Below are 55656 nucleotides of genomic sequence, written 5' to 3'. Positions count from 1 at the left end.
ATGATCCGCGCCTTACCCGCGGGGCGAGCGGACGGCAAGATCGGGTCCGGCTGCATGTCGTCTTTCGCCCATCCGGGGCGCAAACGCACCGCCGGGCAATGCGCCTTGCCACTACGCAGAGCCTTGAAGATGCAAACGGGAGGGGACCGCCATGGCGGATGACGAGCGCAGGCAGGGGCGGCGGAGCGGCGGCGGCGCCGCGAAGCGCGCGGAACGCATGTCGGGCCGCGTCGAACAGGCCCGCTACATCACCCGCAACATTCCGGACTTCGACATCCTGAACGAGGAGGCCATGTCGGTCATCGAGGATCAGGCCGAAACCGTTCTCCAGGAGATCGGGGTTTCGTTCCCGGAAAATCCCGCCGCGCTGGATCGTTGGCGCGAGGCGGGGGCGGATATCCGGGGCGATCGGGTCCGCATCCCGCGCGGCCTGGCCCGGACGCTGTGCGCGACGGCGCCGTCGAGCTTCACGCAGATCGCCCGCAATCCTGACCGAAGCGTCGAGATCGGGGGGCGTAACCTCGTTCTTGCGCCGGTCTATGGCCCGCCCTTCGTGCGCGACGGCGGCGGCCGACGCTATGCGACGATGGCGGATTTCGAGAAGTTCGTCCGGCTCGGGCACATGTCGCGATGGCTGCACCATTCCGGCGGCACGGTCTGCGAACCGACCGACCTTCCGGCCAACAAGCGCCATTACGACATGCTCATGGCGCACATGACGCTGACCGACAAACCGTTCATGGGTTCGGTTACGGAACCTAGCCGGGCGCGCGACTCCGTGGAGATGGCGGATATCCTCTTCGGCGGCCTCGCGGACCGGACGGCGCTTGTCTCGCTCATCAACATCAATTCGCCCCTGACCTTTGACTCGGTGATGATGGGCGCGCTCGAGGAATATGCAGCGGCCAATCAGGCGACGATCATCTCGCCCTTCATCGTCGGCGGCGCGATGGCGCCGGTCTCCGTCGCGGGGACGCTGGTGCAGGTATTGGCGGAGGTCATGACGGGCGTGGCCTACAGCCAGCTCGTGCGGCCCGGCGCGCCGGCGATTTTCGGGGCTTTCGTGACCTCGATCGACATGAATTCCGGCGCACCGACATTCGGAACGCCCGAGGCGTCGCAGATCACGTATGCCGCAGGGCAGCTTGCCCGGCGGCTGAACCTGCCCTATCGCAGCGCAGGCTCGTTCAACGGGTCGAAGCTGCCGGATGCGCAGGCGGCCTACGAATCTGCGAACTCGCTCAATGCCGGTCTGCTGTCGGGGGTCAATTTCATGCTGCATTCCTGCGGCTGGCTCGAGGGTGGGCTGGTCGCGGATTTCGAGAAGTTCGTAATGGATGCCGATCAGCTGGGCGTGCTGCACAAGCTGGCGCAGGGTGTGCATCTCGACGAGGATTCGCTCGCGCTCGACGCGATCCGGGAGGTCGGTCCGGGCGGGCATTATCTCGGCTGTGCGCACACGCAGGCGAACTTCAAATCGGCGTTCTGGAAATCCGACCTGCTCGACTACAAGCCGTTCGAGACTTGGGTCGACGAGGGAGCGCGGGACACGCGGGCCCTGGCGACCGCGCGTGTCGAGAAGCTTCTGGGCGCCTACGAACAGCCACCGATCGATCCGGCGGTCCGGGAGGCTCTGCAGGAGTACGTGGAACGGAAAAAGGCGTCGATGACCGACGCCTTCTCCTGAAGCTCTAATGTCGCGGCGCCGTCAGGCGGTGCCGCGCCGGAACGCCTGAGCCTCGGCAAGGAGCGCCACGAGAATATCGACGTGGCGCGCAAGACTGTAGTTCTTGTCCGACGTCTTGCGCCGGTTCTCCAGGGCTGCCTCGATCGGAAGAAGTTTCTCCAGAGCGGCCTTCGGCGAGGCAGGGATCGCTATGCGCAGCATGCGGCGAAGGTCTCGACGGCGTTCGTAGCGGACGGTCCCGTGCGCGGCTGCCTCCACGAGGAGCCCGGGGCGACGAAGAGCGGCAAGTTCACTGGCGATATCGCACATGGTCGGTGTCCAAGTTGGGGTCGGTATGCGCCACAATCTGGCCCGATTGTCGCCACTGTTGCGCCAAAACCGGGTGGACCGTTCGCCCTATTCTTATCGTTTACATTTTGGAAACAATTGGCGCTGCATTGGCAACAATTAACGGTCTGGTAACCAATCGGGGCGACTCCTGACTCCGTTTTCCATAGGATTCCCTTGGAGTTGTTCGATGTCGTCGTCACCCGCATCTGTCGCCGCCGCGACGCTTCCCGAATGGGTCCCGGAAGCCGCGCGGGCCTACCTCGCCCATGCCCATTCCGGTCGCCCGCTCCGGGACGTTGCCGCGGAGATCGGCTGCGCCGCCTCGACGATCCTCCGGCAGGTGCGCCGGATCGAGCAGCGCCGGGACGATCCCCTCGTGGACGATATCATGGAGCGGCTCGCAGAAGCGGCCGGCGACCCAGCGGTTTACACGAACCAGAAAGAGACCCACCCGATGTCAGCACTCCCCCCACGCGCGGCCCTCATCGACGACGAGACCCTCAATCGCGAAGCGAAGCGTGTGCTGCGCCGTCTGTGCGAGGCGGATGCGTTTCTCGCTGTGGGACAGGGCATGCCGCAGGCGGCTGTCCTGCGCGAGACGGGGGGGACGCCGACGCGGACGGCCACCGTGCCCAAACTCGTGGCACAAGCCTTCGTGTTGAAGGACTGGGTGGCGTGCTACAAGGCGGGGCGGATCACGCGGTATCGCATCACCGAAGCCGGGCGGGCTGCGCTGAAACGTCTGCTGAGCGACACGCTGAACGCCCGGGTCGAGGCTCGTGGCATGGCGGAATCGCCGAGCCCTTTCCTGACGCAGCATATGGATGTCGGCCAGAGGGTCGTGTCCAGCCCACGGGGCGACGAGACGCTGCGGGTGAACCTCAGTGAATCGCCCTTGGGTGGTCTGGCCCGCAAGAAGGACCGGGACGGAAAGCCGTTCCTGTCGATGGACCTCGTCGTCGCCGGCGAACGGCTGCGCGAGGACTTCGAACGCGCGCAGATGGGCCCCCGGATCGGCCAGAACTGGGAACGGTTCCTTACCGCCGGCAATCGCGGCGACGTGGCCCCGGGAAACAATTGCAGCGGACCCGAGGATGCGCGGCAACGCGTATCGGACGCGCTCCGCGCGCTCGGGCCTGGCCTGGCCGACGTCGTTCTGCGCGTTTGCTGCTTCCTCGAGGGGCTAGAAACAGCGGAGAAACGGATGGGTTGGGCGGCGCGATCGGGCAAGATCGTGCTCCGCATCGCGTTGCAGCGGCTCGCCGCGCATTACGATGACCTTCACCAGTAAACGTCTTTCGGCATATGCAAAAGCAAGACGCCGCCGCTTTACCGGCGGCGTCTTTCGGTTCCAGGTGAACCCTAGCGGTTCTCGACGTCGACGTAGTCGCGCTGCGCCGCGCCGGTATAAAGTTGCCGCGGCCGGCCGATCTTGAGGGCCGGATCCGAAAGCTGCTCCTTCCATTGCGAGATCCATCCGACGGTCCGGGACAGCGCGAAGATCGGCGTAAACATCGATGTCGGGAAACCCATCGCCTCGAGAATGATCCCCGAATAGAAATCCACGTTGGGGAACAGCTTCTTTTCGGCGAAATACGGATCGGCGAGGGCCTGCTTCTCCAGTTCCTTGGCGACCTGAAGCGTCGGATTGTCCTCTATGCCAAGTAGTTCCAGCACTTCGTCGGCCGATTGCTTCATCACCGTCGCGCGGGGGTCGAAGTTCTTGTAGACGCGGTGGCCGAAGCCCATCAGGCGGAACGGGTCGTCCTTGTCCTTCGCCCGGGCGATGAACTCGGGGATCCGGTCCACAGTCCCGATCTGACGAAGCATCTCCAGGCAAGCCTGGTTCGCACCGCCATGCGCCGGACCCCAGAGGCAAGCGATCCCCGCCGCGATGCAGGCGAACGGATTCGCGCCGGACGAGGAGGCAAGCCGGACGGTCGAGGTAGAGGCGTTCTGCTCGTGATCGGCGTGCAGCGTGAAAATACGGTCCATCGCCCGGGCGAGGATCGGGTCTACGTCGTACCGTTCGGACGGGACCGAGAAGCACATATTGAGGAAGTTCGCCGCGTAATCGAGGTCGTTGCGCGGATAGATGAAGGGTTGCCCGATGGAATACTTGTAGGCCATCGCCGCGATGGTCGGCATCTTGGCAATCAGCCGGAAGGACGCGACCTCGCGTTGCCAGGAATCGTTGATGTCGGTGCTGTCGTGATAAAAGGCCGACATCGCGCCGACCACGCCCACCATCGTCGCCATCGGATGCGCGTCCCGCCGGAAGCCCCGGAAGAAGTTGTGCATCTGCTCGTGGATCATCGTGTGACGCGTCACCGTCGTCTCGAAGGTTTCGAGCTTATCGGCCGAAGGAAGCTCCCCGTAGAGGAGCAGATAGCAGACCTCGAGATAGTGCGATTTCTCGGCGAGCTGTCCGATCGGATAGCCGCGATGCAGCAAAACCCCCTCGTCGCCGTCGATGAATGTGATCGCGCTCTCGCAGGCGGCGGTCGAGGTGAAGCCCGGATCGTAGGTGAAGACGTCCGCGTTGCTGTAAAGCTTGCGGATGTCGACGACGTCGGGGCCCTCGGTCGGGGAAAGAACGGGCAGTTCGTGGCTTTTGCCGTCGAGGGTGAAACTGGCCGTCCTGTTGCTCTCTGCCATATACGTCCTTTCGCTTGGGCCGGGCATAAGTCACCCGGTAACCGGTTGTATGATCGCATCATGCTGTCATTCGTCGAACGCGAATCCCGTAAGGGAAGGGTCAGCCAACGGACAGGGATTCCGCAGCATCGGCAATCCGGGCGAGCGTTTCGTCCCGTCCGAGAACAGCCATCATATCGAAGACGCTCGGCGTTGCCGTCCGGCCTGCGAGCGCCGCGCGCAGCGGTCCCGCGATCCGGCCGAGACCCAAGCCTCTCGACTGCGCAAACTCCTTCGCGATTTGCTCCAACCTGTCGCGCTCCCAAGTAGCGCTTTGCAGCTGCGGCGTCAAATCGCCGAGCAGGGCGCGCGACTCCGCATCGAGCGCCTGCGCCGCCTTGTCGTCGGTCGTCACCGGTCGCGAAACGAGGGCGAACCGGGCGCGTTCGATCACTTGGGGCAGGGTGCGGCTCGCCGTCTTCACGAGGGGCACGGCACGGGCGAGCGCCGGAGCCTCTATCGGCGCGTTCCCCGCACGCGCGTTCCAGTCGAGCGCTGCGGAAACGACCGCGTCGTCGTCCATCGCGCTCAGGTGCTGGCCCGACAGGTTCTCGAGTTTCTTGAGGTCCAGACGCGCGGGTGCCCGGCCGATCCCGTCGAGATCGAACCAAGCCCGCGCCTGCGCATCGTCGAAGAACTCGTCGTCGCCGTGGCTCCAGCCGAGCCGCGCGAGGTAGTTGCGCATCGCCGCCGCAGGGAAGCCCATTTCGGCATATTCCTCGACGCCGAGGGCACCGTGCCGCTTCGACAGCTTCTTGCCGTCCGCGCCGTGGATCAGCGGGATATGCGCCCAGACCGGCTCGGACCAATCCATCGCCGCGTAGATCTGCGCCTGCCGGGCGGCGTTGTTGAGGTGGTCGTCGCCGCGGATCACGTGGGTGACGCCCATGTCGCGGTCGTCGACCACGACGGCGAGCATGTAGGTCGGCGTGCCGTCCGATCGTAGCAGCACCATGTCGTCGAGTTGGTCGTTCTGCACCACCACCTCGCCCTGGACGATGTCGCGGACGGTCGTCGCGCCCTCGCGCGGGGCGCGAAGCCGGATGACGTGCGGTCGATCCGGGCGGTCCCCGGGACCCGCATCGCGCCAGGGACTGCGGTAAAGGGTCGAACGCCCTTCGGCCCGCGCGGTCTCGCGGAACGCCTCGATCTCCGTCTGCGTGGCGAAGCACTTGTAGGCATGGCCTCGCGACAGCATCTCCCGCGCCACTTCGGCATGGCGCGGGGCATTCGCCGCCTGGCTCACGGGCTCGCCGTCCCAATCGAGACCGAGCCAGGTCAGCCCATCGAAGATCGCCTGGGTCGCGGCCTCGGTCGAACGGGCGCGGTCGGTATCCTCGATCCGCAGAAGGAACCGCCCCCCGTGTCGACGCGCGAACAGCCAGTTGAAGAGTGCCGTGCGTGCCCCGCCGATATGGAGATATCCGGTCGGCGAGGGGGCGAAACGTGTGACGATCGGGGCGGTTGGCATGGCGTGTCCTCGTCGATGGGCCGGGGGCGCGTGATGGTTAACGCTTTGTATACCCCGCGAGGCCTAGTGTCGCGCGGTTGATAGGCAGCCCGAACAGGGAGGGCAAGGATGCACCCCGTCGACGCTGCGACCCTTCCCTACAGTCTCTGGCAACGCATTTGCGCGTCGATCCAGAACCTCCGCGGCCGTCGTCTGCCATGGCTCGCGCTGGCCTTCGGCACAGGAGTCGGCCTTTACTTTGGCCTGCCCGTGGAGCCGGATCGCGCGGCAGCCTCGGCGATGGGGGTGGCCGCTCTGGCCTGCCTCGCTCTCGCGTGGCTTGGTCGGGCCGGTGCCGGGTTCCTCGCGCTGATCGCCGCGACCTTGGTCGCCGGCGTTCTCGCCGCGCAAATGCGCACGAACCTTGTCGCCGGCCCCGTGCTCAGCTGGCGCTACTACGGCGCGGTCGAGGGCCGGATCGTCGAGATCGACCGGTCCGCTTCGGGCGCGATGCGGCTCACGCTCGACCGCGTGCGCCTCGACCGGATGGGGCCGGCGGAGACGCCGCGCCGTGTTCGCATCTCGCTACAGGACGAGACCGGCATGACGCCGAGGCCGGGCCTCCGCGTGATGACCACCGCGCATCTGTCGCCCCCCGCCGGTCCGACGGAGCCGGGCGGGTTCGACTTCCAGCGCCACGCCTGGTTCCTGAAGCTCGGCGCGATCGGCTACGGGCGCGTGCCCCTGCTGCTCGCAGAGGCCCCGCGGGGCGGAACGGCCCTCTGGATCGCACGGATGCGGGCCTTCGTGGGCGAAAGCCTCCGCGAACGTCTGCCGGGGCAGACAGGACAGGTGGCCGCGGCGATTACCACGGGCGACCGCTCGGGCCTTTCCACAGAGGTGACGGAGGCGCTGCGGGCGTCCAACCTCGCACATCTTCTGGCGATCTCCGGCCTGCATATGGGGCTTCTCGTCGGTTTCGTCTTCTGGGCCGTCCGCGGGGGCCTGGCACTCGTGCCGCCGTTGGCACTGAACTATCCAACGCGCGAATGGGCCGCCGCCGTCGCCTTGCCCTTCGCGCTCTTCTACCTGTTCCTGTCCGGGGGCACGGTCGCCACGCAGCGGGCCTTCGTCATGGCGGCGGTCATGCTCGGAGCGGTTCTGCTCGGCGCCCGCGCCCTGTCGATCCGTAGCGTGGCCATCGCGGCGATTGCCGTCTTGCTCTGGCAGCCCGAAAGCCTCACGGGGCCCGGATTTCAGATGTCCTTCGCTGCCACCGGAGCGCTTGTCATCGTCTTCAACGCGGTTTCGCGGCGCGGATCGGGGCCGTGGTTGCGCGGCTGGAAGGGGGCGGTCCTGTCGTTGCTGCTGTCCTCGATCGTCGCGGGCGCCGCGACGGGGCCGTTCGCGGCGCTGCACTTCAACCGGGTCGGGCAGTTCGGCGTCCTCGCCAACATGCTGGCCGTGCCGATGATGGGGACAGCGGTGATGCCGCTCCTTCTTATCGGACTGATCCTCATGCCGCTCGGTCTGGAAGCCCTCCCGTTGACGATCGCGGGTTGGGGGATCGAGTGGATCCTCGGGGTCGCGCGCCAGGTGGCCGATCTTCCCGGATCGGTTCGCCCGATACCGGCCCCTGACTGGCGGGTTCTGCCAGTCATGGGCCTGGGAATGGCGGTGCTCGGCGCAGCACGCGGGTGGGGAACACGCGGCGTCGCGGTCGCGCTCGTCGCGATCTCGCTGGGACTCTGGGTCCGTTCGCCGCGACCGGCGATCCTAATCTCCGACGATGCGCGGTTGCTGGGCGTCACGACGCAAGCGGGTCGGTGGTTGAGCCGCGATACAGGGGTCGGCTTCGTCGCCGAGGCTTGGCTGGAAAATGACGGCGATCCGGCATCGCAGGCCGAGGCCGCCGCGCGACCGGCGCCCTCCGATCCGGCGTTGCCGCGGTTTCACGTCGCCCGCGGCAAGCGCGATCTGCCTGCGGCGGTCGCGGCCTGCGGGCCGGGCGACTGGCTCATCTCGGCAAACCCGGCGGTTGGGGCGCGGAAGGGGTGCACCGTCTTCGATCCGGAAACGATGAAGGCCCTCGGCGCCGTCGCCGCCTCGCCGAACGCCGTCGGGTCCCTGAAGATCACGACGGCGAAAGAGATTCAGGGCGCGCGACCATGGGTTCCGCGCGCGCCCAACTGACAGGATCCATACCCGAACGCTTGTCGCGATCCGCCCGGCCCGCAGCGAAGCAGTCACGGCCGGGACCTGCGTCTGGACGATCGGCTTCAGTAGGTCCGGATCAGTCCGACCAGCCGGCCCTGCACGCGGACTTGATCCTCCCGCAGAAGGCGCGTCTCGTAGGCGGGATTCGCCGCTTCCAGCGCGATCATGCCGTTCGAGCGACGATAGCGCTTCAGGGTCGCCTCCTGTCCCTCCACCAAGGCGACCACGACCATGCCGTCATCGGCCGTCCGCTGTTCGCGGATCACGACGATGTCGCCGTCGTTGATGCCGGCGTCGATCATCGAGTCGCCGCGAACCTCCAGTGCGTAATGCGTTCCCCCGTGGCCCAGCATCTGGCTCGGCACCGCCACCTGGCTCGAAACCTCGCTGATCGCCTCGATCGGCACACCGGCGGCGATGCGTCCCATCACGGGAAGTTCCATCGCGTCGACGGCGACCGGCCTGGCCCGGGTCGGCGTCGCGTCCGGCCGATCTCCCTCGATCACTTCCGGCACGAACCCCGTGCCCCCCATGTCTTCGGGCAGGCGCGTGATCTCGATCGCCCGCGCCCGATGCGCGAGCCTGCGGATGAAGCCCCGCTCCTCAAGCGCGGTAATCAGGCGGTGAATGCCCGATTTCGACCGCAGGTCGAGCGCATCCTTCATCTCGTCGAAGGACGGCGGCACGCCGTCGCGCTGCACGCGCTTGTGGATGAAGGCTAGAAGATCGCGTTGCTTGCGGGTCAGCATCGGTCCCGTTTTCCTCGATAAGCTCGCGCAGTGAGTAGCGCCGTCACGCAATGTTCTATTAAGGTTCCCGTTTTGTGTCAACACGACCCATCAAAGCGGCAAATCGACGACATCGACGATGTCGCCCGTCTCGCGTGCGGGATCGTTCGGCGGGCGCAGGATGAGGAGATCGGCGCGGGCCAGCACGGAAAGGAGGCTGCTGTCCTGCCTTGCCTCCGCAACGCAGCCCCCCTCTACGCGGCGGCCACGCATATAGTGCTGCCGCCCGCCATTCGCCGGAAGCGGCGCGGACAGCGGGCATCGCACGGTCGCGACCTCCGGCGGGAGCCCCAGCATCCTGCGGAGCATGGGCAGAAGGAAGACCACGCCGCAGACCATGGCCGAAACCGGGTTTCCCGGAAGGCCGACCATGACAGCGCCCTGCAGGCGTCCCGCAAGCAACGGCTTGCCCGGGCGCATCGCGACCTTATGGAAGGCAAGGTCGAGCCCGGCCGCACCGGCTGCGCCTGCGACCAGGTCGTGATCGCCGACGGAGGCCCCGCCGACCGTCACGACGAGGTCGGCGCCCCGGGCCAGATCGAGCACCGTCCGCAGGCTTCCGGTGCGGTCGCGGGCGATGGGCAGGATCCGGACTTCCGCCCCGGCGGCTTCCAGCATCGCGGCGAGGCCGTAGCCGTTCGAGGCGGTGATCTGGCCCGGGGCCAACGGCTCCCCGGGCGCGCGAAGCTCGTCGCCCGTCATCACGATCGCCACGCTCGGGCACCGGACCACCGGGACGTCGCCGTGACCCATCGCAGCGAGCAGGGCGATGTCCCGACTGCCGAGACGTCGTGGCGCGGCCAGCTTCATGCCTTGCTCGAAATCGCCACCGGCCGGGCGGATGTAGTCGGACAGGTCGAGGTCGTCGCCGAGGCGGATCGTGTCGCCGTCCCGCGTGACATCCTCCTGGATGACGACGCGACGGCTACCGGGCGGAAGCGGGGCGCCCGTGAAGATGCGAACGGCGTCCCGCCCCTTCAGGGCACCGCCGTAGGGATGGCCGGCCGCGGCCTCGCCCACGACCCGGAACGTGTCGCCGGGGGCGGGGTTCGCGACGGCGACGGCGTAGCCGTCCATCGCGGAAGCGGGGAAGGGCGGCTGGCTCTGCCGCGCGGTGACGGGCGCCGCCAGCACCCGCCCCGCGGCCGCTCGGAGCGGAACGGTCTCCGGTGCGAGCGGCACGACGAGTTCGAGTAGTCGGGCGGTCGCCGTCTCGACCGAGATCACGGCGCGGACCAGTCGCCCGATTTTCCGCCGGACTTCGAGAGCAGACGCAGGCCGCCGATCTCCATGTCCTTCTGCACCGCCTTCGCCATGTCGTAGACCGTCAGACAGGCGACCGACACGGCCGTCAGCGCTTCCATCTCCACTCCGGTGCGGCCGGCGGTCGCCACGGTGGCGGTGATGCGCAGCCCGGGCAGCGTGTCGTCCGGGACGAGGTCGAGCGCGACCTTCGAGAGCGGCAACGGGTGACAGAGCGGAACAAGGTCGGCCGTGCGCTTCGCCCCCATGATCCCGGCCAGCCGCGCCACACCGATGACGTCGCCCTTCTTCGCGCTGCCCGACCGGACGATGTCGAGGGTTTTGGCGGACATCCTCACCCAGCCCTCGGCCACGGCGACGCGGTCGGTCGTGGCCTTGCCGGAGACGTCGACCATATGCGCGGCGCCGGCCTCGTCGAAATGCGTGAGCCTGCTCATCGATTGGCCGCGAGAGGCGCGGAGAGCAGGTCGCGGGTCGCCTGCGCGACGTCGTCCTTCCGCATCAGGCTTTCGCCGACGAGGAAGCACCGCGCGCCGTGCCGGGCCAGATCCTCGAGATCGGCGGGGGTGGAAAGACCGGATTCGGCGACGAGCACACGATCCTCCGGGGCATGCCGCGCGAGGTCGCGCGTCACCTGGAGATCGGTGACGAAGGTATTGAGATCGCGATTGTTGATCCCCAGCAGTCGCGACCCGAGCCGCCCCGCACGGTCTAGCTCCGCGCGGTTGTGGACCTCGACCAGCGTATCCATTCCCCATTCCCCTGCCGCCGCCTCGAGCTCGGCGGCCTGCGCGTCGGACACGCCGGCCATGATGATCAGGATGCAATCGGCGCCGAGCGCCCGGCTCTCGGCCACCTGCCAGGGATCGTAGAGGAAGTCCTTGCGAAGCACCGGCAGCTCGACCGCCGCGCGCGCGTCGGTGAGATACGCATCGTCGCCCTGAAAGGACGGCGCGTCGGTGAGGATCGACAGACAGGTCGCGCCCCCGCTCCCGTAGGCCCGCGCGAGGGCGGGCGGGTCGAAATCGGGGCGGATCAGGCCCTTCGACGGGCTGGCCTTCTTGATTTCCGCAACGAGGCCGTAGCCGGAGATCGCGGCCCGCTGAAGGGCGTCCGCGAAGGGCCGCACGGGCGGCGCGGCGGAGGCGGCAGCCTCGATGGCGGACTGGCCGCGGGCGGCCTTCCGTTGGGCTATTTCCTCGAGCTTGTAGTCCCGGATACGGTCGAGGATCGTGGGGGTGCTCATGCGGCCTCCGAGGTGATGCGGGCGAGCCCGTCGACTTTGGCGCGCGCGGCGCCGCTGTCGATCGCCTCGGCCGCCATCTCCGCACCGCTTCGCAGATCCGACACGCGGTCGGCGATGAGCAGGGCGGCGGCGGCGTTCAGAAGCACGGCGTCGCGGTAGGCGCCGGGCTCGCCGGCGAGCAGCGCCGCGAAGGCGCGTCCGTTCTCCTCCGGAGTGCCACCGAGGATGTCGCGGAACGGATGAACAGGCAGACCCGCGTCCTCCGGATGGACCTCGCGGCCGGTGATGCGCCCGTCCGCGAGCACGGCCACCTGCGACACGTCGGAGATCGACAGCTCATCGGTCCCGTCGCCGCCATGGACGAGCCAGGCCCGTTCGGAGCCCAGCTGCTGCAGCGTCTCGGCCATCGGAAAGATCAGGTCGGGCGCGAAGGCCCCGGTGAGCTGCCGCTTCACGCCGGCCGGGTTCGTCAGCGGACCGAGGATGTTGAAGATGGTCTTGCAGCCGAGCTCCTGCCGCACGGGCATGACGGCGGCCACGGCGGGGTGGTGGACGGGCGCCATCATGAAGGCGATCCCGACCTCCACCAGCGCGCGCTCCACCAGGGCCACATCGACCATCACGTCGATGCCCATCTGCATCAGCGCGTCGGCGGAGCCGGACTTGGAGCTGAGGTTGCGGTTGCCGTGCTTGGCGACGGGCACGCCCGCTCCGGCCACCACGAAGGCGGCGGCGGTCGAGATGTTGAGCGTGCCTTTGCCGTCGCCGCCGGTGCCGACGATGTCGATGGCGTCCTCGGGGGCGCGGACCGCCCTGCAGCGCGCGCGCATCGCAGCGGCCGCGGCGGCGTATTCGGATACGGACTCGCCCCGTGCGCGCAACGCCATCAGCAGCCCGCCCATCTGCGCGGGCGTGGCGGTTCCCTCGAAAAGCTCCTCGAAGGCGGCCTCGGCCTGACTGCGGGACAGGGGACCCTCGGACGCGGCGAAAATGAGGGGCTTCATCGTGTCGCTCACGGGTCAGGCCGCTTCTGTCTGGGGCATCAGATCGAGGAAGTTACGCAAAAGCGCGTGGCCGTGTTCGGATGCGATGCTCTCGGGATGGAACTGCACGCCGTGGATCGGCAGGTCGCGGTGGCGCAGACCCATGATCGTGCCGTCCTCGAGTTCGGCGTTGACCACGAGCGTCTCGGGCAGGGAAGCCCGCTCGACGATCAGCGAATGGTAGCGGGTCGCGTCGAAGGCGCCCGGCAGGCCGGCGAAGACGCCGGTGCCGTCGTTCCCCATCCGGCCGAGCTTGCCATGCACGATCTCGTTCGCGCGGACGACGCGGCCCCCGAAGGCCTGCCCGATCGCCTGATGCCCGAGGCAGACGCCGAACAGCGGTGTGCGCGTCTCGGCGCAGGCCTCGACCATGGCGAGGCAGATGCCCGCCTGATCGGGATCGCAGGGTCCGGGGGACAGAAGCACGCCGGCGGGGTTCATCGCCATCGCCGCCTGCACGTCGATCGCGTCGTTGCGCACGACCTTCACCTCGGCGCCCTGCTCGGCCACGTAATGGACGAGGTTCCAGGTGAAGCTGTCGTAATTGTCAATCAGCAGAAGCAAGCCAGTCCCTCCGATCGCGTGGGCCGCAAGGGGTGCGCCCCCCACTCACGCGGGTTATAGGGAGCGCAAAGGCCCGGGGAAAGGGCCGGTCTCGGATCGAGCGGGGGTGAGGGCATGCGGAACGGCACGGTGCTGGGCGTGATCTGCGGATTACTGGCGTCAGGTATCCTGATCGGCAGCGTATCCCTGATGGAGCCGCGTTCCGAGCCGTCGATCCCCGCCGCGTCCGATGCCGCGCCTTTGGAGCAGCCTGAGCAGGGCGAAACGCGGAATCCGCAGGCATTGGACAGGGCGGACCGGCGCCTGTCGGTGCCCGAGGAACCGGATGTCGGCGCGTCGTTCGGCGCTGCCCCGGTGGGCCGGGTCGAGGATCGGGACCAAGGGGACGGATCCGCGGGGCCGTTGGCGGCAAACGGACCCGCCGCGGCGGACCTGAAAGAAGCTCCAACGGATGCGCGGGACGCCGTCGCCTTGCCTGGCGCAAGCGAGTTCAACCGACCGCCGGAGGACCGGGCGGTCGCTCCGCCCACCGCCGCGTCCGCACCGAACGCGACCCCCGCCGCGCAGGCCCCTGCCGTTCCCGGCGCGTCGCCGGAGGCACCGCGCGCGCAGACGCGCAGCGGCGCCGCGCCCCGGGCCGGCGAAGTGACCGGCTTCGCGGGCGATCCGGCCTTGGAACCGGCGCCGACCGTACCCACAGACGCGACGGAGACCGCGCCGCGCCCCATGGCGGAGGCGCGCGTATCGGTGCCCGAAGCGGAGCCCGCCGCTTCCATGGACAAGCGGCCGCCGGCGCGGGACAACGGGGCACCCGTCACGCTCGTCCCGCGCGAGTAGGCCGCCCCCGCGTCGCGTCCGGTGGATGTCGTGCCCGTCGGGCAGTTCGACGCGGCGAAGGTTCCGCGACCCGTCATGCCTGACCGCGAGTGCGAGGCAGCGGCCGGCTCCTGCGTGACCGCCCGCGCTGCTTTCGGGGCGCGGCGGTCCGGGGCGGCCGTGGTGGCGGGCTGGTCTCCCCGCGAATGGACCGGGCGCTGCGAAGGCGGCGCGCGCGGAACGGTTCGACGCAATCGCGCGGGCACCGCCTTCCGCGGTGCTCACGATGCAATAGCGCGGCCGATCGGCGCGCCTTAGCCGATCTCGTCCGGCAACTCGATCCGCGCGACCTGTTCGGAGATCGGCTCGACGGAGAGCGGATGCGTCTCCTGCACATGGGCCTGCGGATCGTCCACCCGCTGCCAGACGTTGGTCTTGAAAACCTCCAGCGCGGAGAACTGCGCCTTGTAGCCCATCTTGGGGGAGCCGGGCACCCAGTAGCCCAGATAGACGAAGGGCAGGCCAGCCTCGCGCGCGATCTCCACATGGTCGAGGATGATCTGGGTGCCGAGGCTCTGCTGCGGCAGGTCGGGGTCGTAGAAGGAGTAGACGAGCGACAGCCCGTCGTCGAGTACGTCGGTCAGACAGACGGCCCGCAGGACCGGCGCGTCCCCGTCGGTCTTCGGGCGGTCGTCCCAGTACTCGATCACGCGCGTGCGGATTGGCGTCTCCTCGATCATCGCGGCGAACTCGAAGATGTCCATGTCGGCCATGCCGCCATTGGCATGACGCGTGGCGAGATACCGGCGGAACAGCCCGTACTGCGCTTCCGTGGCCCATGGCGACGTCACCTCGCGGCGCAGATGCGCGTTGCGGTTCAGCGTCTTGCGTTGGGATCGCGACGGGACGAAATCCGTGCAGCGGATGCGGGCGGACAGGCAGGCCGTGCAATCGGCGCAGCTCGGCCGGTAGAGAACGTTCTGGCTGCGACGGAACCCCTGTTTGGAGAGCTTGTCGTTGAGCGCCGTCGCGCCCGAGCCTTGCAAGGCCGTGAACAGCTTTCGTTCACGGTGTCCGTCGATATAGGGACAGGCTTGTGGCGCAGTCACGTAGAACTGCGGCGTCAGCGGCAGGCTGTGGCGCATGGAAGACATTTCACCCGTGTCTGTTTGGCCGGACCCTATCCCACCCGGACCGGCCGTCAACGAAAAATGGCCGGTCCGGCAAACCGCAAGCCTCAGCCGGGGCGATTGATCGCGGCCGATCCGAGCACGAAATCCGTCAGGCTCTGCCGGCGGGGGGTCGCCGCAATGGTTGCGATGGAGAGGAACCAGGGCACCACCGTCACGACCGAGGCATAATAGCCGCCGACATGGGCGATGCTTTGTGCGAGGTCGAACCGTTCGCCGTCATGGCCACGCAACTCGACCCCCATCAGACGCATCCCCCAGGTGGCGGACCCCCCGGCGATCGTCGCGATGCGGTAGAGAAACCCGATTCCGAGAAAGAAGAGCGGCCAGAGAAAGAACCCGATCGTGAGGGTGAGCACGCCCGCGAGGATCGTGAGAAGCGTGATGACGATTGTGTCCACGATCCACGCCACGCCGCGCTTCACCGCGACGCCGTCGTAGAATTCAGGCGCGGCAACCGGATTGGGAAGGCGGCTCGTCGCGCGGGTCGAAACGTCGCTCCATTGGGTCATCTGCGTCTCCTTGCGGCTCGATTGCAAAGGTGGGCCCCGCTCCGCGACGGATCAAGTCGCGGGGCGGGAGGCGGGAGGCGGGAGGCGGGATCAGGCGTCCGAGGGCCGGGCCGCGTCGCCGGATGCGGCGCGCTTCTCGCGGTCTTGCATGAACTGGTCGAACTCGGCCTTGTCCTTGGCTTCGCGCAGCCGCTCGAGGAAGCTTTCGAAGGCCTCCTGCTCGTCCTCCAGGCGCCGCAGCATGTCCGCCTTGTAGGCGTCGAACGCGGTGTTGCCCGAGCTGCGGAAGCGCGTCGGCGTCATCCGCCGCGCCTGTTTGCCGCGGAAGGAGCCGACGATACGGCGGGACCAGAGGGCGTAGGCGAGGATCGCGAGGCCGACCGGCCAGGCGACGACGAGGGCGACGATCGTGAGCGCGATCCACGCCCCCTTGCCGCGGGCGTCGAGCCAGGCTTCGGCCTTGGCGAGCCAGTTTCCGGAAATACGACCGACATTGGCGGTGGCTGGGGTCATCTGCGTCTCTCCTGTCGCTATGTGAATTGCTTTCACATTATCGATGTGGTCGCGGCCGTTCGCCTTCGCAAGGTGGCCGCGCGAGAAAAGTTAAGACCGTATACATGTACTCCCGGCAGGTGACTTCCTTCCTCGAAGTGTCATATTCGGGATCATGGCTGATATCCGATCCTCCGACCGAATGCTGGACCTGTCCGATGCGCATCGACTGGCGCGTGGAAAGGTCCGGGACGTCTTTGCGCGGCCCGGGCGGCCCGATCAGCTGCTGAAGACCCTTCGCGGCACGAAACGGATTGCCTATGCCCGCCGGCGGGGCGTGCGGGCCTGGATCAAGCGCCGGGCGGGGCTTGGTCCCTACAGGTATCTCCTGAAGGAATACCGCTGCTACCTGCGCGTCGCGCATCGGGCGGAGCGCCTCGACCGTCCCATTCCGATCGCCGAGTTCGGCTCCGTCGTGCGGACGGATCGTGGTCTGGCGCAGGTGGCCGTGCGCGTCCCTGACGCGCAGGGCGCGCTGGCGCCGACGCTCCGCGACCTGATGCGGGCTGGCCGGGACGACGCCGTGCCGCTCGGCCCGCTGAACGCGTTCGTGCGTGATCTGTACGACCTGAACGTCGTTGTGCCGGATCTCACGGCGGGGAACGTCGTCCTCGACGCCTCCGTTTCAGGCGGCCGGTTCCTGCTGGTCGACGGCTACGGCGAAAAGGCGTTCGTTCCGCTTCGCACCTGGTTTCCCGCGATCAACGCGCGCGCGCTCGGCCGCGGGTTCGCACGGATCGCCGCGGGGTCGCCGCTGCGGTGGAACGGAACTGCGCGGCGCTTCGAGGCTCAGTAGCCGCGCCAGATCCAGCCGCCGCCGAAGATGCGCGTCGAGTCCAGGTCGTAGAACACGCAGGCCTGTCCCGGGCTCACGCCTTCCTCCGGCGTTAACAGCTCGACCTCGGCCCCTCCGTCGGACAGGGGGCGCAGGATGGCCTCGCGGGGCGGACGTGTCGAGCGGACCTTGACGCCGACATGCCATTCCGGCCGCGAATGGAGAGGCGCGTTGCCCAGCCAGTTGATCTCGCGCAGGGGAACCAGCCGCGTCGACAGCGCCGATTTCGGGCCGACCACGACCCGCCGGGTCTCCGTGTCGAGCTTCACGACGTAGAGCGGCTCCGCCAGCCCGCCAATGCCGAGCCCGCGCCGCTGCCCGACCGTGTAGTGGATCACCCCCTCGTGTCGTCCGAGTTCGCGCCCTTCCATGTCGACGATCGTGCCCGGCTCGCCCGCGCCGGGGCGCAGCTTCTCGATCACGGCGGCGTAGTTCCCGTTCGGCACGAAGCAGATGTCCTGGCTGTCGGGCTTGTCGGCCACGGGCAGGCCGTAGCGGGCGGCAAGGGCGCGGGTCGCGGCCTTGTCGGGCAGGTGGCCCAGCGGGAATCGCAGGTAGGACAGCTGCTCGCCGGTCGTGGAGAACAGGAAGTAGGACTGGTCCCGCACCGGATCGGCCGCGCGGTGCAGCTCCGGACCGTGGGGGCCGTCCGCACGCTGAATGTAGTGACCGGTCGCCATGCAGTCCGCATCGAGATCCTTTGCCGTCTCCAGCAGGTCGCGGAACTTCACGCGCTCGTTGCAGCGGATGCAGGGCACCGGCGTCGCGCCGCCGAGATAGGCGTCGGCGAACTCGTCGATCACCGCCTCGCGGAACGTGTTCTCGTAGTCGAGCACGTAATGGGGGAAACCCATAGCCTCGGCCACGCGGCGGGCGTCGTGGATGTCGCGTCCCGCGCAGCAAGCGCCCTTCTTCGCGAGTGCCGCGCCGTGATCGTAGAGCTGCAGCGTAACACCCACCACGTCGTAGCCCTCTTCGGCCAGCATCGCGGCGACGACCGAGGAATCGACGCCGCCCGACATGGCGACGACCACCCGGGTCTCGGCGGGCGGCTTGGCGAAGCCGAGGCTGTTGACGTCGGAACCTTGGACAAGGTCGCGGGGCATGGGGGACTCTCCGTGGCCGGCTAGAGCCGCGAGATATAGGAAAATCCGAGATATTCGCAAGGCTTGGCTTCACCCGCGCTTAACGACGCCCCGCGCAAGAACGCCTCCAGACGGCCAAGGAGGACGAAATGTACATTAGAAAGGGACCGGGGCCGCGCATCGTCACGCTGCCCGACGGCACCCAGATGACACGGGCGGATCTGCCGCCGGTGGGGACCACCCGCTGGGTCGCGCGTCGCAAGGAGGCCGTGGTCCGCGGCGTGCAGTCCGGGCTGATCCCGCGCGAGGAGGCGCTCGCGCGCTACGAGCTGACGGACGAGGAGTTCGACGGCTGGGAACGCGCCATGACCTCCTACGGAACGGACGGGTTGAAGACCACGCTTCTTCAGCAATATCGCTGATCGGGGGGATCGGGCACGACGCTTGTTCCGGGTTAAGGGGACGCTACGTTAACGCTAGTAACGTTAAGTTAACCATTTCCGTTAATGTTGGCGTCAGACCCCGGTGAACCCTCGGAGAAAGACATGCGTATCCTGCTCGTCGAAGACGACCCGACCACCTCGAAGAGTATCGAGATGATGCTGGCCAGCGCCAACCTCAATGTCTACGCCACGGATATGGGCGAGGAGGGGATCGATCTCGCGCGGCTTTACGATTACGATCTTATCCTTCTCGACCTGAACCTGCCGGACATTCACGGTCACGACGTCCTCAAGCAGCTGCGCATGAGCCGGATCGAGACGCCGATCCTGATCCTGTCGGGCGACGACGGCACCGAGAACAAGATCCGGGGCTTCGGCTTCGGCGCCGACGACTACATGACCAAGCCGTTCCACCGCGACGAGCTGATCGCCCGCATCCATGCGATCGTGCGCCGCTCCAAGGGTCATTCGCAGTCGATCATCCGGACGGGATCGGTCGCCGTGAACCTCGACGCCAAGTCCGTGGAGGTCGACGGCAAGCCGGTGCATCTGACCGGCAAGGAATACCAGATGCTGGAGCTGCTTTCGCTCCGCAAGGGCACGACGCTGACCAAGGAGATGTTCCTCAACCATCTCTACGGTGGCATGGACGAGCCCGAACTCAAGATCATCGACGTCTTCATCTGCAAGTTGCGCAAGAAGCTTTCCATCGCGACGGGCGGCGAGACGCATATCGAAACCGTTTGGGGCCGCGGCTACGTGCTGCGCGATCCCGAAGAGGCCGGCGGCAAGAAGAAGCTGGCCCACGCCTGACCCCTCCGGGCGAGCGGACCGGGAAGCCGTCCTTCGGGGCGGCTTCTTTCTTGTCCGGAACCCGCTGCCGAATCTGTTGTCATCCGGGAACCCCGCGCAATATCACCGCTCACAGGTCGCGCGCGGGGGTCGAGGTTTGCCGGATACGTCAGGGATCGAGGTCGAGGCGCTCGACGCGGGCGCCGCCGCACAGGAGCTGGCTCGTCTCGCGGAACTGCTCGCGCGTGCCGACGCCGCCTACCACCGCGACGACGACCCGGTAATGAGCGACGCCGAATACGACGCCGCGAAGCGTCGGAACGCGGCGATCGAGGATCGCTTCCCGAGGCGCAAGCGCGCCGACAGCCCGACCGAGCGGGTCGGGGCCGCGCCGTCGGAAACCTTCGGCAAGGTCCGCCACAAGGTGCGGATGCTTTCGCTGGGCAACGCCTTCGAACGCGACGACGTGACCGAGTTCGACGCCCGCATCCGCCGCTTCCTCGACCTCGCGCCGGACGCGCCGCTGGCCTACACCGCCGAGCCCAAGATCGACGGGTTGAGCCTGTCGCTGCGCTACGAGGGGGGGCGTCTCGTCCGGGCGGCGACGCGGGGCGACGGGCAGACCGGCGAGGACGTGACGGCGAACGCGCGCACGATCCACGACATCCCCGAGACGCTCGACGATGCGCCGGACGTGCTGGAGGTGCGCGGCGAGGTTTACATGAGCCACGCCGACTTCGCCGCGCTCAACGAACGGCAGGCGGAGGCGGGCGCCAAGACCTTCGCCAATCCGCGCAACGCCGCCGCGGGCAGCTTGCGCCAGCTCGACGCGCAAGTGACCGCGGCCCGGCCGCTCAAGTTCTTCGCCTATGCCTGGGGCGAGCTGTCCGCGCCGCTGGCGGAGACGCAGACCGGCGCGCTCGAACGGCTGAGTGTGCTCGGCTTCCGGACCAATCCCGAAACGCGGCGCTGCGACGGGGTGGACGGGCTTCTGGATCGCTACGCCGGCATCGAGGCCGCGCGGGCCGATCTGGGCTACGACATCGACGGCGTCGTCTACAAGGTCGACGATCTCGCCCTGCAGGGGCGGCTCGGCTTTCGCTCCACCACCCCCCGTTGGGCCATCGCCCACAAGTTCGCGGCCGAGACCGCCTGGACCCGGCTCGAAGCGATCGACATCAACGTGGGCCGCACCGGGTCGCTCTCGCCCATCGCGCGGCTGCGGCCGGTGACCGTGGGCGGCGTCGTCGTCTCCAACGCGACGCTCCACAACGAGGATTACATCGCGGGTGTGGACAATGCCGGCAATTCGATCCGCACGGGCGACCTGCGTGTGGGCGACCGGGTGGAGATCTACCGCGCGGGGGACGTGATCCCGAAGGTCCGCGACGTCGACCTTTCCGCCCGCCTGCCCGGGGCCGAACCCTACGCCTTTCCCGACGTTTGCCCCGATTGCGGAAGCCCCGCCCGGCGCGAGCCGGGGGAATCGGTGCGCCGCTGCACCGGCGGGCTCATCTGTCCGGCGCAGCGGGTGGCGCGGCTCAAGCATCTCGTCTCGCGCGGGGCGATGGACATCGAAGGACTCGGCGACAAGGAGATCGAGCGCTTCCACGAGCTGGGCTGGGTTCGCGCGCCGGCCGACATCTACCGGCTCCGGGCGCGGCACGGGGCGGGGAAGGAAGCGGTCGCGGCGCTGGAGGGCTGGGGCGAGACCTCCGCCGGTAATCTTTTCGCGGCCATCGAGGCGTCGCGGCGGCAGGAGCTCGCGCGCGTGCTCTTCGGTCTTGGCATCCGCCATCTGGGCGAGGTGGCGGGCCGCGATCTGGCGCGGCACTTCCAGACCTGGACGGCGTTCCTGCACGAAGTCGACGCGGCAATGCCGGCCGCCGAGGCGCACCGGCGCGCGGAGGAGGCCATCCTCGCCGAACGCGCGGCCGCGGAAGTCGAGGGCCGCCGCGCGCGGATCGCCGAGACCCGCACCCGCGAATGGACGGACGTGGCGCCCGAGGCCCGCGCGGCCTGGGACGACCTGATCGGCATCGACGGGATCGGCGCGACGTTGGCGCTCGCCATTTGCGACGCGCTCACCCCCGGCCTCGAACGGGAGGCCATCCTCGAGTTTCTGACCGAGCTCGACCCCGAGGCACCGGAGGCCGTCGCGGCGGCGAGCCCGGTCGCCGGAAAGACCGTCGTCTTCACCGGCTCGCTCGAAAAGATGACGCGGGCCGAGGCGAAGCATCAGGCGGAAGCGCTCGGCGCCAAGGTCTCGGGCTCGGTGTCCGCGAAGACGGACCTCGTCGTCGCGGGCCCGGGCGCCGGTTCGAAGGCGGCCAAGGCCGCGGAGCTCGGCGTGGAGACGATCGACGAGGATGGCTGGCTCGCGCTGATCGGGAGCGCATGAGCGGCCGCCCCGAGCGCCTGTTCCCGCTCTTCGCCGCGCTCGAAACGCTGCCGGGGATCGGGCCGAAGACGGCGAAACTGATGGCGAACCTGCGAGTCGCCGTGCCGAAGGATCTGCTCTTCACGCTGCCGACCGGCGGGATCGACCGCAGCCCCGTCGCCTCGATCCGCGACGCGACGCTGCCGGGCGTCGCGACCGTTCCGGTGACGGTCGGTCGGCACATGCCGCCCGCGACCAAGGGACGCCCCTACCGGATCGAAGTGGATGACGCGCGCACGACGTTCCAGGTCGTCTTCTTTCGCGGTTCGGCCGACATGCACATGCGGACGCTGCCGCCCGGCGCCCGGCGCATCCTGTCGGGCAAGGCCGAGCTCTACGACGGCGTGGCGCAGATGCCGCATCCCGACCACGTCCTGAGCGAGGGCGAGACCCTGCCCGCCTACGAGCCGGTCTATCCCCTGACTGCGGGGCTCAGCGCGAAGGTCGTGACGAAGGCGGTGGAGGGGGCGCTGAAGCGCGTGCCGGACCTGCCGGAATGGATCGACCCGGCATTGATGGCGGAACGCGGCTGGCCCGCCTTCGCCGACGCGCTGCGCGCGGCGCACCACCCGGATGGCGCGGCCGGCCTCGCCCCCGAATTCCCCGCGCGGCAGCGGCTCGCCTACGACGAACTCCTCGCCCATCAGCTCACCCTCGCGCTCGCCCGGGCGTCCGACCGACGACGGAAGGGCATCGTGACCGAAGGGAATGGCCGGCTGCGTCGCAAGGTGCTCGCCGCGCTGCCCTACGTGCCGACCGCGGCGCAGCAGCGCGCGGTCGAGGAGATCGCCGCCGACATGGCCGAGCCGCGCCGCATGAACCGCCTGTTGCAGGGCGATGTCGGGTCCGGCAAGACGCTGGTGGCGCTGATGGCGCTCCTGACCGCGGCGGAAGCGGGGGGGCAGGCGGTGATGATGGCGCCGACCGAGATCCTCGCCCGTCAGCACGCCGAGAGCCTGCGTCCCCTGGCCGATGCGGCCGGCGTCGTGCTCGAGCTACTGACGGGCCGCGACAAGGGCCGCGAGCGGCAGGCCAAGCTCGACGCGCTGGCCGCGGGCGACATCGCGATCCTCGTGGGCACCCATGCCGTGTTCCAGCGCGACGTGGCCTTCGCCGACCTTCGCCTCGCCGTGATCGACGAGCAGCATCGCTTCGGCGTGCGCCAGCGCCTGCTGCTGGGGGAGAAGAACGCGGCGACCGACGTGCTGGTGATGACCGCGACGCCGATCCCGCGCAGCCTCGCGCTCACGCAATACGGCGACATGGATCTGAGCGTGCTGGACGAGAAACCGCCCGGCCGCACACCCGTCGTCACCGCCACCGTTCCCGTCGCGCGGATGGACGACGTCGTGGCCAAGCTCAGGGCCGCCATCTCCGAAGGCCGTCAGGCCTACTGGGTCTGCCCCCTCGTCGAGGAGTCGGAAGCCGCCGACCTCGCCTCGGCGGAGGAGCGGTTCCGCGCGCTGCGGAGCGCGCTCGGGGAAGCGATTGTCGGCCTCGTCCATGGTCAGATGCCGCCCGCCGAGAAGGATGCGGCGATGGCGCGGTTCGTGGCAGGGAAGACCTCCGTTCTCGTCGCCACGACCGTGATCGAGGTCGGGGTGAACGTGCCCAATGCCTCCATCATGGTGATCGAGCGGGCGGAGACGTTCGGGCTCGCGCAGCTTCACCAATTGCGCGGCCGGGTCGGGCGCGGCAGGGCGGCCTCGACCTGCCTCCTGATGTATCGTGCCCCGCTCGGCGAGACGGCGGAGGCGCGGCTTCGCATCCTGCGCGAGACGGAGGACGGGTTCCGCATCTCCGAGGAGGATCTACAGCTTCGCGGCGCGGGCGACGTGATCGGGACCGCGCAATCAGGCCTGCCGCGCTTTCGCGTCGCCGATCTCGAACGTCAAGCCGGGCTGATGGCGCTGGCGAGCCGCGACGCGCGCGCGCTTCTCGCCGCCGATCCGAAACTCGAGAACCCGCGCGGACAGGCCGCGCGCCTGCTGCTCTGGCTGACCGAGCAGGATCGCGCTCTCCGCCTCCTGTCAGTCGGTTAGGCTGCACGTTCCGTTCTGTTCGCGGATGTTCCTAAAAAGTTCTTTACACGAGGCCGGGAAAATGAGAACAAAGTAGCAACTCTTAGCAACAGGTGCCGCCATGATACACAAGGTCAAGATCGCCCTTGCCCGGATCGACCGGGAACCCCTGACGGATATCCTTGGCGGCGTGTGGCTCGTGACGTTGATGCTGAGCTTTCTGCATCTGCCGGCCCTGATCGCCTGACGACCTGATCTGCCCGCATCCCGCGCCGAACGCTTTCCGGTCGTCCCGACGCCGGTAAGTTGCCGCCGCCTCCGTCCCCGAGGCATCGCGGTCGGCTCCGCCTCATCCGAGCCAGCTCACTGCCCGTGCGTCGGGATGCAACCTGACCGCCGCCTCCTTCGGAGCGCGGCGGTTTTTTCGAGGGGCTTATCGAAGGCCGAGACGTGGCTCGTCACGTGATCGCGCCGAAGCCTGACCGAATCCCGCTGTTCCGCCCGGGCCAAAGCAGGGCCGTCTCCGATCCCGGGCGGTCGTGTATCGCAATCAAACCGTCCTTCACACCTGGTCCCCACGGAGCGCCCTTGGAGCGTGACGTTGCCCGTTCGCGGCGGCGCAGGTCGGGTCGGCTCCTCCGGTTGCCGTCCGTATCGCACGCGGCGCGATCCTCGACGTCTGCCCCGACCGAGCGGATCGGAACGCGGTCGGCTCGCGGAGATCCGCGCGTGTCCCACGAGGCGGCAGCTTTGAACGCAAAGCGCGAACGGCTCTTCGAGGACGGTTCGGGTTCCCGGAACGCAAGGTCGCCGAGGGCCGGCGATTGGTAACGCTACGAGCGACCGGATCCGACCGCCTTTCGCAAGCGTATCGGCAGCAAGCGGAGGCGTCCAAAATTCGGAGGCGATCGCGATCCCGAACTGTTTTCCCGGTAATGGGAGCCGACCGGAAAAATCCCTGGGCATTGCGGTTCAGGGCGATCCGTCACTCCCCGATAGGAGGGAAACGCCTCGTCACGAAACGGAGAGCCGTGCCCGTTCGGTCTCCTCCAGCGCGGCCACGGTCGCGTCGAGGGCCAACAGGATCGACGCGTGGCGGTTCTTGAAGTCGCGCGCGGGGGTCAGCACTTCGTAACCGTCCCAGGGGGTGTCCGGCACCGGCCCGCCGTCCTTCAGCATGGCGCGCAGTGCGTCGCGCGCCGCCGCCACTTCGCCGAGGTCGCGTCCGATCATCTGCCGACCCGAGATCGAGGCCGAGGCCTGGCCGAGCGCGCAGGCCTTCACGTCCTGCGCGTAGCGCACGATCCGTCCATCCTCGGTGTCGAGCGCGACCGTCACCGTCGAGCCGCAAAGCGGCGAGCGCTTCTTGGCGACCGCCTGCGGAGCGTCGAGCCCCGCCGTCATCGGCATGTCCGCGGCAAGTTCCAGAATCCGGCCGGAATAGAGCTTGACGAGGTCGGCGTCGGACATGGCGGGTTCCTTCCGGGAGGTTCGCACCCTAGGTAGCGGTCCCGACCGGAGTTTCAAAGGTGCGCGATGGCCACGACATTCGATCCCTCGACGCTGCGTTACGATGCACGCGGACTCATCCCCGCCGTCGCGCAGGACGCACGGACGGGTGAGGTGCTGATGATGGCCTGGATGAACGTCGAGGCCGTGGCCCGGACGCTCGAGAGCGGTCGCGTCACCTATTGGTCGCGATCCCGTGCGGCCTTCTGGGTGAAGGGCGAGACGTCCGGCCATACGCAGAAGCTCGTGGAGATGCGCGTCGATTGCGACCGCGATAGCCTGCTCCTGCGGATCGACCAGACCGGACCGGCCTGTCATACGAACCGGCGCAGCTGCTTCTATACGAGCGTGCAGGACGGACATGAAATCGTCGCTATGACGCCGGAATTCTAGAGCCGCTTCCCGGCACGGCGCCGATGGTGCGGCTGCGATTCCAGCCTTCCGCCTCTCCTTTTACCCGCGTTAGGTCGTCGAGCGATGCCCCGCCGGCCCAAGCGAGGGACACACCGGCGGAAGCGGGACGGGGCGGAAAATGGTCACCCCGAGCCAGCGATCCCCCGACTTGAACTGTTATCGCTAACGTTGCATTTGGTGCGTGACAGCAGGGGGAATGGACCATGCCGCTCGACACCCGCATCGAAGAGATCACCGACCGTATCCGCGAACGCTCGCGCCCGACCCGCGAGGCGTATCTCGCGCGGATGCGGGATCAGGCGCAGCAGGGGCCGCGCCGCGCGCACCTCGATTGCGGCAACCAGGCCCATGCCTATGCCGCGATGGGCGAGCAGAAAGACGACCTCGCAGAGGAGCGCGGCCCCAATATCGGGATCGTGACCGCCTACAACGACATGCTGAGCGCGCATCAGCCGTTCAAGGATTATCCCGACCGTATCAAGGCCGCCGCGCGTGCGGCCGGCGCGACGGCGCAGGTCGCGGGTGGGGTGCCCGCCATGTGCGACGGGGTCACGCAAGGCCAGCAGGGGATGGAGCTGTCGCTTTTCTCCCGCGACGTGATCGCGCTGGCCACCGGGGTCGCGCTCAGCCACAACACCTTCGATTCCGCGCTCTATCTCGGCATCTGCGACAAGATCGTGCCGGGCCTCGTCATCGCCGCCGCGACCTTCGGCTACCTTCCGGGCATCTTCGTTCCCGCCGGCCCGATGACCACCGGGATCGGCAACGAGGAGAAGGCCCGCGTGCGCCGCGAGTTCGCGGAGGGCAAGATCGACCGGAAGGCGCTGATGCGCTCCGAGATGGCCTCCTATCACGGGCCGGGCACCTGCACCTTTTACGGCACGGCGAACTCGAACCAGATGCTGATGGAATTCATGGGCCTGCACCTGCCGGGCGCGTCCTTCGTCAATCCGGGCACGCCCTTGCGCGACGCGCTGACCGACGCCGCGGCCCTCCGCGCGACGGAGATCACCGGGCTCGGCAACGAGTTCACGCCGGTCTGCGACGTGCTCGACGAGCGGGCCTACGTGAACGGGCTGGTAGGATTGATGGCGACGGGCGGGTCGACGAACCTCGTCCTTCACCTGATCGCCATGGCACGCGCCTCGGGCGTGCAGTTGACCTGCGGGGATTTCGACGCGGTGTCGGACATCACCCCGCTGATGGCACGGGTCTATCCGAACGGTCTTGCCGACGTGAACCATTTCCACGCGGCGGGCGGGTTGCCCTACATGATCGGGCGCCTGCTCGAGGCGGGGATGCTGCACGAGGACGTGCGGACCGTCGCGGGGCAGGGACTCGCCATTTATGCCAACGAGCCGAAGCTCGACGGCGACGCGATCCGCTGGGAGGCCGGCCCGGCCGAAAGCCAGAACCACAAGATCCTGCGCCCGCCGCACGACGCCTTCGACCATCACGGCGGGCTGAAGCAGGTGCGCGGCAATCTCGGCCTCGGCGTGATGAAGATCAGTGCCGTGAAGGAGGAGTACCACACGATCGAGGCGCCGGCCCGCGTGTTCCGGGATCAGGGCGCGGTGAAGGCGGCCTTCCAGGCGGGCGAGCTCGATCGCGATTGCGTGGTCGTCGTTCGCTACCAGGGCCCCCGCGCGAACGGCATGCCGGAGTTGCACGGTCTGACCCCCGTCCTGTCGGTCCTGCAGGGGCGCGGCCACAAGGTCGCCCTCGTCACCGACGGGCGCATGTCGGGGGCGTCGGGCAAGGTGCCCGCGGCGATCCACGTCGCGCCCGAGGCACTCGACGGCGGTCTGATCGCCAAAATCGAGGACGGCGACATCATCCGGGTCGATGCGGCGGGCGGCCGGCTCGAGGTTCTGACCGAAGGTGTGGAGGCGCGCGAACTCGTCCATCCCGACCTCGCCGCGAACGAGCACGGTCTCGGCCGCGAGCTCTTCTCGATCTTCCGGCAGAGCGCCGGGCGCGCGGATGCCGGGGCGGGGGTGGTCATCTGACCGCCCGTCCCGCCAGAACCGCATCGAACACTAGCCGGAGGCGCCAGCCATGACCCCGCAAGACCAATCCAGGGCCGCCCGCGACATCGCCGCCCGTGCGCCCGTCATTCCCGTCCTCGTCCTCGACGACGAGGCCCATGCCCGGCCGCTTGCGGAGGCGCTGGTCGCCGGCGGCCTGCCGGCGCTGGAGGTGACGCTGCGCACGCCTGCCGCGCTCGACTGCATCCGCGCGATGGCCGAGGTCGAGGGCGGGATCGTCGGCGCCGGCACGCTCCTGACCCCTGCCGACGTGCGCACGGCGAAGGCCGCGGGCGCGCGGTTCGGCGTCTCGCCCGGCGCAACGGAGACGCTGGTGCGGGCCTGCATCGACGAGGATCTGCCGCTCCTGCCCGGGGCGGCGACCGCGACCGAGGCGATGGCGCTGCTCGAGATGGGCTATGACATGATGAAGTTCTTCCCCGCCGAAGCCGCCGGGGGCGCCCCTGCACTGAAAGCCATCGGCGCGCCGATCCCTCAGATCTCCTTCTGCCCGACCGGCGGTGTGAGCCTCGCCAACAAGGCCGATTACCTGAGCCTGCCCAACGTCTCCGTTGTAGGCGGCAGCTGGGTCGCGCCGAAGGACAAGATGGCGGCAGGCGACTGGGCCGGGATCGAGACCCTCGCCCGCGAGGCGCGCGGCTAGGGACGGAGCCTCCGGCGGGGATATTCGGGAAGCGAAGACAGGAGCCGTGTCATCCGGCGCCCTTCGCCAGCAGGGCGTCGACCTCCTCCGAAGGGATCCCGCCGAGGCCGGTAAAGTCGCCCCTGTCGAAAACCGGGGCGGCGGCGTCGCGGATGGCGCGGTGGGCGGCCCGCGCCAGCAACGCGCCGAGCGAGATACGTGCGACCCCGGCATGGGCGAAGGCGTCGCGCGTGGTGCGCGTCCAGGGCCCGGCGACGAGCGCGTTTACCGGAGCGGAGACAGCAGCGACGATGCGCTCGAGATCGGCCATGCCGCCGGGCATCGGGCAATAAAGCACGTCCGCCCCCGCCTCCTCGAAGGCACGCAGGCGGCGGATCGCCTCGTCCATGTCGTAGGCGCCGTGCATCACCCCGTCGGCCCGGGCGCAGAAGACGAAGTCGTGCGGAGCCCGGCGCGCGGCGGCGGCGGCGGCCTCGACCCGGGCGATCGCGGCGGCGAAGTCGTAGGCCCGTCCCTCGGGAGAAACGTCCTCGATGCAGCACCCGGCGAGCCCGGCCAGCGCGGCCTCGTTCACACTGTCCCCGCAATCGCCCGGCTCCGGCCCATAGCCGTCCTCGAGATCGGCGGAAACGGGGACGCCCACGTGGCTGGCGATGTCCTTGGCATGGGCGATGGCCTCGGCCCGGCCCACCCTGCCGCCGTCCGGCAGGCCGCGGGTAAAGGCATAGCCGGCGGAGGTCGTGCCGATCGCCCGGGCGCCGAGCGCGACGAGCATCCGGGCCGATCCCGCGTCCCACGCATTCGCGAGGATCAGCGGGTCTCCCGGAACGTGGAGGTCGCGGAAACCGGTCATTCGGTCATCTCCCTGAGGAAGCGTCGAAGCGTGTCGCGTCCGGCGAAGAGGCGCATCGTCGGCCTGCGCGAAAGCGGGGCGGAGATGCCTGCCCCCTTCGTCGCCTGCACGCGGGAACAATGGCCGCTGCCGTCATTTTCGTCCACGGTCACGCCGCCCGGTTCGTTGAACGCCTCTGCCATCGCGCATACCGGACACCGGGGGCGGGGCGCTGTCAAACGCTTGGCAGCGGACCGTGCCCATGCTAGGCCGCCGCCATGGGCACGGCGACCTGCATCATCTGCATTCCGACCGCCCGCTGAGGTTTCGGCGGGCCAAGGGTGCCCGCGTCCCGATCCCGGCCCCTCCGTCCCGCGCCACGAGTGAAGGAGAGGCCCCGATGGACCGGCCCGTGATCCGCCTGCGCAACACCGCGACCCGCCGCGTCGAGCCGTTCGCGCCGATCGACCCCGCGAACGTGCGCCTCTATCTCTGCGGCCCCACGGTCTACGACCGGGCGCATCTCGGCAACGCGCGCAACGTCATCGTCTTCGACGTGCTGACCCGGCTCCTGCGGCACGATCACGGCGCGGAGCACGTGACATACGTGCGCAATTTCACCGACGTGGACGACAAGATCAACGCGCGGGCCGCCGAGACGGGGCGGCCCATCGCGGACATCACGGAGGAGACGGCGCGCTGGTATCTGGAGGACATGGCGGCGCTCGGCAACGCGGAGCCCGACCATATGCCGCGTGCGACCGGATACATCCCCCAGATGGTCGCGATGATCGAGGATCTGATCGCGCGGGGGCACGCCTACGCCGCCGGGGGGCATGTCCTTTTCGCCGTCGGTACCTTCCCGGGCTACGGCCGCCTTTCGGGGCGGGCCGTGGACGACATGATCGCCGGCGCGCGGGTGGAGGTGGCGCCCTACAAGCGCGATCCGATGGATTTCGTGCTGTGGAAGCCGTCGGGCGAGGGCGAGCCGGGCTGGGACTCCCCCTGGGGCCGGGGGCGGCCGGGCTGGCACATCGAATGCTCGGCCATGGCGAAGGACTTGCTGGGGCCGAGCTTCGACATCCACGGCGGCGGCAACGACCTGCTGTTCCCGCACCACGAGAACGAGCGGGCGCAGAGCTGCTGCGTCGATCCGGAGGCGGAGTTCGCGCGGGTCTGGCTGCACAACGAGATGCTTCTCGTCGAGGGGCGGAAGATGTCGAAGTCGCTCGGCAACTTCTTCACCGTCCGCGACCTGCTCGATCGCGGCGTGCCGGGCGAGGTCGTCCGCCTCGTCTTCCTGTCGACGCATTATACCAAACCGATGGACTGGACCGAGGCGAAGGCGCGGGAGGCGGAGGGCACGTTGCGCCGCTGGCGCGCGATGGCGGCGCCGGGCGGAACCGTCGATGCGGGGGTGCTGGACGCGCTGCGCGACGACCTGAACACGCCCGGGGCCATCGCGGAGCTGCACCGCATCGCCAAGGCCGGCGACGGCGCCACGCTCGCGGCGTCGGCGGCGCTTCTCGGCCTGCTGACGCCGGAGCTGGGTGATTGGATCGGCGCGGGCGACGACGATCTGGTCGAGGCGGTGCTTGCGGCCCGCGTCACAGCCCGTGCGGAACAGGATTGGGCCCGTGCCGACGCCCTGCGCGACGCGCTCCTTGCCGCGGGCGTCGTCGTGACCGACGGCAAGGGCCGGGGCTGGGAGGCCGGACCGGGCTACGACCCTTCCAAGCTGGAGGGCGTCGCATGACCGCGCCGCGGCGTTTTCCTGGCTCGAATGCGTCCGCCGGAGGCGCGGCATGACCGAACGCCTCTACCTCTACGACACCACCCTCCGCGACGGGCAGCAGACGCAGGGAGTTTCCTTCTCCGCGGGCGAGAAGCGCGAGATCGCGGCGATGCTCGACATGCTCGGCGTCGATCACGTCGAGGGCGGCTGGCCCGGCGCGAACCCGACCGACAGCGAGTTCTTCGAGGCGCCGCCGAAGCTCTCGGCCACGCTGACGGCCTTCGGCATGACCAAGCGGGCGGGGCGGTCGGCGGCCAATGACGACGTGCTGGCCGCCGTGCTGAACGTGGGGACGCCTTCGGTCTGCCTTGTCGGCAAGACCGACATCTTCCACGTGGAAACCGCGCTCGGCATCGCGCCGGAGGAGAATCTCGCCAACATCCGCGACTCGATCGCCCATCTCGTGGCCGAGGGGCGCGAAGCGATCTTCGACGCGGAGCATTTCTTCGACGGCTACGAGGTGGATGCGCCCTATGCCGTCGCGTGCCTCGACGCCGCCTTCGACGCCGGCGCGCGCTGGCTGGTGCTTTGCGACACCAATGGCGGCACGATGCCGGCGCGGATCGCGGAGGTCGTGGGCGCGGTCATCGCGCACGGCATTCCCGGCGACCGGCTCGGTATCCATACCCACAACGACACCGAGCAGGCGGTGGCCGGCAGCCTCGCCGCGGTGGAGGCCGGCGTGCGGCAGGTGCAGGGGACGTTGAACGGGCTTGGCGAACGCTGTGGCAACGCGAATCTGACGACGCTGATCCCGACGCTCCTGCTGAAGGAACCCTATGCGAGCCGCTTCGCCACCAACGTGTCACCCGACGTTCTGCCGAAACTCGTGACCGTCTCTCGCCGGCTCGACGACATCCTGAACCGCGTGCCCCGGCGCGATGCGGCCTATGTCGGCGCGTCGGCCTTCGCGCACAAGGCGGGGCTCCATGCGAGCGCGATCCTGAAGGATCCGACGACCTACGAGCACATCCCGCCGGAAAGCGTCGGCAACACCCGGATCGTGCCGATGTCGAACCAGGCGGGGCTGTCGAACCTGCGCAAACGGCTGGCCGATCTGGGCCTCGAATGCGACGAGGGGGCGCTGCGCCGCATCCTCGGGCGGGTGAAGGAGCGCGAGGATCGGGGTTATGCCTACGACGTCGCGCCGGCGAGCTTCGAACTGATCGCGCGGGAAGAGCTCGGACTGATGCCCGACCTCTTCGCCGTCGAGCGCTACCGCGTCACGGTCGAGCGGCGCCGCGACCCGCGCGGAGCGCCGATGCGTTTGTCGGAGGCCGTGGTCGTCGTGCAGGTGGACGGGGAGAAGCTTCTGTCGGTGTCCGAAAGCCTCGACCCGGAGGGTACGGATCGCGGGCCGGTCAACGCACTGCACCGTGCGCTGGCCAAGGATTTGGGTCGCTGGCAGGAGCAGGTCGACGACATCCGTCTGAAGGATTTCCGCGTCCGCATCATGCAGGGCGGGGTCGAGGCTGTGACGCGCGTCATCATCGACCACGAGGACGGGCAGGGCCGGCACTGGTCCACGGTCGGCGTCTCGCCTAACATCGTGGATGCGAGTTTCGAGGCGTTGCTCGACGCGGTCCGCTGGAAGCTCGTCCAGTGACGCCGGAGGAGGGGATCGCGGCCTGTGCCGGGCTCGTGCAACGTGGCGATCCCCCGCGCTTCCGTGCCGCGATGGCCGCGCCCGTCCCGCTCCGGCGGATGCTGTTCCCGCTCTACGCCTTCAACCTCGAGGTCGCGCGCGCGCCGCTGGTGACGAAGGAGCCGATGATCGCGGAGATGCGCCTGCAATGGTGGCGCGACGCGTTGGGCGAGATCGCCGCGGGCGGGCAGGTGCGCCGTCACGAGGTCGTCACGCCGCTGGCCCTCGCGCTCGACGCGGAAGGCGCCCGTGATCTCGACGACCTGATCGAGGCGCGGCGCGCGGATATCGAGGGGCTGCGCCCCGCGGAGCCGGACGACGTGACGCGCTATCTCGACCGCACCGCCGGGACGCTGCTCTGGACCGCGGCGCGGCTGGCGGGCGCGACGGACGAGGACATGGCGCGCGACGGCGGCCTGGCGCAGGGTCTGGCGAACTGGCTCCTCGCGGTGCCCGATCTCGTCGCACGGAACCGCGAACCCCTGCCACCGGGCGACCCCGATGCCCGGATGCGGGAGCTTGCGCAGACGGGTCTCGACGCCCTCGCGCGCGCCCGTTCGGCGCGGGTGGCGACGCCCGCGCGGCCCGTTTTCCTCGTCCTTGCCGATACGGGTGCGCGGCTGCGCGCGATCCGGCGCGATCCCGCCAACCCGCCGCGGGAAACGCCGCTGCGCGATCGCCTGCGTCTCGGCCTGCGCAGCCTGCGGGGGTGGTAAGGCTCAGACCTCGGAGGTCTTCAGGTAGGAGCGCATTCCGTAGATCAGCGGCGAACCCTCCTCGGCCACGCGGACCGCGCGCACCGCGCCTATGATGACGTGATGCGTGCCGACAAGGTCGGCGCTCTGCAGGTCGCAATCAAAGCCGGCCAGACCGTTCAGAACCGGCGCGCCCGTCCGCGCCACGGCCCAGTCGACGCAGGCGAACCTGTCCCCGCCGGGCGCCTCGCTGCGTCCGGCAAATATGTCGGCCACCCGTTGCTGCCCGGCCTCGAGCACGTTCACCGCGAAGCAGCCGTTCCGCAGGATCGGTGCGGCCGCGGAGGCACCCTTGTTGATGCAGACCAGCATGGTCGGCGCGTCGCCGCCGGCCGAGACACTCGTCATCGCCGAGACCGTGACGCCCGCGCGCCCACCCGGCCCGTCGGTCGTGACCACGCTGACGGTCGCCGCGGCGCGGGACATGGCATGGATGAAATCGGCGCGGAGGCGTTCGTCTGACATGCCTGTCACCTAACGCATGGGCGGATCGTGTCGAGTGGCTTTCCCTCCCCCGCGCCGCGTGATCTGTTCGCGGCCGGACCACAGGAGACGGACATGGCATTGCAGGACGCGCGCGGTCAGGTGGACCGCGCCTTCACGGGCGGGCCCGCGAAAGGGCTCGACTTCGAGAACGCCTTCGGCGGCGCGACCTCGATCTTCCGGCGGCGCTACACCAAGGACCTCGCGGGCTTCGACGTGGCGATCACCGGCATCCCCTTCGATCAGGCGGTGACGCACCGGCCCGGCGCGCGGTTCGGGCCGCGCGCGATCCGCGAGGCGAGCGCGCTGCAGCCCTTCGATCCGCCTTACGGGTGGGACTATTCCCCGCTCGAGGCGCTCGCCATCGCCGATTACGGCGATCTCGGCTTCGACTACGCGCAGGTCGCGGCCTTTCCGGACGCGCTCAGGGCGCATGTCGCGGGTATCCTCGATCAGGGCGCGGCCTGCATCGCGATGGGCGGCGACCACTACGTGAGCTTCCCGATCTTGCAGGCCCATGCTGCGAAGCACGGCCCCCTCTCGCTCATCCAGTTCGACGCCCATTCCGACACCTGGGCTGACGATGACATGAGCCGGATCGATCACGGCACGATGTTCTACAAGGCGGTGAAGACCGGGGTGGTCGATCCGGCGACGAGCGTTCAGGTCGGCATCCGCACGGTCAATCCCGACACGTTGGGCGTCACCACGATCGACGCGCGCAGCGTGCACGAGGCCGCGCCGGGCGAGGTCGCGCGCCGCGTCCGAGGGATCGTGGGCGACCGACCGGCCTACCTCACCTTCGACATCGACGCGCTCGACCCGGCGTTCGCCCCCGGCACCGGAACGCCGGTCTGGGGCGGGCTTTCGAGCGGGCAGGCGGCGGCGATCCTGCGCGACCTCGCGGGCATCAACCTCGTGGGCGGCGACGTGGTCGAGGTCTCGCCGCCCTACGACACGACGGGCGCGACGGCCATCGCCGGGGCGCATGTCGTGATGGAACTTCTTTGCCTGTGGGGATGGACGCGCCGGGGCTAGCCGTTCGCCAGCCGCGCCTCGTCCGCCTTCTTCAGGGCGGCGCGCAGAGCCGGGGGCAGGAGCGGTTTGCCGACAAAGGCGATCGGGTCGAGCGGCGCCAGCAACTCGCGGGTCGCCTCATCGAGATTGCCGCTGAGGAAGATGCAGGGCACGCCGAGCGTCTCGCGCAACCAGGTCGCGGCGTCGCGCCCGTTATCGCCGTTCTTCAGGCGGTAATCCATCAGCGCCACGTCGGGCCGGACATGCCGGGCGGCCGCCTGGCAGGTCTGAACGCTGTGTGCAATGTCGGTGACCTCGTAGCCGCATTCCTCGATCTGCGCTTCGAGATCGAACGCGATCAGGGCCTCGTCCTCGACGATAAGAACGCGGAGCGGTCGCTGCGGGTCGCCTCCGGTCATCGGTCGATCGGCACCGAAAGGTGGACCACATGTCCGCCTTGTGTCCCTCTGAATTGCCGAAGTTCGGCCTCCAGCTGCGAAACCATCGCCGCGATGATGCGCGTGCCGAGGCCGCGATGGCCCGGTGCCTCCGGCCGGCCGTCGCCGTTGTCGCTGACGCTGAGCTCCAGCCGCGTCTCGTTGACGGCGGCCCGGACCGCGATCGTGCCGTCCTTCCGGTCCCGGAAGGCGTGGGTCGCCGAGTTGGCGACCAGTTCGTTGACCAGCAGCGCGAGCGAGATGGCACGGTCGGTGGAAACGCGTAGCGGCACAGATTCGTGGATCAGCGCGATCTCCAGGGGCAGCGAGTCCTCCATCGCGCGACAGAGATCGCCGAGATACTCGCCGAACTCGACCGTATCGACCTGACCGGCGCGGTAGATGAGCTCGTGCACCGAAGCGACGGCCTGGACCCGCGATGCGGCGGCCTGCAGGCGGCCTTGCATGTTTTCGTCGTGCGCATGGCTCGCATCGAGCTTCAGGATCGAGGAGACGATCTGGAGGCTGTTCTTGATGCGGTGGTTGACCTCGCCCAGCAAGACTTCCTTCTGCTCGATCAGACGGTCGCGCTCGGTGATCGTGCGCGTCAGCTCGACTTCGCGCATCTTGGCTTCCGTAATGTCGATGGACAATCCAATGAATGCGGCCGGGGCGTTCGGTTCGCTCCGCACGAGCTCGGAACGGCAGGCGAACCAGCGTTCGCCTGCCTGCGGGGTGACGACACGGAAATCGAAGTCGACGGAAGTTCCGGCGGGAGCGTTCGCGTTCGCCGCGAAGATCGACACGACGCGTTCCAGATCATCGGGATGGACCCGGTCGAGATAGGGCGCCACCAGGACGTCGCCCGTTTCGCCGTCGAGCTCGCACATTTCCGCCAAGGCGGCGGAGGCGATGACGGTCTGTGACTGCGGATGGAACTGCCAGGTCGCGACGTCGGAGAGGCTCTCGATCAGCCGGTCCCGAACGTCGCGTTCGCGCTGCGCGATCACGTCGGCGGTCACGTCCTCGACGTCGTGGATCAGCGCGACGACCCGCCCGTTCCGAAAAACCGGGCGGTTCTCGGCCCGCCACCATCGGCGTTGCGGCGCACCGTCGTCGGGAGAGGGGGCGATCGGGTAATAGTAGGTATCGAGCTTGTCGGGTCGTCCGGTCTCGAAAACGCGCCGGAAGGAGTTGCGCACGATGTCTCCGGATGAGGCGGCATCCGACGTGACATCGGGGAACCTCTCGAAGACATGGCTGCCGATCAGTTGTTCCCGCGTGCGTCCGGTGAGTTCGAGATACCCGTCGCTCGCCTCGAGAAAGATCATGTCGAGATCGATAATGGCGAAGCTTCGCGGCAGGGAAGAGAGCAGATCTGCGGCTCCGATCTTCAAGGTCATCGTCCAATCGTCAAGCATTGCGTCCGTTCGGGTCCCCGACATGCCGACCCTCCCGGGCATCATCCCCCGCAGGACGAGCCTCGCCACGTGCCGGGGTAAACAAACCGGAAGGCCGAGCGTTCCCGTCCGACCTCTTGTTTTTCGTGAACTTCGATTAACCTTCCGCAACGTCAGAGATCACCCGGCAGCTTCGACGGGCGTCTCCAGTGTCATTGGGATGGCGGCATGCCTCTTCGGGATTTGCGCGGAGGCCCGGCGCCGGCCCTGTAGTCCGGCCGAACCTTGCCTCGTCACCGCCTGCCATCGCTCCTTGTAACGGTTCCGCAAAGGGCGCGGACGCGGCGGCGATGTCCGAGTAAAGGCGGACTCGTTCGTCCCGGTTCATAACCTCGGCATCATCTCCGCGGCCGCGCCGTGGCCCCCCTCCGGCGCGACGCGTGCGGAAAGCCGACACCGACGCGTTACTCGCGCGGCTCAACAGGGACGAGATCGACGTCGCGCTGCGCTTGCGGCCGCAGGGAGGGCGCATTGTCGATCGTTGGCGCGTTTGGATCCACAAGGCCGCGAAGACCTGATTTGCTGCGCCCGGGGTGGTGGCGCGGTCGCGGATGCACTACCTGTCTGCCGAGGATATCGGAGCCCCTGACATGCGCGATCTGAAGATCCCCGCCGAACGCCATCCCGAAAAGGCGCGTCGCCCCGATCAGGCGCAGCCGAAGAAGCCGTCCTGGATCCGGGTCAAGGCCCCCGTGGGCGAGGGCTACAAGGCGACCGCGAAGATCATGCGGGAGCACAAGCTCGTCACCGTGTGCGAAGAGGCGGGCTGCCCCAACGTCGGCGAGTGCTGGAGCCAGGGCCACGCCACGATGATGATCATGGGCGAGATCTGCACCCGCGGCTGCACCTTCTGCAACGTGGCCACTGGACGTCCCGACGCGCTCGACGTGTTTGAGCCCGGCCGGGTGGCCGACGCGGTCCAGAAGCTGGGCCTCAACCATGTCGTCATCACCTCCGTCGATCGCGACGACGTCGACGATGGCGGGGCGGAGCATTTCGCCCAGACGATCCGCGCGATCCGCAAACGGTCGCCGGGCACGACGATCGAGATCCTGACGCCGGACTTCATCCGCTGCGGGCCGGACGCGCTCGAGACCGTGGTCGCCGCCAAGCCCGACGTGTTCAACCACAACCTCGAGACGGTCCCCGGCCTTTATCCGGAGGTCCGTCCCGGAGCGCGCTACTTCCATTCGCTGCGCCTTCTGCAGCGCGTCAAGGAACTCGACCCGACAATGTTTACCAAGTCGGGGATCATGGTCGGGCTGGGCGAGGATCGGCAGGCCGTGCTTCAGGTCATGGACGACATGCGCGCCGCCGACATCGACTTCCTGACCGTCGGCCAGTACCTGCAACCCACGACCAAGCACCACGCCGTGGACCGTTTCGTGACGCCCGAGGAATTCGCGGGCTACGAGAAATCGGCCTGGGGCAAGGGGTTCCTGATGGTCTCCGCCACGCCGCTCACCCGGTCGAGCTATCATGCCGGCGACGACTTCGCCCGCCTGCGCGACGCGCGCCTGCGGAAACTTGGTCAGGCCTGACGAGGGGCGCCGGCCCGCCCCGCCGGGTCGGCGTGTCAGATGCGAACGAACGGCGCCGCGTCCTCGATCGCGCCTGGTCGGCCCATCAGCCAGCCCTGACCGTAATCGACGCCGAGCCTGCGCAGGGCGTGCCATTCCTGCGCGTGTTCGATCCCCTCGGCGACAACATGCGCGCCGGTTTCGCCTGCGAAGCGCACGAGCGCCGATGCCAGCGCGCGCCGGGCCGGGTCGCTGTGCACGTCGCGCACGAGCGACATGTCGAGCTTCAATACATTGGGCTTGAGCTGCAGGATCTGGTGCAGTCCCGCATAGCCGGCCCCGACATCGTCGATGGCGATCCGCACGCCCTCGTCGCGCAATGCCGCCACGGCCCGCGACAGGTGGTCGATCCGCGTCGTCTGCTCGTGCTCGGTGATCTCGAGCGTCATCCGGTCGGCCCCGGCGGCGCGGAAGATCGGAAGCAGGTCGCCCTCGGCCACCGTGTCGGGGGACGCGTTCACGGCCAGTCGCACCCCGGCGGGCAGGTCGGGAAGCGCGCGGACCGCCGCCCGGATCACGGCCATCTCGAGTTCGACCTGCAGGCCCGCGCGCCGGGCATCCGCGAACCAGATGTCGGGGCTGCGATAGCTTTCCGAGCGGAAACGGCAGAGCGCCTCGAAGCTCGCCAGATGACCGTCGCCGAGCCGGTAGATGGGCTGGAAGAGCATGTCGTAGGCGGCCTCGGCCAGCATCCCCGTGGTGCGCCGGAGCGCCGCCGAGCGGTCCCCGTCGCGTTCGAGCTGCTCGCGCACCTGCTCGGCGGCGAGGTTCGCGAACATGCTCATGACCTTGAGGTCGCGGTCGTTCAGGCTCGGGTTCGGGACCGGGGAAAGGCAGCAGAACATGCCGTACACGCTTCCATCCCCGCGGTGGATCGGAAGGCTCACATGACTGCCGATCGGCGTTTCTCTCGTGACCGGGAGCGACCGCGCCAGTTCGAAGGCGGAGGTGTCCGGGATCAGGTTCGGCAGGCGTCCATCGACGATATGGTGGCAATAGACCTCGTCGAGCGAACGTGAATCCCCGGGCGCGATCATGTGCTCGAGGCCCGGCGCGTTGACATGTCGAAAGACGCTCCGCCCGTCGACGAACTCCGACAGGTAGGCGATCGGCATGTCGAGATGGTCCCGCACCGCGCGGAGCGCCTCGTCGATGATCCGGTCGCTCGCAGGGCGAGCCGCCGGCACGGACGATTTGACGTCGATGTGGTTCTGAAGCATCCGATTCCTCCTGTGCGGAGCTTCGGCATAGATGCGGTCCATTCGTTAACGCGGCGCGAATGAATCGTGGCGGTCGGCGGACGTAATCCGGCGGATTTGTCGCGAAGTTCAGCGCGACCGCGCCGCGCGCCAGGCCACCCAGGCCTCCGGCGTGTCGAGATCGACCAGTGCGCGGGTTTCGGGGAGAGCGACCAGCGCCGGGGGATGCGCGCGCAGGACGGATCGCGCGCCATCGTCGCCGGAAAGCACGGCGAGCGCGGGGAACAGGGTCCGGTCGAAGACGACCGGCTGGCCGGGGCGACCGTCTTCGGACGTCGCGCGCAGGGTCGGGCCCGTCGTCTCTTGCCAGGCCCGCGCCACAGTTCGCAGGTCCGCGGCACCGATTTCCGGCATGTCGGCGAGGTGGATCATCAGAGCTGCGCTCTCGCAGGCCGCGACACCCGCCCGGATCGACGCCGACATCGCCCGCTCGGGCACCTCGACGATCCGGGCCGGGCTGTCTCGCAGAAGCGCGCGCCGAGCGCTCGACGGGGGCAGGGCAACGATCGTCTCGGGCGTGACCGAGCAGGCGGCCCGGACCGCGCGCAGGAGCAGGGGCAGGCCGTCGATCTCCTCGAGAAGCTTGTCCGCCCCGCGCATCCGGGAAGACGCCCCCGCGGCGAGAACGAGAATGGCCGGGATCGCCCGCATTCGGTATTGCCCTCCGTCAGCCCTTGCCGCGATCCCGAAGTGCAGTCCGATCCGCGCCCGGGCCGGCGGGCTAGGACGCGGCCCTTCTGAGCAGCGGTCCGACCACCGGCACCTTCTTCGGCTTCACGGTCAGGCGGGTCATCATGTCGGCAAGCTCGGGCTCGTCCACCAGCTTGGCCGCCTTCTTGAGCGGAAACCACCTGCGGGTCCGTTCCTTGCGTTCCTTCCAGTCGGATTTCAGCCGCTCCACGATCATCGGGTAGACCCGCACGTTGCAGGGCAGCGCGGTGCCGTCGTCGAGCATCTTCTCGTAGCTGTAGGTGCCGAACACGTCGCGCGCGACACGGCCCTCGGCCCCGGCCTCCTCCATCGCCTCGATCGCGGCGGCGGCCCAGGGTTTCATGCCCTTCATCATCCAGCCCTTGGGCACGATCCACCGCCCCGAATCCCGAGAAGTGATCATCAGGACCTCGATGGAATTCTTGTTCCAGCGCAGCGGCATCGCCGCGACCTGCTGCCATTCGTTCGCCATTCACCTGTTACCTTCGCCCGCGGCTTGCCCGTTCCGGGCATCTTCCGGCACGCCTCGCTCAGACGGACCATGCCATGCCGCGGGCCGCATAACAAATACCGGTCATGAAACGGTTATCGCCGCAGGAAGTTCGCCGATCCGGCGAAGCGTCAGCCAGGGGAGGAAGCCGGGGATCGACCGGCGCTGATATCCACCCTCCACGTGGGCATAGGCGATGTCCGCGGCCCGGGCCGTCTCCCAGTCAGTCTCGGAATCCCCGACATAGAGGACGTCTTCCGGCACCGCGCCCAGCATTTCCGCGACATGGAGAAGGGGCGCCGGATCGGGCTTGCGCTCGGACAGGCTGTCGCCGCCTGCCACCGCGTCGAACGGCCCGAGCGGCAGCGTCGCGAGAAGGTCGCGTGTCGGCGCCTCGGCCTTGTTGGTGCACAGGCCGAGCTTCAGGCCCGCGGCGCGCAAGGTGGCGAGCACCTCCCGGGCGCCGGGATAGACCGTGGTGCCCGAATGCGGATCGGCTCCGTAGAGGTCGTGGAAGCGCTCGACGGCGCCGGGGTGGTTCGACGGGTCCGCCCCCGCCCATCGAAGGCTGCGCTCGACGAGGGTCGGGGCCCCGCGACCGATATGACCGATCACCGTTTCCAGATCCGGCTCCGGCAGGCCGCGTTCCGCCAGCATCGCCCCCACCGCCGCACGAAGGCCGGGCGCGCTGTCGATGAGCGTACCGTCAAGATCGAAGACGATCGCCGTGAACCGCCGGGTGCCGTCCTTCATGCCTGAACCTCCTGTCATGCCGCGCATCCCGGTCTAATTCGGGCGGATCGACGCGGTGTCCAGTGCGACCCGGACATTCCCCGTGGAATTCCGGCATCGCGCCCATCGGCTGAACGTCGTGCCGCGATTCCGGGCGCCGGATGAGCGTCCGGCGCTCGCCTCTAGCGGTGTCGCGCGCGGATCGCCGCGCTGCGGGCCTCCCGTTCGGCCGCGGCCCGCGCGCGACGCGGGTCCAGCGGGCAGACCGCCCCGTGCAACGCGGCGCGGAGCGCGAGCGCGGCGGAACAGCCCCAGGCACCCCGGTTCCGTACGAGGGCCATGACGAGGATCAGGTAGAACGTCGCACGGAACGCCTTCGTGCGATCCTCGTCCCGGACGTGGCGACCGTCGTCCACGCGGCGCCCCCCTTCGGCAAGGGACCGGCGCATGGCCCGCGCGGGTGAGGTCAGGATCGCGCCGCCACGAGCGCGTCGGGCAGGGCGGCGCCCAAAGCCTCCATGTCGGCCTGCGTCCCGCAGGAGATGCGGATGCAGCGATCGAGCGGCGCGACGCCCGGCATCCGCACGAAGACCCCGCGCTCGAGCAGGCCGGAAAGCACCCGGCGCGCGAAATCGCCGTCGTGCCCGCAATCGACCGCGACGAAGTTCGTCCCCGAGGGCAGCGGCACGAGCCCGTTCGCGTGGGCGATGGCGGCGATCGCGTCGCGCGATTGCAGCGCCCGCGCGCGCACCTCCATGAGCCAGTCCGGATCGCCGAGCGCCGCCAGCGCGCCGGCCTGTGCCACGCGGTTCAGGCCGAAATGGTTGCGCACCTTCTCGAAGGCGCGGATCAGATCGGGATGACCGATGGCGTAGCCGACGCGCAGCCCGGCCATGCCATGCGCCTTGGAGAAGGTGCGCATCCGGATCACGCGAACATCGCCGGGGTCGAGCGGCGGGATCGCCTCGGGCAGGGCGAACTCGGCATAGGCCTCGTCGAGGCAGAGCAGCGTCTCTTCCGGCAACGCGTCGATCAGCGCCGCGATCCGGGTCGCGTCGTGCCAGCTTCCCATCGGGTTGTCGGGGTTGGCGAGGTACACGAGCTTCGCGCCGACCTCCCTCGCCTTCGCCGCGAGCGCCTCCGGATCCTCGTGGTCGTCGCGATAGGGAACGGGGTGGAGCGTGCCGCCGAAGCCCACGACGTGGTAGTTGAAGGTCGGATAGGCGCCCGCCGAGGTCACGACCGCGTCGCCCGGCGCGACCAGCAGGCGGACGAGATAGCCCAGCAGGCCGTCGATCCCCTCGCCCGCGACCACGCTCTCGACAGCCACGCCATGATGCGCGGCGATGGCTTCGCGCAGCTCCCACGCCTCGGGATCGCCGTACATCCAGCCGTCCGCCGCCGCATTCCGCATCGCCTCGAGGGCGCGGGGGGAAGGGCCGAACACGCTTTCGTTAGCGCCGAGCCGGGCGGCGAAGGGGCCGCCGCGCGCGCGTTCCTGCGCCTCGGGCCCGACGAAGGGCACGGAGGCCGGCAGGCTTTCGGTGAGCGGGGTCAGTCTCATGCCAGTGCCTCGCTCCGGTCGACGAGGTGGAGAAGCGGCAGGCCGGCCTCGCCGCGGCGGACGTTCTCGGCGATCACGCGCGCGGCGGAGGCGGGCCGCGTGGCCGAGGCGATGTGCGGGGTCACAGTGACCTTCGGATGCGCCCAGAACGGATGATCCCGCGGCAGCGGCTCGGTCCGGAACGTGTCGAGCGTCGCGTGTCCGAGCCCGCCCTCCAGCGCGTCCAGAAGCGCGTCCTCCTCCACCAGCGCGCCGCGCCCCGGGTTGATCAGCACCGCGCCGGGCCGCATCAGCGCGAAGCGATCCGCGTTCATCAGCTCCTCGGTCGAACGGGTATGCGGCAGCAGCAGAACGACGATCTCGGCTGCACGGATCGCGATCTCGAGCCCATCGGCGCCATGCAGGGCCCGAACACCGTCGATGTCCTTGGCGCTTCGCGACCAGCCGGTCACGTCGAAGCCGACGCCGGAGAGCGCCCGCGCCGCCGCCGTACCGAGCACGCCGAGCCCCAGCACCGCGACGGACCGGTCATGCGCGAGCGGCGGAGCGCCGGGGGTCCATCTCCGGTCGGGGTTCACGATATGCGCGTCCATGCCCAGGTGGTGGCGTAGCACGTGGCCCGTCACCCATTCGACCATGCCCTGCGTCAGCCCTTGGTCCACCATCCGCGCAAGCGGCGCGGTGAGCGTCCGGTTGCCCTCGATCCCCTCGACGCCGGCCCAAAGGCTCAGACAACCTTTGAGGTTCACGTAGGGCGCGAAGTCGGAAAGCGCCGCCGCGGGGGACGGGCCGTAGACGATCCAGTCGATGCCGGCCGGATCGAAATCGTCCTCCGGCGCGACGATCCGGGCCGCGACTTCGGCCTCCGCGAGGGCTGCGGGCAGGTGCGCGCGGTAAGCGTCCCGAGTCTCGGGCTTCGCGGCGAAGAGGATACGGGTCGCGCCGCTCACGTCGCGAAGGCTCCCGCGAGGTCGCGCATGCCCTTGAACTCGATCGGGTTGCCGAACGGATCGAGCAGGAACATCGTCGCCTGCTCTCCCGGCTGCCCTTCGAAGCGCAGCGTCGGCGCGATCACGAAGTCCTGCCCCGCCGCCCGCAACCGGTCGGCCAGCACGCGCCACTGGTCCATCTGGAGCAGCACGCCCAGATGCGGCATCGGGACCATGTGATCGCCGACCTTTCCGGTGGGCTCGTGCGCGAAGGGCTTGCCCAGATGCAGGCTGACTTGGTGCCCGAAAAAGTCGAAATCGATCCAGGTTTCGGTCGAACGCCCCTCGGTGCAGCCCAGAAGGTCGCCGTAGAAGGCCCGGGCGGTGTCGAGGTCACCGACATTGTAGGCGAGGTGGAAGATGCTCATGGATGCGTCCTAGCAGTTGGGCTCAATCTCGGTTTCGGTACGGGGCGCGCGGCCCCCTTCGGCGCGTTGCGGCAGCGCTCCGTCCGGGCGACGTAACGCGCGGGCGGCAGTTCGGTCGCGGCGAAGCGGCGGGCCGCGTCCGACATGCGCGCGGAACCGGGATTGCCCCCGAGCGTCGTCGCGCCCGGCGGCCCGCCCACGGAGGGCCGGACACGGATATCGTGCGACGCGTCGATCCCCGCCATCTCCGAAGGGGGAAAGTCGGCGCGAATGTCGATCCGGTCCGTGCTTCGGGCATCCGCGATCCCGGCCACCGCGACGTCGGCCCGGTGCCGGGCGCCGATCAGGGCGCGGGTCGCGAAGAACACGTTCGTGCGGAAGCGCGGGACGAGAACGAGGAACGTGATCATCGGATCAATCCTCGCCGGAGGGGTCGCGCCAGCGATGCGCGACCGGATCCAGCCGGTCGAGCCCGGCGGTTCGCCCCGCGATTCCGGGGCCCGTGGGACGGGGACGTCCGGACGCGCTCCGGACGCGCTCCGCGACGCGCCGGACGGTCGCGCGGTCGTGACCGGCCCGGACGATCTCGCCCGGGGATTGCCCGCGCTCCCGCAGGCGCTCGAGGATGTCGTCGAGGACGGAATTAGACGGCAGCGCGTCCGTGCCCGCCGCCGTCGCCGCGTCCAGCAGGCAAGCGGGCACGACTTCGCCCGCGGGCCCGAGGAAGCCCTCGACATGATGCGCGTTCCGCCACCGGCAAAGCGCGGGAAGCTCGCTTCCGTAGAGGTCGGCTACCGGATCGTAGCCGCCCCCGATCCCGTCGCCCCCCGTCGCGAGATCCGACTTGCAGGCAGAACGCAGCAACAATGCCCCGGACGCTTCGGCCAACGAGGTCAGCAGCAGCTCGCCGCAACGGGACCGGACGTTCGCCCGAGCCGCGCCGGACGGGCGTTCTCCGAGAAGGCGTGCGACGATATCCGCCGCGGCTACGTCGCACGCGTCGGTGGAACACGTCTCGAACCGGCAACCCAGCCGCTCCACCACCGTGCGCGCGGTCTCCAGCGGGGCGGCGGGATCGCCTTCGCGCAGCAGCGTGACGCAGCGCAGGTTCGCGGGTCCGAGCGCGTCGGCGGCGACGGCCGCGACGAGGGCCGATGCCGGATCGCCCGAAAGTTCGAGCAAGGCCGTCGCGGTTCCGGCCCCGGCCATGCGCGCGCGCAGGCCCGCCACCATCGCGCGGTAATCGGCCTCCGGCCCCTCCGGCTGCGGCACGCGGGCGCCATCCCGCGCGCGCCACCCTTCGTCCGTCCGGTCGAAATCGACATGCACGATCGCCTCCGCGAAGGACGGCAGGTGATCGGCGAGCCGGCCGCCCGGGTTCAGCGCGAAGCTCGCGCCGTCGAAGACGAGGTCGTCCGCGCCGCCGACGAGGTTCAGCCAGACGAGCGGCAGGCCGGTCTCGACCACGCGCGCGACGGCGTGGCTCCAGCGAGCGTCCTGTCCCCCGCGGGCGTAGGGGGCGGCGTTCGGAACGACGAGGATCTCCGCCCCCGTCTCGGCCAGCGTCTCGGCGACGTCCTCGAACCGGGCATCTTCGGAAATCGGCGTGCCGAGCCGGACCGGGCCGACCCGGTAGGGGCCGGACACGTCGCCCGCGCCGAAATCGCGCGTCTCGTCGAGGCCGCCCTCGCGGGTGCGGTGATGCTTGCGGATCTCGGCCACGATCCGGCCGCGTTCGGCCACGACCCAGGCGTTGAAGGGCAACTCCGCGCCGTCGGGCCAGGAGGGCACGCCGATGCCGATGGCGGGACCGTCGGCGCAGGCGGCGATCAATTCGTCGAGGACGCGCCGGGCATGGGCGACGAAGGCGGGCCGCCGCGCGAGGCCCCGCGGCGGCCCGCCGGCAAGGAACATCTCGGGCAGGATCACCATGTCCGCGCCCGCCTCGCGCGCCGCCGCCCAAGCCGCGCGGGCCTTCGCGGCATTGCCGTGGAGGTCGCCCGGCGTCGCGTCGAGCTGCGCCATCGTCAGGCGGAAGGTGTCGGACATCGCAAGCTCCGGAGCCTCACGCGGCGGGACGGCCTCGACCTAGCGCGCCTCGCGACGGGGTGAAAGCGCCGATCGCGCGCGGGCCGGATCGCCCGTTGCCGTTTGCGCCCGCTTTGCCTAGCTTCGCCCGCGAACGGCCGGAGGAAACGAGCGACATGAGACGGGTGATCGGGGCGGCGCTTCTGGCGATGATCGCGGGCGCGGCGCACGCGCAGGACGTCATCACCAAGCAATACGACGGCGGCGGCGTCTACGAGGGGACGTTCCTGAACGGCAAGCAGCACGGGACCGGGACCTACACGCTGCCCTCGGGCTATACCTATACGGGCGAATGGGTCGAGGGCGAGATCCGCGGTCAGGGCCGCGCCACCTTCGCCGACGGCTCGGTCTACGAAGGCGGCTTCGCCGCGGGGGAGCCGCATGGCGAGGGCACGATCACCTTCGCCGACGGCGCGACCTATACCGGCGAATGGGTCGAGGGCCGCATCGAGGGGCGGGGCGTGGCCGAATACGCCAACGGAAGCACCTATTCCGGCGGGTTCCGCAACGCCGTCCACGACGGGGAGGGCACGCTCGAGGCGGAGAACGGCTACCGTTACGTGGGCGGCTGGTCGAACGGTCTGAAGGACGGGCGGGGACAGATCACCTATCCCGACGGCTCCACCTACGAGGGCAGCATGTCGGGGGGCGTCCGCGCCGGCACGGGAACGCTGACGACGCCCGACGGGCTCATCTACGAGGGGGAATGGGCGGACGGCCAGATCAACGGCACCGGCACGCTTACGCAGGCCAACGGCGACATCTACGAGGGCGAGCTCGCGGACGGCCGGCGCGAGGGGCAGGGCACGGTGACCTACGCGGACGGCTCCGTCTACGAAGGTGGCTTCGCCGACGATCGCCGCGACGGGCGGGGCACCTTCACCGGCACCGACGGCTACCTCTATGAGGGGGAATGGTCCGAGGGCCGGATCGAGGGCGAGGGCACGGTGACCTATCCCGATGGCTCGGTCTATGTCGGGCAGTTCGCCAACGATCTCGCCAACGGGGAAGGCAAGATCACCTATGCCGACGGCGCGACCTACGAGGGCGAATGGTCCGACGGCGTGATCGAGGGCGAGGGGCGCGCGGTCTACCCGAACGGCCTCGTCTACGCGGGCGGCTTCGTCGACGCGCAGAACCACGGCTATGGCGTCATGACCTCCGGGGACGGCTACCGCTACGAAGGCGAATGGGCCGACGGGCTGCGCCACGGGCGGGGACGGGCGAGCTATGCCGACGGCACGATCTACGAGGGCGGCTTCGTGCAGGGCCAGCGCGAGGGCGAGGGCGTCATCACCATGCCCGACGGCTTCACCTACGAGGGCGAATGGGCGAACGGCGAGATCGAGGGGCAGGGCGTCGCGACCTATGCCAACGGTGACGTCTACGAAGGGTCCTTCGTCGCCGGCCGGCGCGAGGGGCCGGGCACGATGCGCTACGCGACCGGACAGGTGGAAGAAGGCGACTGGGAGAGCGGCGCATTGAGCGAGGGCGGCCAGGGTTCGGACGCCGGCACGGCCCCGGCCGCGCCGGCGGAGGCCGGAACGGCGGAACCGGACCCCGAGGCGGGGGCCGCCGTAGTCCCGCCGGGCACCGGTTCCGGGGATGGCGAGGTGGATGCGGAGACGCCGGCGAACGGCGGATGACCGGGTCGTGATCCCGTGATCCGCGGGACACGTCGGCTGTCTCGAGGTCACCCCGGATCGCGCCCCGATTTCGTCCCGTTCGGCGGCATGCCGGACAGGCCCTGTCCTCGACAAAACCGCCCCGGCCTTCCGCCGTGTCCTTCCGCCTTTGCATCGGGCGCGCGCCCGATGATATTTCCGGATCGCCTCGGCGGGCGAAGGTTGTCTCCCGCGGCATCTCGACGTCGCTCCTTGTGTCGACCGGCAAACGAGGTCACGTCCGCTGAAAGCGCCGGACGACCAAGCAGGTTCTGCCCGGCCCTGCGGTCGGGCGGGACGACCGGAAGACGTGGATCGGGTCTATTGCGCGGCGTCTCAGACCCGCTCGCCCGCGTCGAGCTTCGCGAGGATTTCCGCCGCCTCCGCGAGCACGTTCGCCCGATGGTCTTCGTCCATTCGATCCCAGGCAGCGTAGATCCGGCGCATCCGCGTGTTCGGCTGGAACCGGTCGCGGTGCCGGTCGAGGAAGTGCCAGTAGAGCAGGTTGAAGGGGCAGGCGCCCTCGCCGGATTTCGTCGTCACCGAATAGCTGCAATGGCGACAGTAATCCGACATCCGATTGATGTAGTTGCCGCCGGAGACGTAGGGCTTGGAAGCGACCACCCCTCCGTCGGCGAACTGGCTCATCCCGATGACGTTCGGACTTTCAACCCATTCGTAGGCGTCCGCGTATACGATCAGGTACCATTCGTGGACCTGATGCGGATCAAGCCCGGCGAGGAGCGCGAAGTTTCCCGTCACCATCAGGCGCTGGATGTGGTGGGCGTAGGCCTCCCGCATCGTGGCGGAGACGCATTCCGCGATGCAGGCCATATCGGTCTCGGCCGACCAGTAGAAGTCCGGCAGGTCGCGGTTGTGGCCGAGCGCGTTGCGCGACGTGTAGTCCGGCCCCTGCAGGAAGTAGACGCCGCGGACGTATTCGCGCCAGCCGATGATCTGACGGATGAAGCCCTCGGCCGCGTTGATCGGCACGGCGCCGTCCTTCCAGGCCCGCTCTGCCGCCTCGCAGACCTCGCGCCAGCCAAGAAGCCCGGCATTCATGTAGACCGACAGGACCGCGTGGAACATGAAGGGGGCGCCCTTTACCATCGCGTCCTGATAGGCGCCGAATTCGGGAAGGGAACGCTCCACGAAATGGGCGAGCGCCCGACGCGCGCCGTCGGCGTCGGTGGCGAACCAGAAGTCGTCGAGGCTGCCGTAGCGGTTGCCGAACCGCGCCCGGACGAGCTCCGTCACCGCCTCCACGGTCGCGTCGGGCGCGAAGCGCAGGGGCTCGGGCGCGTCGAGCCCCGTCTTCGGCGGCCTGCGGTTGTCGTGGTCGTAGTTCCACCTGCCGCCCGCCGGATGGCCCCCCTCCATCATCAGTCCGGTGCGGCGGCGCATGTCGCGGTAGAACCACTCCATCCGCAACTCGCGGCGGCCATCGGCCCAAGTCTCGAACTCGGCGTGGGAGCATAGGAACCGGTCGTCGGGAAACAGGTGGACCGGGATCGGCCCATCCTCCAGCGCGGAAATCAGACGGAACTCCCCCGGCTCCGTTCCGATCGCCTCCGACGCGCCGGTGGCCTCGGCCGCGCGCAGGAGCTCGCCCGAAATGGATTGCGTGTTTTCCGGGTCGTCGAGCGTGGTGTAGCGGACCTGCCAGCCCGCCTCGCGCAGATGCGCCGCGAACTTCCGCATGGCCGAGAACAGGAAGACGATCTTCCTGGGGTGGTGGGCGACGTAGTCCGTCTCCGCCTGCACCTCGGCCATCACCACCACGTCCCGGGCCGGATCGGCTTCCCGCAGGGCGGCGATGTCGTCGGACAGCTGGTCGCCGAGGATGAGGACGAGGCGCGGCTCCCTCACCATTCGACCGGGCGGCCCGCATAATCGAAGAAGCCCCCCGTCTGCTCCGGCGTAAGCGCGGTCAGGACGCGGACGAGGTTCGCCGCCGCCTCCGGGGCCGCGACCTTCGACGCGGCGTAGCCTTCGGTGAAGGGCGTGTCGACCGTGCCGGGGTGCAGGGCCACGACGACCGCCCGCTTGCGCTTGCGCCCGATCTCGATGGCCGCGCCGTGGACGATCTGGTTCGCGGCGGCCTTGGCGGCGCGGTAGCTGTACCAGCCGCCCATCCGGTTGTCGCCGATCGAGCCCACCCGCGCGGTCAGCACGCCGACCCGCGCCGTCTCGGAAAGCTTCGGCGCGATGTGGCGCAGGATCAGCGCGGGACCGATGGCGTTGACCGCGAAGGTTTGCGCCATCGCCGCCGCCTCGACCGCGTCCAGCGACTTCTCGGGCGTGTGGCCCTCGGGCGCGAGAAGGCCTGTGGCGACGAAGACGATTTCGACGGGCCGGTCGAGGCGGCCCACGAGGTAGGCGACGGAGGTCTCGTCGGTCACGTCGAGCCCGTCGTGACGGCGGCTCAGCCGCGTGACGTCGTAGCGTTCGGCGAGATGGTCGGCGAGCGCCGCGCCGATCCCGCCGGACGCTCCGAAAACAATGGCGTGTTCCATGTGGCCCATATTACGGGGCGGCCCGGTGCGGTCCAGTGGGCGCGCCGTGCCGTCGCGTCGCACCCCGCCCATCCGGGTGCGTCCCGCAAAAAGGCCTTCACATCATCTCTGATCCGACTATCCTGTTGCCCATGACGACGATCCTTCCAACGGACCTTCTTCTTAGCCGCTCCTGAGCGTGCCATCCGGCGCGACCGCTCGGGAGTGAGGCAGCGCCGAAGAAGACCACCGAACAAAGGATCAGAGCCATGACCAATCCCGAGCTGAACCACGACGCCAGCCGCGTCATCATCTTCGACACGACACTGCGCGACGGCGAGCAGTCGCCCGGTGCGACGATGACCCACGAGGAGAAGCTGGAGATCGCCGCCATGCTCGACGAGATGGGCGTCGACGTGATCGAGGCGGGCTTCCCCATCGCCTCCGAGGGCGACTTCGCCGCCGTCTCCGAGATCGCGAAGGCCGCGAAATCCGCCACGATCTGCGGGTTGGCGCGCGCGAACCTCAGGGATATCGATCGCTGCTGGGAAGCGGTGCGCCACGCGGCGTCGCCGCGAATCCACACCTTCATCGGCACCTCGCCGCTCCACCGTGCCATCCCGAACCTGACACAGGACGAGATGGCCGAGCGCATCCACGAGACGGTGACGCATGCCCGCAACCTCTGCGACAACGTGCAATGGTCGCCGATGGACGCGACGCGGACGGAGTGGGACTACCTCGCCCGCGTGGTGGAGATCGCGATCCGCGCCGGTGCGACCACGATCAACGTCCCCGACACGGTGGGCTACACCGCCCCCAACGAGAGCGCGGAGCTGATCCGCCGCCTGATCGCGGAGGTGCCGGGGGCGGAGGACGTGATCTTCGCCACGCATTGCCACAACGACCTCGGCATGGCGACGGCCAACAGTCTTGCGGCGGTCGAGGGCGGGGCACGTCAGATCGAGTGCACGATCAACGGTCTGGGCGAACGGGCGGGCAACACCGCGCTGGAAGAGGTCGTGATGGCGATGAAGGTCCGCCACGACATCATCCCCTTCACCACCGGCATCGACGCGACGAAGCTGATGACGATTTCGCGGCGCGTGGCCTCCGTCTCGGGCTTCCCGGTGCAGTTCAACAAGGCGATCGTCGGCAAGAACGCCTTCGCCCACGAGAGCGGCATCCATCAGGACGGGATGCTGAAGAACGCGGAGACCTTCGAGATCATGCGCCCCGAGGATGTGGGCTTGACCGCGACCTCGCTGGTTCTGGGCAAACATTCGGGCCGCGCGGCGCTGCGCGCAAAGCTCAAGGAATTGGGCTACGAGTTGGCCGACAATCAGCTGGCGGACGTGTTCGTGCGGTTCAAGGCGCTCGCCGACCGCAAGAAGGAGGTCTACGACGAGGATCTCGTCGCGCTGATGCAGGTCGAGGAGCGGCAGGCGGAGGACCGCATCCGGGTCGAGCACCTGCGTGTCGTCTGCGGGACCGAGGGCCCGCAGGAGGCGTCGCTGCGCCTGAGCATCGACGGCAGCCCGCAGGAGGCGCAGGCCACGGGCGACGGTCCGGTGGACGCGGCCTTCAACGCGGTGAAGATGCTGGTCACGCACCGGGCCAAGCTGCAACTCTACCAGGTCTCCGCCGTGACGGAAGGGACGGACGCGCAGGCCACCGTGACCGTGCGGCTGGAGGAGGACGGTCGCATCGTCACCGGCCAGTCGGCCGACACCGACACCGTGGTCGCCAGCGTGCGCGCCTATGTGAACGCATTGAACCGCCTGCTGATGCGGCGCGAGAAGGGCGGCCCCGACGGCCGCGAGATCAGCTACAAGGACGTCGGCTGACGCGCCAGCGGCACGGGGAACGGCACGATCGAGCCTTTGGCGTGACGCGATAGGGGTCGGGATTCGGTTCGGAACCTGCCCTACGTGGGGCGGGGCGGAACAGTTACTGTTTGCGCCCCAAACCGCCCGACCTTCGGTGTTTGGTGCGACCCGGGCGCGCGCTGCGACTTTGCGATGCCGCATTGACGCGGTGGCAGGCGAACCCGGCCGCCCCCGCCGGTCCGCCGTCTGCATGGCCCCACTGGACCCGCCCCCCCGGATGCCGCTAAACGCCACCGAACCCCCCGATCGGCGCACAAGGGGGACGGGACCGTTTGGGGGATTGGCATGAACATTTTCGGTAGCTTCTTCTCGTCGGACATGGCCATCGACCTCGGGACGGCGAACACGCTTATCTACGTGAAGGGCAAGGGGATCGTGCTGAACGAGCCCTCGGTCGTGGCTTACCACACCAAGAATGGCCGGAAGGAAGTTCTGGCCGTGGGCGAGGATGCGAAGCTCATGCTCGGCCGCACGCCCGGTTCGATCGAGGCGATCCGGCCCATGCGCGAGGGGGTCATCGCGGATTTCGACACCGCCGAGGAGATGATCAAGCACTTCATCCGCAAGGTTCACAGACGCTCCACCTTCACCAAGCCGAAGATCATCGTCTGCGTCCCTCATGGCGCGACCCCGGTGGAGAAGCGCGCGATCCGCCAGTCCGTGCTGGGCGCCGGCGCGCGCAAGGCCGGGCTGATCGCGGAGCCCATCGCGGCGGCCATCGGCGCGGGAATGCCGATCACCGATCCGACCGGCTCCATGGTGGTCGATATCGGCGGCGGCACGACCGAGGTGGCGGTGCTGAGCCTCGCCGACATTGTCTATGCCCGCTCCGTGCGGGTGGGCGGCGACCGGATGGACGAGGCGCTGATCTCGTACCTGAAGCGACATCAGAACCTGCTGATCGGGGAGGCCACGGCCGAACGGATCAAGAAGGAGATCGGCACCGCCCGGATGCCCGAGGACGGGCGCGGCCTCACGATGCAGATCCGCGGTCGCGACCTTCTGAACGGCGTGCCGAAGGAGACCGAGATCTCTCAGGCGCAGGTGGCCGAGGCCCTGTCCGAACCGGTGCAGCAGATCGTCGAATCGGTGATGACCGCGCTCGAGTCCACGCCGCCGGACCTCGCCGCGGACATCGTCGACCGCGGCGTCATGCTGACCGGCGGCGGCGCGCTTCTGGGCGATCTCGACCTTGCGCTCCGGGAGCAGACGGGGCTGTCGATCTCGGTGGCCGACGAAAGCCTGAACTGCGTGGCCCTCGGGACCGGAAAGGCCCTCGAATACGAGCGCCAGCTGAACCACGTCATCGACTACGAGAGCTGAGAGCCGGATGGCGCGCGGGCGCAGCGAGGATATCTACACCCGGCCCCTGCGGCGATTGTTCGTCACGATCGCCTGCGTCCTGCTCGTCCTGCTCGTCCTGCTCTGGCGGATCGACAATCCGCGGGCCGAGGGCATCCGCGCGGCGATCGTGGACCGGGTCGTGCCCAACATGGAATGGGCGCTTGTCCCCGTCACCTGGGCCGGACGGCTGATCGAGGATTTCGAGGGCTACGCCCGCGTCTACGAGCAGAACCGCGATCTTCGGCGCGAGCTGCAGCAGATGAAGTCCTGGCGCGAGGCGGCGATCCAGCTCGAACAGGAGAACGCCCGTCTCCTCGACCTCAACAAGGTGCGCCTGTCGCCGGAGCTGACCTACGTAACGGGTGTGGTGCTGACCGATTCCGGCTCGCCGTTCCGGCGCTCGGTCCTGCTCAACATCGGCGCGGAGGACGGTATCCGCGACGGGTGGGCAGCGATGGACGGTCTGGGCCTCGTCGGCCGGATCTCGGGGGTGGGACCGCGTACGTCGCGCGTGCTTCTGCTCACCGACGGCAACAGCCGCATTCCGGTGACGATCGAGCCGGCCGGCAAGCGGGCCATTCTCGCAGGCGACACGACGTCGGCCCCGGCGCTCGACTTCGTGGAGAACCCCGAGGACGTGCGTGCCGGCGACCGGATCGTGACCTCCGGCGACGGCGGCGTGTTTCCGCCCGACCTCGCCGTCGGGCAGGTGGTGCGCGGCACCGACGGACGGCTGCGCGTGCGGCTCGCCGCGGACACGTCGCGACTCGAGTTCCTGCGCGTGCTCCGGACCCGCGAGGCGCCGCGGATCGACGCGTCCGGCACGATCCTCGTCCCCGCACCCGGTCCCGTTCAGGGACCGCCGGCGCCGGCAAGCGGCGGCTAAGACATGGCGACGCGCTCGGTCTGGGCATTCCGGCTCCTCTTCGTCGCGCTGTCCGCCGGCATCCTGTTCTTCGCGCTGGTGCCCTTCGGGGTCGGCGAACGGGCCTGGCCCGGACCGGAGCTGATGGTTTGCCTGACCGTGGCCTGGGTGCTGCGACGGCCCGACTACGTTCCCGTGTGGCTGCTTCTGCCGTTGCTGCTTCTGGACGATGCCTTGCTGCTGCGGCCGCTGGGCCTGTGGACCCTGCTCGTGTTCCTGCTGTCGGAATACCTGCGTCGCCGCGTGGACCATGCCGAAGCGCTGCCGTTTCTGTCCGAGCTCTTTCTCGTGGCCGGCGGTATCGTGGCGGTGTTCGTGGCCAACCACGTCGCTCTCGTTCTGCTTCTTGTCGAAACCCCGCCCGCCCACGGGCAGGCCTTGCACGCATTGGCGACGATTGCGTTCTACCCCGTCGTCGCACTAGGCTCACAGCTGCTTGGCGTTCGCCGGCTCGCCCCCGGCGAACTGGACAGCCTCGGAAGCCGCGCTTGACCGGCCCCCGTCCGATGCACCCGGAGATCTCGAACATGAAGCGCAACGCTCAGGACA

55 protein-coding genes (1 of these 55 running past the window's edge) are annotated in these 55656 nt (G+C 69.0%); 24 read left to right on the top strand and 31 right to left on the bottom strand.

What is annotated here, in order from left to right:
* Positions 1-151 precede the first annotated feature (151 nt).
* Positions 152-1687, top strand: coding sequence for a trimethylamine methyltransferase family protein (locus Q1B08_RS00840; RefSeq protein ID WP_299813231.1), 1536 nt, complete (start codon positions 152-154; stop codon positions 1685-1687).
* Between the two features lie 21 nt (positions 1688-1708).
* Here the strand turns inward: Q1B08_RS00840 and Q1B08_RS00835 are convergent, their stop codons facing one another.
* Positions 1709-1996 (bottom strand): DUF6477 family protein, encoded by a 288-nt coding sequence (locus tag Q1B08_RS00835; protein ID WP_299813228.1) that lies wholly within the window; start codon positions 1994-1996, stop codon positions 1709-1711.
* Between the two features lie 208 nt (positions 1997-2204).
* On the opposite strand from Q1B08_RS00835, the gene Q1B08_RS00830 reads away from it, so the two are divergent.
* Positions 2205-3308, top strand: a complete 1104-nt coding sequence (locus Q1B08_RS00830) for a DUF6456 domain-containing protein (RefSeq protein WP_299813225.1) — start codon at positions 2205-2207, stop codon at positions 3306-3308.
* 71 nt (positions 3309-3379) lie between these two features.
* Here Q1B08_RS00830 and Q1B08_RS00825 read toward each other — a convergent pair whose 3' ends face one another.
* A complete protein-coding gene (locus tag Q1B08_RS00825; RefSeq protein WP_299813222.1) occupies positions 3380-4675 on the bottom strand; it encodes a citrate synthase in 1296 nt (431 codons plus the stop codon).
* A 100-nt stretch (positions 4676-4775) separates the two neighbouring features.
* Positions 4776-6185 carry a glutamate--tRNA ligase gene (gene gltX / locus Q1B08_RS00820; protein ID WP_299813219.1) on the bottom strand — a complete coding sequence of 470 codons (1410 nt, stop codon included), beginning with the start codon at positions 6183-6185 and terminating at the stop codon, positions 4776-4778.
* A gap of 108 nt (positions 6186-6293) precedes the next feature.
* Here gltX and Q1B08_RS00815 point away from each other — a divergent pair, with 108 nt between their 5' ends.
* Complete coding sequence (locus tag Q1B08_RS00815) at positions 6294-8357, top strand: ComEC/Rec2 family competence protein (protein WP_299813214.1); 2064 nt, start codon at positions 6294-6296, stop codon at positions 8355-8357.
* 86 nt (positions 8358-8443) lie between these two features.
* Here Q1B08_RS00815 and lexA read toward each other — a convergent pair whose 3' ends face one another.
* The 6 genes from lexA to Q1B08_RS00785 all read right to left on the bottom strand — a co-directional run bounded on the left by lexA (position 8444) and on the right by Q1B08_RS00785 (position 13285).
* Positions 8444-9130, bottom strand: a complete 687-nt coding sequence (lexA, locus tag Q1B08_RS00810; protein ID WP_299813209.1) for a transcriptional repressor LexA — start codon at positions 9128-9130, stop codon at positions 8444-8446.
* Positions 9131-9220: 90 nt separating this feature from the next.
* Positions 9221-10396: a molybdopterin molybdotransferase MoeA gene (locus Q1B08_RS00805; RefSeq protein WP_299813206.1), complete on the bottom strand. Its 1176-nt coding sequence runs from the start codon at positions 10394-10396 to the stop codon at positions 9221-9223.
* Positions 10393-10869, bottom strand: a complete 477-nt coding sequence (moaC, locus tag Q1B08_RS00800) for a cyclic pyranopterin monophosphate synthase MoaC (RefSeq protein WP_299813203.1) — start codon at positions 10867-10869, stop codon at positions 10393-10395. Before moaC ends, Q1B08_RS00805 begins: the two co-directional genes overlap by 4 nt.
* A complete protein-coding gene (gene trpC / locus Q1B08_RS00795) occupies positions 10866-11678 on the bottom strand; it encodes an indole-3-glycerol phosphate synthase TrpC (RefSeq protein ID WP_299813200.1) in 813 nt (270 codons plus the stop codon). The genes moaC and trpC overlap by 4 nt, the downstream gene beginning before the upstream one ends.
* Positions 11675-12694, bottom strand: a complete 1020-nt coding sequence (trpD, locus tag Q1B08_RS00790; RefSeq protein WP_299813197.1) for an anthranilate phosphoribosyltransferase — start codon at positions 12692-12694, stop codon at positions 11675-11677. The genes trpC and trpD overlap by 4 nt, the downstream gene beginning before the upstream one ends.
* A 3-nt stretch (positions 12695-12697) precedes the next feature.
* Positions 12698-13285 carry an aminodeoxychorismate/anthranilate synthase component II gene (locus Q1B08_RS00785; protein WP_299813193.1) on the bottom strand — a complete coding sequence of 196 codons (588 nt, stop codon included), beginning with the start codon at positions 13283-13285 and terminating at the stop codon, positions 12698-12700.
* 114 nt (positions 13286-13399) lie between these two features.
* Between Q1B08_RS00785 and Q1B08_RS00780 the strand changes: the two genes are divergently transcribed.
* Positions 13400-14122 (top strand): hypothetical protein, encoded by a 723-nt coding sequence (locus Q1B08_RS00780; protein WP_299813190.1) that lies wholly within the window; start codon positions 13400-13402, stop codon positions 14120-14122.
* A gap of 293 nt (positions 14123-14415) precedes the next feature.
* Here Q1B08_RS00780 and Q1B08_RS00775 read toward each other — a convergent pair whose 3' ends face one another.
* The 3 genes from Q1B08_RS00775 to Q1B08_RS00765 all read right to left on the bottom strand — a co-directional run bounded on the left by Q1B08_RS00775 (position 14416) and on the right by Q1B08_RS00765 (position 16316).
* Positions 14416-15246 (bottom strand): arginyltransferase, encoded by an 831-nt coding sequence (locus tag Q1B08_RS00775; protein ID WP_299813187.1) that lies wholly within the window; start codon positions 15244-15246, stop codon positions 14416-14418.
* A gap of 92 nt (positions 15247-15338) precedes the next feature.
* Positions 15339-15803 (bottom strand): RDD family protein, encoded by a 465-nt coding sequence (locus tag Q1B08_RS00770; RefSeq protein ID WP_299813184.1) that lies wholly within the window; start codon positions 15801-15803, stop codon positions 15339-15341.
* A 90-nt stretch (positions 15804-15893) separates the two neighbouring features.
* Positions 15894-16316 (bottom strand): DUF2852 domain-containing protein, encoded by a 423-nt coding sequence (locus Q1B08_RS00765; protein WP_299813181.1) that lies wholly within the window; start codon positions 16314-16316, stop codon positions 15894-15896.
* 154 nt (positions 16317-16470) lie between these two features.
* Here Q1B08_RS00765 and Q1B08_RS00760 point away from each other — a divergent pair, with 154 nt between their 5' ends.
* Positions 16471-17151 (top strand): YrbL family protein, encoded by a 681-nt coding sequence (locus tag Q1B08_RS00760; RefSeq protein WP_299813178.1) that lies wholly within the window; start codon positions 16471-16473, stop codon positions 17149-17151.
* On the opposite strand, the gene mnmA is transcribed toward Q1B08_RS00760, so the two are convergent.
* Positions 17145-18296, bottom strand: a complete 1152-nt coding sequence (gene mnmA / locus Q1B08_RS00755; protein WP_299813175.1) for a tRNA 2-thiouridine(34) synthase MnmA — start codon at positions 18294-18296, stop codon at positions 17145-17147. The two genes, Q1B08_RS00760 and mnmA, sit on opposite strands and share 7 nt — an antisense overlap.
* Before the next feature lie 128 nt (positions 18297-18424).
* Here mnmA and Q1B08_RS00750 point away from each other — a divergent pair, with 128 nt between their 5' ends.
* The 5 genes from Q1B08_RS00750 (at position 18425) to Q1B08_RS00730 (ending at position 24218) form a co-directional block, all read left to right on the top strand.
* Positions 18425-18697, top strand: a complete 273-nt coding sequence (locus tag Q1B08_RS00750) for a DUF1153 domain-containing protein (RefSeq protein ID WP_299813173.1) — start codon at positions 18425-18427, stop codon at positions 18695-18697.
* 123 nt (positions 18698-18820) lie between these two features.
* Positions 18821-19531 (top strand): response regulator transcription factor CtrA, encoded by a 711-nt coding sequence (gene ctrA / locus Q1B08_RS00745; RefSeq protein ID WP_299813171.1) that lies wholly within the window; start codon positions 18821-18823, stop codon positions 19529-19531.
* Positions 19532-19667: 136 nt separating this feature from the next.
* Positions 19668-21911, top strand: a complete 2244-nt coding sequence (gene ligA / locus Q1B08_RS00740; protein WP_299813169.1) for an NAD-dependent DNA ligase LigA — start codon at positions 19668-19670, stop codon at positions 21909-21911.
* Positions 21908-23992: an ATP-dependent DNA helicase RecG gene (recG, locus tag Q1B08_RS00735; protein ID WP_299813167.1), complete on the top strand. Its 2085-nt coding sequence runs from the start codon at positions 21908-21910 to the stop codon at positions 23990-23992. The genes ligA and recG overlap by 4 nt, the downstream gene beginning before the upstream one ends.
* 100 nt (positions 23993-24092) lie before the next feature.
* Positions 24093-24218 (top strand): hypothetical protein, encoded by a 126-nt coding sequence (locus Q1B08_RS00730; protein ID WP_299813165.1) that lies wholly within the window; start codon positions 24093-24095, stop codon positions 24216-24218.
* 767 nt (positions 24219-24985) lie between these two features.
* Here the strand turns inward: Q1B08_RS00730 and Q1B08_RS00725 are convergent.
* The gene (locus Q1B08_RS00725; protein ID WP_299813162.1) at positions 24986-25441 is read right to left on the bottom strand and encodes an iron-sulfur cluster assembly scaffold protein; all 456 of its coding nucleotides are present in this window, start codon (positions 25439-25441) and stop codon (positions 24986-24988) included.
* 66 nt (positions 25442-25507) lie between these two features.
* On the opposite strand from Q1B08_RS00725, the gene hisI reads away from it, so the two are divergent.
* The 3 genes from hisI to eda all read left to right on the top strand — a co-directional run bounded on the left by hisI (position 25508) and on the right by eda (position 28585).
* Positions 25508-25873 carry a phosphoribosyl-AMP cyclohydrolase gene (gene hisI, locus Q1B08_RS00720; protein WP_299813159.1) on the top strand — a complete coding sequence of 122 codons (366 nt, stop codon included), beginning with the start codon at positions 25508-25510 and terminating at the stop codon, positions 25871-25873.
* A 224-nt stretch (positions 25874-26097) separates the two neighbouring features.
* A complete protein-coding gene (gene edd, locus Q1B08_RS00715; protein WP_299813156.1) occupies positions 26098-27903 on the top strand; it encodes a phosphogluconate dehydratase in 1806 nt (601 codons plus the stop codon).
* Between the two features lie 49 nt (positions 27904-27952).
* Positions 27953-28585 carry a bifunctional 4-hydroxy-2-oxoglutarate aldolase/2-dehydro-3-deoxy-phosphogluconate aldolase gene (gene eda / locus Q1B08_RS00710; RefSeq protein WP_299813153.1) on the top strand — a complete coding sequence of 211 codons (633 nt, stop codon included), beginning with the start codon at positions 27953-27955 and terminating at the stop codon, positions 28583-28585.
* Between the two features lie 49 nt (positions 28586-28634).
* On the opposite strand, the gene Q1B08_RS00705 is transcribed toward eda, so the two are convergent.
* Positions 28635-29438 carry an isocitrate lyase/phosphoenolpyruvate mutase family protein gene (locus Q1B08_RS00705; protein WP_299813150.1) on the bottom strand — a complete coding sequence of 268 codons (804 nt, stop codon included), beginning with the start codon at positions 29436-29438 and terminating at the stop codon, positions 28635-28637.
* A complete protein-coding gene (locus Q1B08_RS00700; RefSeq protein ID WP_299813147.1) occupies positions 29435-29620 on the bottom strand; it encodes a hypothetical protein in 186 nt (61 codons plus the stop codon). Before Q1B08_RS00700 ends, Q1B08_RS00705 begins: the two co-directional genes overlap by 4 nt.
* A 197-nt stretch (positions 29621-29817) precedes the next feature.
* On the opposite strand from Q1B08_RS00700, the gene cysS reads away from it, so the two are divergent.
* The 3 genes from cysS to Q1B08_RS00685 are packed head-to-tail and all read left to right on the top strand — an operon-like array spanning position 29818 to position 33573.
* Positions 29818-31173 (top strand): cysteine--tRNA ligase, encoded by a 1356-nt coding sequence (cysS, locus tag Q1B08_RS00695; RefSeq protein WP_299813144.1) that lies wholly within the window; start codon positions 29818-29820, stop codon positions 31171-31173.
* Positions 31174-31222: 49 nt separating this feature from the next.
* A complete protein-coding gene (gene cimA / locus Q1B08_RS00690) occupies positions 31223-32818 on the top strand; it encodes a citramalate synthase (RefSeq protein ID WP_299813141.1) in 1596 nt (531 codons plus the stop codon).
* The gene (locus Q1B08_RS00685) at positions 32815-33573 is read left to right on the top strand and encodes a squalene/phytoene synthase family protein (protein WP_299813138.1); all 759 of its coding nucleotides are present in this window, start codon (positions 32815-32817) and stop codon (positions 33571-33573) included. Before cimA ends, Q1B08_RS00685 begins: the two co-directional genes overlap by 4 nt.
* A 3-nt stretch (positions 33574-33576) precedes the next feature.
* Here the strand turns inward: Q1B08_RS00685 and Q1B08_RS00680 are convergent, their stop codons facing one another.
* A complete protein-coding gene (locus Q1B08_RS00680) occupies positions 33577-34077 on the bottom strand; it encodes a flavin reductase family protein (RefSeq protein ID WP_299813135.1) in 501 nt (166 codons plus the stop codon).
* Positions 34078-34170: 93 nt separating this feature from the next.
* On the opposite strand from Q1B08_RS00680, the gene speB reads away from it, so the two are divergent.
* Positions 34171-35133 (top strand): agmatinase, encoded by a 963-nt coding sequence (speB, locus tag Q1B08_RS00675; RefSeq protein WP_299813132.1) that lies wholly within the window; start codon positions 34171-34173, stop codon positions 35131-35133.
* On the opposite strand, the gene Q1B08_RS00670 is transcribed toward speB, so the two are convergent.
* On the bottom strand, positions 35130-35531 hold the full coding sequence (locus Q1B08_RS00670; RefSeq protein WP_299813129.1) for a response regulator: 402 nt from the start codon (positions 35529-35531) through the stop codon (positions 35130-35132). The two genes, speB and Q1B08_RS00670, sit on opposite strands and share 4 nt — an antisense overlap.
* Positions 35528-36952 carry a histidine kinase dimerization/phosphoacceptor domain -containing protein gene (locus tag Q1B08_RS00665; protein WP_299813126.1) on the bottom strand — a complete coding sequence of 475 codons (1425 nt, stop codon included), beginning with the start codon at positions 36950-36952 and terminating at the stop codon, positions 35528-35530. Before Q1B08_RS00665 ends, Q1B08_RS00670 begins: the two co-directional genes overlap by 4 nt.
* A 647-nt stretch (positions 36953-37599) precedes the next feature.
* Here Q1B08_RS00665 and lipA point away from each other — a divergent pair.
* Positions 37600-38550, top strand: coding sequence for a lipoyl synthase (lipA, locus tag Q1B08_RS00660; protein ID WP_299813123.1), 951 nt, complete (start codon positions 37600-37602; stop codon positions 38548-38550).
* 35 nt (positions 38551-38585) lie between these two features.
* Here the strand turns inward: lipA and Q1B08_RS00655 are convergent, their stop codons facing one another.
* From Q1B08_RS00655 to Q1B08_RS00610, 10 genes are all read right to left on the bottom strand, one after another.
* Positions 38586-39809: an EAL domain-containing protein gene (locus tag Q1B08_RS00655; RefSeq protein ID WP_299813120.1), complete on the bottom strand. Its 1224-nt coding sequence runs from the start codon at positions 39807-39809 to the stop codon at positions 38586-38588.
* A gap of 108 nt (positions 39810-39917) precedes the next feature.
* A complete protein-coding gene (locus Q1B08_RS00650) occupies positions 39918-40499 on the bottom strand; it encodes a nucleotidyltransferase family protein (RefSeq protein ID WP_299813117.1) in 582 nt (193 codons plus the stop codon).
* Positions 40500-40569: 70 nt separating this feature from the next.
* Complete coding sequence (locus Q1B08_RS00645; protein WP_299813114.1) at positions 40570-41031, bottom strand: NUDIX hydrolase; 462 nt, start codon at positions 41029-41031, stop codon at positions 40570-40572.
* Between the two features lie 102 nt (positions 41032-41133).
* The gene (gene gph / locus Q1B08_RS00640; RefSeq protein ID WP_299813112.1) at positions 41134-41802 is read right to left on the bottom strand and encodes a phosphoglycolate phosphatase; all 669 of its coding nucleotides are present in this window, start codon (positions 41800-41802) and stop codon (positions 41134-41136) included.
* A 161-nt stretch (positions 41803-41963) separates the two neighbouring features.
* A complete protein-coding gene (locus tag Q1B08_RS00635; RefSeq protein ID WP_299813110.1) occupies positions 41964-42197 on the bottom strand; it encodes a hypothetical protein in 234 nt (77 codons plus the stop codon).
* A gap of 50 nt (positions 42198-42247) precedes the next feature.
* Positions 42248-43345 carry a pyridoxal phosphate-dependent aminotransferase gene (locus Q1B08_RS00630; RefSeq protein ID WP_299813108.1) on the bottom strand — a complete coding sequence of 366 codons (1098 nt, stop codon included), beginning with the start codon at positions 43343-43345 and terminating at the stop codon, positions 42248-42250.
* On the bottom strand, positions 43342-44295 hold the full coding sequence (locus Q1B08_RS00625) for a glyoxylate/hydroxypyruvate reductase A (protein ID WP_299813106.1): 954 nt from the start codon (positions 44293-44295) through the stop codon (positions 43342-43344). Before Q1B08_RS00625 ends, Q1B08_RS00630 begins: the two co-directional genes overlap by 4 nt.
* Positions 44292-44702, bottom strand: a complete 411-nt coding sequence (locus tag Q1B08_RS00620) for a VOC family protein (RefSeq protein ID WP_299813103.1) — start codon at positions 44700-44702, stop codon at positions 44292-44294. The genes Q1B08_RS00625 and Q1B08_RS00620 overlap by 4 nt, the downstream gene beginning before the upstream one ends.
* A complete protein-coding gene (locus Q1B08_RS00615) occupies positions 44699-45112 on the bottom strand; it encodes a hypothetical protein (RefSeq protein WP_299813100.1) in 414 nt (137 codons plus the stop codon). Before Q1B08_RS00615 ends, Q1B08_RS00620 begins: the two co-directional genes overlap by 4 nt.
* 4 nt (positions 45113-45116) lie before the next feature.
* Positions 45117-46751 carry a nitrilase-related carbon-nitrogen hydrolase gene (locus Q1B08_RS00610; RefSeq protein WP_299813097.1) on the bottom strand — a complete coding sequence of 545 codons (1635 nt, stop codon included), beginning with the start codon at positions 46749-46751 and terminating at the stop codon, positions 45117-45119.
* A 155-nt stretch (positions 46752-46906) separates the two neighbouring features.
* On the opposite strand from Q1B08_RS00610, the gene Q1B08_RS00605 reads away from it, so the two are divergent.
* Positions 46907-48436 carry a 2-isopropylmalate synthase gene (locus Q1B08_RS00605; protein ID WP_299813094.1) on the top strand — a complete coding sequence of 510 codons (1530 nt, stop codon included), beginning with the start codon at positions 46907-46909 and terminating at the stop codon, positions 48434-48436.
* 354 nt (positions 48437-48790) lie between these two features.
* Here Q1B08_RS00605 and Q1B08_RS00600 read toward each other — a convergent pair whose 3' ends face one another.
* Entirely contained in the window at positions 48791-50323 is a 1533-nt protein-coding gene (locus Q1B08_RS00600; RefSeq protein WP_299813091.1) for a cryptochrome/photolyase family protein, read from the bottom strand.
* Complete coding sequence (locus Q1B08_RS00595; RefSeq protein ID WP_299813088.1) at positions 50320-50970, bottom strand: SDR family NAD(P)-dependent oxidoreductase; 651 nt, start codon at positions 50968-50970, stop codon at positions 50320-50322. Before Q1B08_RS00595 ends, Q1B08_RS00600 begins: the two co-directional genes overlap by 4 nt.
* Positions 50971-51218: 248 nt before the next feature.
* Here Q1B08_RS00595 and Q1B08_RS00590 point away from each other — a divergent pair, with 248 nt between their 5' ends.
* The 5 genes from Q1B08_RS00590 to mrdA all read left to right on the top strand — a co-directional run.
* Positions 51219-52796: a 2-isopropylmalate synthase gene (locus Q1B08_RS00590; RefSeq protein WP_299813085.1), complete on the top strand. Its 1578-nt coding sequence runs from the start codon at positions 51219-51221 to the stop codon at positions 52794-52796.
* Between the two features lie 327 nt (positions 52797-53123).
* Positions 53124-54161 carry a rod shape-determining protein gene (locus tag Q1B08_RS00585; protein WP_299813082.1) on the top strand — a complete coding sequence of 346 codons (1038 nt, stop codon included), beginning with the start codon at positions 53124-53126 and terminating at the stop codon, positions 54159-54161.
* Between the two features lie 7 nt (positions 54162-54168).
* The gene (gene mreC, locus Q1B08_RS00580; RefSeq protein ID WP_299813079.1) at positions 54169-55068 is read left to right on the top strand and encodes a rod shape-determining protein MreC; all 900 of its coding nucleotides are present in this window, start codon (positions 54169-54171) and stop codon (positions 55066-55068) included.
* 3 nt (positions 55069-55071) lie between these two features.
* The gene (locus tag Q1B08_RS00575) at positions 55072-55599 is read left to right on the top strand and encodes a rod shape-determining protein MreD (RefSeq protein ID WP_299813076.1); all 528 of its coding nucleotides are present in this window, start codon (positions 55072-55074) and stop codon (positions 55597-55599) included.
* A gap of 35 nt (positions 55600-55634) precedes the next feature.
* A protein-coding gene (gene mrdA / locus Q1B08_RS00570; RefSeq protein ID WP_299813073.1) for a penicillin-binding protein 2 crosses the window boundary here: on the top strand, positions 55635-55656 show its start. 1919 nt of this gene lie beyond the right edge of the window; 22 of the gene's 1941 nt are visible here — the first part of the coding sequence; it begins with the start codon at positions 55635-55637; its stop codon lies off the right edge, out of view.

The organism is uncultured Jannaschia sp., from assembly GCF_947494025.1.
In the GTDB taxonomy this organism is placed as follows: Bacteria; Pseudomonadota; Alphaproteobacteria; order Rhodobacterales; family Rhodobacteraceae; genus Jannaschia.
The sequence above is the reverse complement of the archived record's forward strand: the minus strand, read 5'-3'. Positions and strand labels throughout refer to the sequence as shown.

Bases quoted from the DNA above. Each gene is read 5' to 3' on its own strand.
- Q1B08_RS00670 (WP_299813129.1), bottom strand. From the start codon at position 35,531: ATGACCGGAGGCGACCCGCAGCGACCGCTCCGCGTTCTTATCGTCGAG.
- gph (WP_299813112.1), bottom strand. From the start codon at position 41,802: ATGAAGGACGGCACCCGGCGGTTCACGGCGATCGTCTTCGATCTTGAC.
- Q1B08_RS00585 (WP_299813082.1), top strand. From the start codon at position 53,124: ATGAACATTTTCGGTAGCTTCTTCTCGTCGGACATGGCCATCGACCTC.
- eda (WP_299813153.1), top strand. From the start codon at position 27,953: ATGACCCCGCAAGACCAATCCAGGGCCGCCCGCGACATCGCCGCCCGT.
- Q1B08_RS00700 (WP_299813147.1), bottom strand. From the start codon at position 29,620: ATGGCAGAGGCGTTCAACGAACCGGGCGGCGTGACCGTGGACGAAAAT.
- Q1B08_RS00770 (WP_299813184.1), bottom strand. From the start codon at position 15,803: ATGACCCAATGGAGCGACGTTTCGACCCGCGCGACGAGCCGCCTTCCC.
- gltX (WP_299813219.1), bottom strand. From the start codon at position 6,185: ATGCCAACCGCCCCGATCGTCACACGTTTCGCCCCCTCGCCGACCGGA.
- moaC (WP_299813203.1), bottom strand. From the start codon at position 10,869: ATGAGCAGGCTCACGCATTTCGACGAGGCCGGCGCCGCGCATATGGTC.
- Q1B08_RS00780 (WP_299813190.1), top strand. From the start codon at position 13,400: ATGCGGAACGGCACGGTGCTGGGCGTGATCTGCGGATTACTGGCGTCA.
- hisI (WP_299813159.1), top strand. From the start codon at position 25,508: ATGGCCACGACATTCGATCCCTCGACGCTGCGTTACGATGCACGCGGA.
- Q1B08_RS00665 (WP_299813126.1), bottom strand. From the start codon at position 36,952: ATGACCTTGAAGATCGGAGCCGCAGATCTGCTCTCTTCCCTGCCGCGA.
- Q1B08_RS00815 (WP_299813214.1), top strand. From the start codon at position 6,294: ATGCACCCCGTCGACGCTGCGACCCTTCCCTACAGTCTCTGGCAACGC.
- Q1B08_RS00655 (WP_299813120.1), bottom strand. From the start codon at position 39,809: ATGCTTCAGAACCACATCGACGTCAAATCGTCCGTGCCGGCGGCTCGC.
- Q1B08_RS00830 (WP_299813225.1), top strand. From the start codon at position 2,205: ATGTCGTCGTCACCCGCATCTGTCGCCGCCGCGACGCTTCCCGAATGG.
- Q1B08_RS00605 (WP_299813094.1), top strand. From the start codon at position 46,907: ATGAGACGGGTGATCGGGGCGGCGCTTCTGGCGATGATCGCGGGCGCG.
- edd (WP_299813156.1), top strand. From the start codon at position 26,098: ATGCCGCTCGACACCCGCATCGAAGAGATCACCGACCGTATCCGCGAA.
- Q1B08_RS00630 (WP_299813108.1), bottom strand. From the start codon at position 43,345: ATGAGACTGACCCCGCTCACCGAAAGCCTGCCGGCCTCCGTGCCCTTC.
- Q1B08_RS00835 (WP_299813228.1), bottom strand. From the start codon at position 1,996: ATGTGCGATATCGCCAGTGAACTTGCCGCTCTTCGTCGCCCCGGGCTC.
- Q1B08_RS00680 (WP_299813135.1), bottom strand. From the start codon at position 34,077: ATGTCAGACGAACGCCTCCGCGCCGATTTCATCCATGCCATGTCCCGC.
- speB (WP_299813132.1), top strand. From the start codon at position 34,171: ATGGCATTGCAGGACGCGCGCGGTCAGGTGGACCGCGCCTTCACGGGC.
- Q1B08_RS00750 (WP_299813173.1), top strand. From the start codon at position 18,425: ATGTACATTAGAAAGGGACCGGGGCCGCGCATCGTCACGCTGCCCGAC.
- Q1B08_RS00645 (WP_299813114.1), bottom strand. From the start codon at position 41,031: ATGGCGAACGAATGGCAGCAGGTCGCGGCGATGCCGCTGCGCTGGAAC.
- ctrA (WP_299813171.1), top strand. From the start codon at position 18,821: ATGCGTATCCTGCTCGTCGAAGACGACCCGACCACCTCGAAGAGTATC.
- mnmA (WP_299813175.1), bottom strand. From the start codon at position 18,296: ATGCCCCGCGACCTTGTCCAAGGTTCCGACGTCAACAGCCTCGGCTTC.
- Q1B08_RS00705 (WP_299813150.1), bottom strand. From the start codon at position 29,438: ATGACCGGTTTCCGCGACCTCCACGTTCCGGGAGACCCGCTGATCCTC.
- Q1B08_RS00760 (WP_299813178.1), top strand. From the start codon at position 16,471: ATGGCTGATATCCGATCCTCCGACCGAATGCTGGACCTGTCCGATGCG.
- Q1B08_RS00765 (WP_299813181.1), bottom strand. From the start codon at position 16,316: ATGACCCCAGCCACCGCCAATGTCGGTCGTATTTCCGGAAACTGGCTC.
- cysS (WP_299813144.1), top strand. From the start codon at position 29,818: ATGGACCGGCCCGTGATCCGCCTGCGCAACACCGCGACCCGCCGCGTC.
- trpC (WP_299813200.1), bottom strand. From the start codon at position 11,678: ATGAGCACCCCCACGATCCTCGACCGTATCCGGGACTACAAGCTCGAG.
- lipA (WP_299813123.1), top strand. From the start codon at position 37,600: ATGCGCGATCTGAAGATCCCCGCCGAACGCCATCCCGAAAAGGCGCGT.
- Q1B08_RS00620 (WP_299813103.1), bottom strand. From the start codon at position 44,702: ATGAGCATCTTCCACCTCGCCTACAATGTCGGTGACCTCGACACCGCC.
- Q1B08_RS00615 (WP_299813100.1), bottom strand. From the start codon at position 45,112: ATGATCACGTTCCTCGTTCTCGTCCCGCGCTTCCGCACGAACGTGTTC.
- Q1B08_RS00590 (WP_299813085.1), top strand. From the start codon at position 51,219: ATGACCAATCCCGAGCTGAACCACGACGCCAGCCGCGTCATCATCTTC.
- Q1B08_RS00730 (WP_299813165.1), top strand. From the start codon at position 24,093: ATGATACACAAGGTCAAGATCGCCCTTGCCCGGATCGACCGGGAACCC.
- Q1B08_RS00775 (WP_299813187.1), bottom strand. From the start codon at position 15,246: ATGCGCCACAGCCTGCCGCTGACGCCGCAGTTCTACGTGACTGCGCCA.
- recG (WP_299813167.1), top strand. From the start codon at position 21,908: ATGAGCGGCCGCCCCGAGCGCCTGTTCCCGCTCTTCGCCGCGCTCGAA.
- Q1B08_RS00595 (WP_299813088.1), bottom strand. From the start codon at position 50,970: ATGGAACACGCCATTGTTTTCGGAGCGTCCGGCGGGATCGGCGCGGCG.
- lexA (WP_299813209.1), bottom strand. From the start codon at position 9,130: ATGCTGACCCGCAAGCAACGCGATCTTCTAGCCTTCATCCACAAGCGC.
- Q1B08_RS00840 (WP_299813231.1), top strand. From the start codon at position 152: ATGGCGGATGACGAGCGCAGGCAGGGGCGGCGGAGCGGCGGCGGCGCC.
- Q1B08_RS00575 (WP_299813076.1), top strand. From the start codon at position 55,072: ATGGCGACGCGCTCGGTCTGGGCATTCCGGCTCCTCTTCGTCGCGCTG.
- mreC (WP_299813079.1), top strand. From the start codon at position 54,169: ATGGCGCGCGGGCGCAGCGAGGATATCTACACCCGGCCCCTGCGGCGA.
- Q1B08_RS00725 (WP_299813162.1), bottom strand. From the start codon at position 25,441: ATGTCCGACGCCGACCTCGTCAAGCTCTATTCCGGCCGGATTCTGGAA.
- Q1B08_RS00650 (WP_299813117.1), bottom strand. From the start codon at position 40,499: ATGCGGGCGATCCCGGCCATTCTCGTTCTCGCCGCGGGGGCGTCTTCC.
- cimA (WP_299813141.1), top strand. From the start codon at position 31,223: ATGACCGAACGCCTCTACCTCTACGACACCACCCTCCGCGACGGGCAG.
- Q1B08_RS00610 (WP_299813097.1), bottom strand. From the start codon at position 46,751: ATGTCCGACACCTTCCGCCTGACGATGGCGCAGCTCGACGCGACGCCG.
- Q1B08_RS00825 (WP_299813222.1), bottom strand. From the start codon at position 4,675: ATGGCAGAGAGCAACAGGACGGCCAGTTTCACCCTCGACGGCAAAAGC.